The sequence below is a fragment of the Streptomyces sp. NPDC014801 genome (assembly GCF_043082085.1).
GTDB lineage: Bacteria > Actinomycetota > Actinomycetes > Streptomycetales > Streptomycetaceae > Streptomyces.
In genome coordinates, this window is record NZ_JBIBXG010000019.1 from 1 (window position 1) to 56,023 (window position 56,023).

The 56,023-nt window shown below is 74.5% G+C and carries 50 protein-coding genes and 1 pseudogene; 27 read left to right on the forward strand and 24 right to left on the reverse strand.

Translation table 11 applies throughout. The features are described 5' to 3' along the window. Positions 1-107: 107 nt before the first annotated feature. From hypF to hypE, 9 genes are all read left to right on the forward strand, one after another. On the forward strand, positions 108-2,468 hold the full coding sequence (gene hypF / locus ACF1AL_RS36095; RefSeq protein WP_391777696.1) for a carbamoyltransferase HypF: 2,361 nt from the start codon (positions 108-110) through the stop codon (positions 2,466-2,468). Positions 2,469-2,474: 6 nt separating this feature from the next. Beyond that, a complete protein-coding gene (locus ACF1AL_RS36100) occupies positions 2,475-2,816 on the forward strand; it encodes a HypC/HybG/HupF family hydrogenase formation chaperone (RefSeq protein WP_391777695.1) in 342 nt (113 codons plus the stop codon). A gap of 43 nt (positions 2,817-2,859) precedes the next feature. Beyond that, complete coding sequence (locus ACF1AL_RS36105) at positions 2,860-4,053, forward strand: 4Fe-4S dicluster domain-containing protein (protein WP_391777694.1); 1,194 nt, start codon at positions 2,860-2,862, stop codon at positions 4,051-4,053. Continuing rightward, on the forward strand, positions 4,050-4,856 hold the full coding sequence (locus tag ACF1AL_RS36110; RefSeq protein ID WP_391777693.1) for an FAD/NAD(P)-binding protein: 807 nt from the start codon (positions 4,050-4,052) through the stop codon (positions 4,854-4,856). Before ACF1AL_RS36105 ends, ACF1AL_RS36110 begins: the two co-directional genes overlap by 4 nt. 188 nt (positions 4,857-5,044) lie before the next feature. Beyond that, positions 5,045-5,779 (forward strand): oxidoreductase, encoded by a 735-nt coding sequence (locus tag ACF1AL_RS36115; protein WP_384205205.1) that lies wholly within the window; start codon positions 5,045-5,047, stop codon positions 5,777-5,779. Then, on the forward strand, positions 5,776-7,125 hold the full coding sequence (locus ACF1AL_RS36120; RefSeq protein ID WP_391777692.1) for a Ni/Fe hydrogenase subunit alpha: 1,350 nt from the start codon (positions 5,776-5,778) through the stop codon (positions 7,123-7,125). The genes ACF1AL_RS36115 and ACF1AL_RS36120 overlap by 4 nt, the downstream gene beginning before the upstream one ends. Further along, positions 7,118-7,738: a CBS domain-containing protein gene (locus tag ACF1AL_RS36125; protein ID WP_366837412.1), complete on the forward strand. Its 621-nt coding sequence runs from the start codon at positions 7,118-7,120 to the stop codon at positions 7,736-7,738. Before ACF1AL_RS36120 ends, ACF1AL_RS36125 begins: the two co-directional genes overlap by 8 nt. Further along, positions 7,735-8,868, forward strand: a complete 1,134-nt coding sequence (gene hypD / locus ACF1AL_RS36130; protein ID WP_391777691.1) for a hydrogenase formation protein HypD — start codon at positions 7,735-7,737, stop codon at positions 8,866-8,868. Before ACF1AL_RS36125 ends, hypD begins: the two co-directional genes overlap by 4 nt. After that, the gene (gene hypE, locus ACF1AL_RS36135) at positions 8,865-9,899 is read left to right on the forward strand and encodes a hydrogenase expression/formation protein HypE (RefSeq protein ID WP_391777690.1); all 1,035 of its coding nucleotides are present in this window, start codon (positions 8,865-8,867) and stop codon (positions 9,897-9,899) included. The genes hypD and hypE overlap by 4 nt, the downstream gene beginning before the upstream one ends. A gap of 301 nt (positions 9,900-10,200) precedes the next feature. Here hypE and ACF1AL_RS36140 read toward each other — a convergent pair whose 3' ends face one another. The 3 genes from ACF1AL_RS36140 to ACF1AL_RS36150 are packed head-to-tail and all read right to left on the reverse strand — an operon-like array spanning position 10,201 to position 12,556. Continuing rightward, complete coding sequence (locus ACF1AL_RS36140; protein WP_391658394.1) at positions 10,201-10,713, reverse strand: flavodoxin domain-containing protein; 513 nt, start codon at positions 10,711-10,713, stop codon at positions 10,201-10,203. 25 nt (positions 10,714-10,738) lie between these two features. Further along, positions 10,739-11,608, reverse strand: coding sequence for a universal stress protein (locus ACF1AL_RS36145; RefSeq protein WP_391698589.1), 870 nt, complete (start codon positions 11,606-11,608; stop codon positions 10,739-10,741). A 42-nt stretch (positions 11,609-11,650) separates the two neighbouring features. Next, a complete protein-coding gene (locus ACF1AL_RS36150) occupies positions 11,651-12,556 on the reverse strand; it encodes a universal stress protein (protein ID WP_366837407.1) in 906 nt (301 codons plus the stop codon). Positions 12,557-12,840: 284 nt separating this feature from the next. Here ACF1AL_RS36150 and ACF1AL_RS36155 point away from each other — a divergent pair, with 284 nt between their 5' ends. The 4 genes from ACF1AL_RS36155 (at position 12,841) to ACF1AL_RS36170 (ending at position 15,375) form a co-directional block, all read left to right on the forward strand. Then, positions 12,841-13,305 carry a cyclic nucleotide-binding domain-containing protein gene (locus ACF1AL_RS36155; RefSeq protein WP_366837406.1) on the forward strand — a complete coding sequence of 155 codons (465 nt, stop codon included), beginning with the start codon at positions 12,841-12,843 and terminating at the stop codon, positions 13,303-13,305. Positions 13,306-13,349: 44 nt separating this feature from the next. Next, complete coding sequence (locus ACF1AL_RS36160) at positions 13,350-14,009, forward strand: CBS domain-containing protein (RefSeq protein WP_366837510.1); 660 nt, start codon at positions 13,350-13,352, stop codon at positions 14,007-14,009. A gap of 108 nt (positions 14,010-14,117) precedes the next feature. After that, a complete protein-coding gene (locus ACF1AL_RS36165) occupies positions 14,118-14,819 on the forward strand; it encodes a response regulator (RefSeq protein ID WP_391777689.1) in 702 nt (233 codons plus the stop codon). A gap of 16 nt (positions 14,820-14,835) precedes the next feature. Continuing rightward, entirely contained in the window at positions 14,836-15,375 is a 540-nt protein-coding gene (locus ACF1AL_RS36170; RefSeq protein WP_391777688.1) for a flavodoxin domain-containing protein, read from the forward strand. Positions 15,376-15,781: 406 nt separating this feature from the next. Here ACF1AL_RS36170 and ACF1AL_RS36175 read toward each other — a convergent pair whose 3' ends face one another. The 5 genes from ACF1AL_RS36175 to ACF1AL_RS36195 all read right to left on the reverse strand — a co-directional run bounded on the left by ACF1AL_RS36175 (position 15,782) and on the right by ACF1AL_RS36195 (position 21,207). Continuing rightward, positions 15,782-17,470: a GAF domain-containing protein gene (locus tag ACF1AL_RS36175; protein WP_391699093.1), complete on the reverse strand. Its 1,689-nt coding sequence runs from the start codon at positions 17,468-17,470 to the stop codon at positions 15,782-15,784. A gap of 182 nt (positions 17,471-17,652) precedes the next feature. Continuing rightward, the gene (locus ACF1AL_RS36180; RefSeq protein WP_391777687.1) at positions 17,653-18,330 is read right to left on the reverse strand and encodes a helix-turn-helix domain-containing protein; all 678 of its coding nucleotides are present in this window, start codon (positions 18,328-18,330) and stop codon (positions 17,653-17,655) included. A gap of 19 nt (positions 18,331-18,349) precedes the next feature. After that, the gene (locus ACF1AL_RS36185; protein WP_391777686.1) at positions 18,350-19,420 is read right to left on the reverse strand and encodes a zinc-dependent alcohol dehydrogenase family protein; all 1,071 of its coding nucleotides are present in this window, start codon (positions 19,418-19,420) and stop codon (positions 18,350-18,352) included. 142 nt (positions 19,421-19,562) lie between these two features. Next, positions 19,563-20,540: a phosphotransferase family protein gene (locus ACF1AL_RS36190; RefSeq protein WP_391777936.1), complete on the reverse strand. Its 978-nt coding sequence runs from the start codon at positions 20,538-20,540 to the stop codon at positions 19,563-19,565. A 43-nt stretch (positions 20,541-20,583) separates the two neighbouring features. Continuing rightward, positions 20,584-21,207, reverse strand: coding sequence for a TetR/AcrR family transcriptional regulator (locus tag ACF1AL_RS36195; protein ID WP_391777685.1), 624 nt, complete (start codon positions 21,205-21,207; stop codon positions 20,584-20,586). Between the two features lie 150 nt (positions 21,208-21,357). Here ACF1AL_RS36195 and ACF1AL_RS36200 point away from each other — a divergent pair, with 150 nt between their 5' ends. Beyond that, complete coding sequence (locus tag ACF1AL_RS36200) at positions 21,358-22,782, forward strand: FAD-dependent monooxygenase (protein ID WP_391777684.1); 1,425 nt, start codon at positions 21,358-21,360, stop codon at positions 22,780-22,782. Between the two features lie 136 nt (positions 22,783-22,918). Here the strand turns inward: ACF1AL_RS36200 and ACF1AL_RS36205 are convergent, their stop codons facing one another. Genes ACF1AL_RS36205 through ACF1AL_RS36215 form a run of 3 tightly spaced genes read right to left on the reverse strand, consistent with a single transcriptional unit; the run spans position 22,919 to position 24,483 of the window. Continuing rightward, positions 22,919-23,689, reverse strand: a complete 771-nt coding sequence (locus ACF1AL_RS36205; RefSeq protein ID WP_391699089.1) for a hypothetical protein — start codon at positions 23,687-23,689, stop codon at positions 22,919-22,921. Between the two features lie 59 nt (positions 23,690-23,748). After that, positions 23,749-24,123: a TraR/DksA family transcriptional regulator gene (locus ACF1AL_RS36210; RefSeq protein ID WP_391698573.1), complete on the reverse strand. Its 375-nt coding sequence runs from the start codon at positions 24,121-24,123 to the stop codon at positions 23,749-23,751. A 48-nt stretch (positions 24,124-24,171) separates the two neighbouring features. Beyond that, positions 24,172-24,483, reverse strand: a complete 312-nt coding sequence (locus ACF1AL_RS36215) for a TraR/DksA family transcriptional regulator (RefSeq protein ID WP_391698571.1) — start codon at positions 24,481-24,483, stop codon at positions 24,172-24,174. 367 nt (positions 24,484-24,850) lie between these two features. On the opposite strand from ACF1AL_RS36215, the gene ACF1AL_RS36220 reads away from it, so the two are divergent. From ACF1AL_RS36220 to ACF1AL_RS36245, 6 genes are all read left to right on the forward strand, one after another. Continuing rightward, entirely contained in the window at positions 24,851-25,924 is a 1,074-nt protein-coding gene (locus ACF1AL_RS36220; protein ID WP_391777683.1) for a HAMP domain-containing sensor histidine kinase, read from the forward strand. Positions 25,925-25,927: 3 nt separating this feature from the next. Beyond that, the gene (locus ACF1AL_RS36225) at positions 25,928-26,620 is read left to right on the forward strand and encodes a response regulator (protein WP_391777682.1); all 693 of its coding nucleotides are present in this window, start codon (positions 25,928-25,930) and stop codon (positions 26,618-26,620) included. 4 nt (positions 26,621-26,624) lie between these two features. Further along, complete coding sequence (locus tag ACF1AL_RS36230) at positions 26,625-27,116, forward strand: hypothetical protein (protein ID WP_391777681.1); 492 nt, start codon at positions 26,625-26,627, stop codon at positions 27,114-27,116. Positions 27,117-27,186: 70 nt separating this feature from the next. Next, positions 27,187-29,445, forward strand: a complete 2,259-nt coding sequence (gene secD, locus ACF1AL_RS36235) for a protein translocase subunit SecD (RefSeq protein WP_391777680.1) — start codon at positions 27,187-27,189, stop codon at positions 29,443-29,445. Between the two features lie 243 nt (positions 29,446-29,688). Next, positions 29,689-31,404, forward strand: a complete 1,716-nt coding sequence (locus ACF1AL_RS36240; protein ID WP_391777679.1) for a hydrogenase maturation protein — start codon at positions 29,689-29,691, stop codon at positions 31,402-31,404. Positions 31,405-31,624: 220 nt separating this feature from the next. Next, a complete protein-coding gene (locus ACF1AL_RS36245; protein ID WP_391777678.1) occupies positions 31,625-33,406 on the forward strand; it encodes a glycoside hydrolase family 15 protein in 1,782 nt (593 codons plus the stop codon). 21 nt (positions 33,407-33,427) lie between these two features. Here ACF1AL_RS36245 and ACF1AL_RS36250 read toward each other — a convergent pair whose 3' ends face one another. Continuing rightward, entirely contained in the window at positions 33,428-33,949 is a 522-nt protein-coding gene (locus tag ACF1AL_RS36250) for an FxLYD domain-containing protein (protein ID WP_391698560.1), read from the reverse strand. Between the two features lie 393 nt (positions 33,950-34,342). On the opposite strand from ACF1AL_RS36250, the gene ACF1AL_RS36255 reads away from it, so the two are divergent. The 4 genes from ACF1AL_RS36255 (at position 34,343) to ACF1AL_RS36270 (ending at position 37,452) form a co-directional block, all read left to right on the forward strand. Further along, positions 34,343-35,650, forward strand: coding sequence for a chloride channel protein (locus ACF1AL_RS36255; protein ID WP_391777677.1), 1,308 nt, complete (start codon positions 34,343-34,345; stop codon positions 35,648-35,650). A 254-nt stretch (positions 35,651-35,904) separates the two neighbouring features. Continuing rightward, a complete protein-coding gene (locus ACF1AL_RS36260) occupies positions 35,905-36,573 on the forward strand; it encodes a GAP family protein (protein WP_391777935.1) in 669 nt (222 codons plus the stop codon). A gap of 100 nt (positions 36,574-36,673) precedes the next feature. Next, entirely contained in the window at positions 36,674-37,099 is a 426-nt protein-coding gene (locus tag ACF1AL_RS36265; protein ID WP_391658672.1) for a DUF6325 family protein, read from the forward strand. A gap of 44 nt (positions 37,100-37,143) precedes the next feature. After that, positions 37,144-37,452: an SHOCT domain-containing protein gene (locus ACF1AL_RS36270; protein ID WP_391698556.1), complete on the forward strand. Its 309-nt coding sequence runs from the start codon at positions 37,144-37,146 to the stop codon at positions 37,450-37,452. Between the two features lie 96 nt (positions 37,453-37,548). On the opposite strand, the gene ACF1AL_RS36275 is transcribed toward ACF1AL_RS36270, so the two are convergent. The 10 genes from ACF1AL_RS36275 to ACF1AL_RS36320 form a co-directional block, all read right to left on the reverse strand. Beyond that, entirely contained in the window at positions 37,549-38,514 is a 966-nt protein-coding gene (locus ACF1AL_RS36275) for an alpha/beta hydrolase (protein WP_391777676.1), read from the reverse strand. 87 nt (positions 38,515-38,601) lie between these two features. Then, on the reverse strand, positions 38,602-39,936 hold the full coding sequence (locus ACF1AL_RS36280) for a glycosyltransferase (RefSeq protein ID WP_391777934.1): 1,335 nt from the start codon (positions 39,934-39,936) through the stop codon (positions 38,602-38,604). 134 nt (positions 39,937-40,070) lie between these two features. Further along, the gene (locus tag ACF1AL_RS36285; RefSeq protein WP_391698552.1) at positions 40,071-41,453 is read right to left on the reverse strand and encodes an L-serine ammonia-lyase; all 1,383 of its coding nucleotides are present in this window, start codon (positions 41,451-41,453) and stop codon (positions 40,071-40,073) included. 60 nt (positions 41,454-41,513) lie between these two features. Then, complete coding sequence (locus ACF1AL_RS36290) at positions 41,514-41,891, reverse strand: glycine cleavage system protein H (RefSeq protein WP_391828566.1); 378 nt, start codon at positions 41,889-41,891, stop codon at positions 41,514-41,516. Further along, positions 41,888-43,066: an NAD(P)/FAD-dependent oxidoreductase gene (locus ACF1AL_RS36295; protein ID WP_386913597.1), complete on the reverse strand. Its 1,179-nt coding sequence runs from the start codon at positions 43,064-43,066 to the stop codon at positions 41,888-41,890. Before ACF1AL_RS36295 ends, ACF1AL_RS36290 begins: the two co-directional genes overlap by 4 nt. 188 nt (positions 43,067-43,254) lie before the next feature. Further along, entirely contained in the window at positions 43,255-46,056 is a 2,802-nt protein-coding gene (locus ACF1AL_RS36300) for a SpoIIE family protein phosphatase (RefSeq protein ID WP_391828568.1), read from the reverse strand. A 157-nt stretch (positions 46,057-46,213) separates the two neighbouring features. Continuing rightward, positions 46,214-47,347 (reverse strand): aromatic ring-hydroxylating dioxygenase subunit alpha, encoded by a 1,134-nt coding sequence (locus ACF1AL_RS36305; RefSeq protein ID WP_391828570.1) that lies wholly within the window; start codon positions 47,345-47,347, stop codon positions 46,214-46,216. A gap of 5 nt (positions 47,348-47,352) precedes the next feature. Beyond that, positions 47,353-48,516: an N-methyl-L-tryptophan oxidase gene (gene solA / locus ACF1AL_RS36310; protein WP_386585572.1), complete on the reverse strand. Its 1,164-nt coding sequence runs from the start codon at positions 48,514-48,516 to the stop codon at positions 47,353-47,355. A 181-nt stretch (positions 48,517-48,697) separates the two neighbouring features. After that, positions 48,698-49,783, reverse strand: coding sequence for an S-(hydroxymethyl)mycothiol dehydrogenase (locus tag ACF1AL_RS36315; RefSeq protein ID WP_391828572.1), 1,086 nt, complete (start codon positions 49,781-49,783; stop codon positions 48,698-48,700). A 354-nt stretch (positions 49,784-50,137) separates the two neighbouring features. Continuing rightward, entirely contained in the window at positions 50,138-51,532 is a 1,395-nt protein-coding gene (locus ACF1AL_RS36320) for an MFS transporter (protein ID WP_391828574.1), read from the reverse strand. A gap of 192 nt (positions 51,533-51,724) precedes the next feature. On the opposite strand from ACF1AL_RS36320, the gene ACF1AL_RS36325 reads away from it, so the two are divergent. The 3 genes from ACF1AL_RS36325 (at position 51,725) to ACF1AL_RS36335 (ending at position 54,494) form a co-directional block, all read left to right on the forward strand. Continuing rightward, positions 51,725-52,528, forward strand: a complete 804-nt coding sequence (locus tag ACF1AL_RS36325) for an IclR family transcriptional regulator (RefSeq protein ID WP_391828576.1) — start codon at positions 51,725-51,727, stop codon at positions 52,526-52,528. Positions 52,529-52,659: 131 nt separating this feature from the next. After that, entirely contained in the window at positions 52,660-53,532 is an 873-nt protein-coding gene (gene purU, locus ACF1AL_RS36330) for a formyltetrahydrofolate deformylase (protein WP_366837372.1), read from the forward strand. 164 nt (positions 53,533-53,696) lie between these two features. Continuing rightward, positions 53,697-54,494: an IclR family transcriptional regulator gene (locus ACF1AL_RS36335; RefSeq protein ID WP_366837371.1), complete on the forward strand. Its 798-nt coding sequence runs from the start codon at positions 53,697-53,699 to the stop codon at positions 54,492-54,494. A gap of 84 nt (positions 54,495-54,578) precedes the next feature. Here ACF1AL_RS36335 and folP read toward each other — a convergent pair. Together folP and ACF1AL_RS36345 are read right to left on the reverse strand one after the other, a co-directional pair. After that, a pseudogene (gene folP / locus ACF1AL_RS36340) lies at positions 54,579-55,416 on the reverse strand (dihydropteroate synthase). Between the two features lie 77 nt (positions 55,417-55,493). Continuing rightward, positions 55,494-55,862: a bifunctional 3-phenylpropionate/cinnamic acid dioxygenase ferredoxin subunit gene (locus ACF1AL_RS36345; protein WP_366837503.1), complete on the reverse strand. Its 369-nt coding sequence runs from the start codon at positions 55,860-55,862 to the stop codon at positions 55,494-55,496. Positions 55,863-56,023: the final 161 nt, after the last annotated feature.

Genomic DNA, 56,023 nt, shown 5'->3' on the forward strand with positions numbered 1-56,023 from the left:
CAACAACGGCTCGATCACCGACCAGGCGGCGTCAGTTATCTCCCCATCCCTCACGACCAGCCCAACGATCGGATGATCGGAAAGACACTGCCTAGGGGGAGGCCGGCATGACCGCGCGGCACTTCCGGGTCGAGGGCATCGTCCAGGGCGTCGGCTTCCGGCCGTTCGTGTACCGGACGGCGTCCGGGCTGGGTCTGAGCGGATGGGTGGCCAACGTCGGCGGCCGGGTGGAGGGCGAGGTCCGCGGACCGGGCCCGGCGATCGAGGAGTTCGCGGTCCGGCTGCGCGCCGACGCCCCCGCGCTCGCCCGTGTCCGGCGCGTGTCGCTGACCCCGGGCGAGCGGCGCCCCGCCGGCGGTGACGGGTTCGAGGTGCGCCGGAGCGCCCGGCCCGCGGCCCGGGCGACGGCCCGTGAGGTGCCGCCGGACGCGGCGATCTGCGACGCCTGCCTGAGCGAACTGCGCGACCCCGCCGACCGGCGCCACCGTTACCCGTTCATCAACTGCACGGACTGCGGGCCGCGCGCCACGATCATCGAGGACCTGCCCTACGACCGGGTCCGCACCACCATGCGCCGGTTCCCGCTGTGCACCGACTGCGCGGCCGAGTACGCCGATCCCGCCGACCGGCGCTTCCACGCCGAGCCCGTCGCCTGCCCGGTGTGCGGCCCGCGGCTCGCCTGGGACGGTCCGCACGGCGGGAACGCGCCGCGCGCCGAGGACGGCCCGCACGCGGAGGACGGCCAGGGCGGCGAGGACGGCCTGTACGGCGAGGACGCCCTGCGGGCTGCCGAGCGAGTGATCGCGGCGGGCGGGATCGTCGCGCTGAAGGGGCTCGGCGGCTACCAGCTGGTCTGCGACGCGACCGACCCCCGGGCGGTGGCCGAGGTGCGGCGGCGCAAACGCCGTCCGGCCAAGCCGCTCGCCGTGATGGTCGCCGACGTCGCGGCCGCTGCCCGGCTGGCGCGCGTCGGCACCGCGGAGCTGCGTGCCCTCACCGCGCCGGAGCGTCCCGTGGTGCTGCTCGCCCGGCGCCCCGGGCGAGGCACACCGGTTCTCGCCCCCGAGGTGCATCCCGGGCTGCCGCGCGCCGGCCTGTTCCTGCCCACCACGGGAACGCACCAGTTGCTGCTCGACGACCTCGCCCTCCCTCTGGTCGTGACGAGCGGCAACCGGAGCGGGGAGCCCATCGCCGTCGACGACGCCGACGCACGGCGCGCCCTGGCCGGCATCGCGGACGGCTTCCTCAGCCACGACCGGCCGATCCGCTCCCGCTACGACGACTCGGTGGTGGTCTTCGCCGGGCGTACCCGTGTCACCGTCCGGCGGGCCCGCGGCCTGGCTCCGGCTCCCCTGCCGTCCGCGGCGCGGCAGCCGGTCGCCGGGCTCGGTGCGCACCTCAAGCACACCGTCACGCTGGCCGCCGACGGCCGCGCCCACCTCGGGCCGCACACCGGCGACCTGGCCGACCTGCCGACGCACGCGGCGTTCCTGGCGGCCTACGCACACCTCAGGCGCCTGACCGGTATCGAGCCGCGGGTCCTCGCGCACGATCTGCACCCCGGTTACCTGTCCACGCAGTGGGCGAGGGAGCAGCCGCTGCCGTGTGTCGCGGTGCAGCACCACCACGCGCACGTGGCCGCGTGCGCCGCCGAGCACCGGGTGCGCGGGCCGTTCGTCGGGGTGGCCTACGACGGGCTGGGGCTCGGGGACGACGGCACCCTGTGGGGCGGTGAGGTGCTCCTCGCCGACCTGGCGGGCTACCGCCGTCTGGGCCGGTTCGCCACTGCGCCGCTGCCCGGCGGGGAGGCCGCCGTACGGCACCCGTGCCGCACGGCCCTCGGTCATCTGCTCGGCGCCGAGCCGCTGGGCGCACCGCCCCCGGACCCCCGGCTCGTGCGGTCCTTCACCGGCCGTCTGGATCCCACGGAAGTCGCGGCGCTGAGCGCGATGATCGCCCGCGATGTCCGCTGCCCGCGCGCCTCCAGCGCCGGCCGCCTCTTCGACGCGGCCGCCTCCCTGCTGGGGCTCACGGACCGGGTGACCTACGAGGGCGAGGCCGCCGTCCTGCTGGAGGCGGCGGCCGGTGCGGAGCGCGCCGCCCCGCTCGCCTGGCGCGTGGTGCGGGCCGGCGGGCTGTGGGTCTACGACTCGACGCCGACCCTGAGCGATCTGCTGCGGCGCCGTCTGGACGGTGAGCCCGTCGCCGCGGCGGCCGCCGCCTTCCACCGCACGCTGGCGGTCGTCACCGCCGAGATCGTCGCGCGCGCCGTGGCCGACGGTGCTCCGCGCACCGTGTGCCTGGGCGGCGGCTGCTTCGTCAACCGGCGTCTGCTGACCGAGGTCGGGCGGCTCCTGCGCGCCCAGGGGCTCACGGTGTTCGCGGGCGGCCAGGTGCCGGTCGGTGACGGCGGGATCAGCTACGGCCAGGCGGCGGTCGCCGCCGCCCGGACGGCCGGAAAGGGGTGAGCGGCCATGTGCCTGGGCATTCCCGGACGGATCCTGGAGATCCACGACGACGCGGGGCTGCGGATGGGAACCGCCGACTTCGGCGGCGTACGCCGGGAGGTGTGCCTGAGCTGCACGCCCGAGGCGGACGTCGGCGCGTACGTCATCGTGCACGTCGGGTTCGCCATCACGCTGGTCGACGAGGCGGAGGCGCACCGCACGCTGGCCGTGCTGCGGGCCATGGCGGGCGCCGTCGAGGCGGAACTCGGCGAGCCCCTGCCCCCGCCGGGGACGGCGGGGGAACCGGTCGGCCCGGCGGACAGGGCCGGTCGACCCCTGCCGCAGCGGACGTCCCGGGGACCAGTCTGACGGTGGAGGGCACCACAGCCGCCGTGCACGAGGAGGGCCCGCCATGACCGTCGCCACCGCGCCCGCCGTCCGGGACGCAAACCTCGCGGTCCTGGACCGGGAAGGGCTGGACGCCCTGGTCGCCGCCCTCGTGGCCGAGGGCAGGACCGTCGTCGGGCCGACCGTGCGGGACGGGGCGGTGGTCCTCGCGGAGCTGTCCTCCGCGCAGGAGCTGCCCTACGGCTGGGGCGTCGAACTCGACGCCGGCCGCTACCGGCTGGTGCCCCGCGAGGACGGTGCGGCCTTCGCGCACAGCGCCGGCCCGCAGTCCTGGAAGAACTGGCTGCACCCGGCCCACGAACGGCTGTGGAGCGCCGACCGGAGGCCGGACGGCACGGTGGACTACACCGCGGAGGCGGAGGAGCCGCCCGCGTACGCCTTCCTCGGCGTGCGCCCCTGCGACCTGCGCGCCATCGCCGTCCAGGACCGGGTCCTGACCGGCGGCCTGCACGAGGACTCCCGCTACGGGGCCCGGCGCCGCCGCGCGCTGCTGATCGCCGTCGAGTGCACCGAGCCGGGTGCCACCTGCTTCTGCGTGTCGGCCGGCGGCGGACCGCAGGCCGGGCCGGGATACGACCTGGCGCTGACCGAGGTGGTGGACGACGCAGGTCACCGCTTCCTCGTACGCGTCGGCAGCGAGGAGGGCGCGCGGCTGCTGGAGCGGATCCCGCACCGGGCCGCCGACCCGGTCACCGAGGACACCGCGCGGGAGTCCGTCGAGGCCGCCCGGGACCGCATGGGCCGCGCCCTGCCGACGGGCGACCTTCGCGAACTGCTCGCCGCGAGCTCGGACGCCGACCGCTGGAACGACGTCGCCGCGCGCTGCCTGACCTGCGGCAACTGCACGATGGTGTGCCCCACCTGCTTCTGCACGACCACGGAGGAGGTCACCGACCTCACCGGGGACCACACCGAGCGGTGGCAGCGCTGGGACTCCTGCTTCGACCTGGACTTCTCCCTGCTGCACGGCGGTCCGGTGCGGGCCTCGGCCCCCAGCCGCTACCGGCAGTGGCTCACCCACAAACTCTCCACCTGGTACGACCAGTTCGGCTCCTCCGGGTGTGTCGGCTGCGGGCGCTGCATCGTCTGGTGCCCGGTCGGCATCGACCTCACCGAGGAGGTCGCCGCGCTGGACGCGGAACACCGGGCACGCGAGAAGGCGCAACACCGGGCGCGCGAGGAGGCGGACCGGCCGTGACCGCCGTGCCGGTCCCCCATCGCGTGGTCTCCCGACGGCGGGAGACCGCCGACACGGTCACGCTGCGGCTCGCGCCGGTCGGGGCGGCCCTGGACGCCTTCGCCCCCGGGCAGTTCGCCATGGTGCACTGCTTCGGGCGCGGCGAGATCCCGCTCTCGGTCAGCTCCGTCCAGGCCACCGGGGGCATCGCCCACACGATCCGGGCGGTGGGCGCCGTGTCGGCCGGGCTGTGCGCGGCCCGCGCCGGGGACGTCGTCGGGCTGCGCGGACCGTACGGCACCGGCTGGGACCTGGAACGCGCGCGCCGCGCCGACGTGGTGGTGGTCGCGGGCGGCATCGGACTCGCGCCGCTGCGGCCGCTGATCCTGCGGGCGCTCGCCGAGCCGGAAGCCTACGGGCGGGTGAGCGTGCTGGTCGGCGCGCGTACGCCGCACGACCTGATCGGCCGCGCGGAGATCGACCGCCTGCCCTCCGCGTACACCGGTGTCAGCGTCGACCGGCCCGCCCCCGGCTGGCGCGGCGACGTCGGGCTGGTCACGCAGTTGCTGGAACGGGCCCCGTTCGACCCGGCGCGCACCTGGGCCTTCGTGTGCGGCCCCGAACCGATGATCCGGGCCACCGCCCGCGACCTCGCCGGCCGGGGGGTGCGCCGGGAACGGATCCGGGTCTCGCTGGAGCGCAACATGCGGTGCGCGACGGGTATGTGCGGGCACTGCCAGCTCGGTCCGCTGCTGCTGTGCCGGGACGGCCCCGTGGTGGGCTGGGACCGGGCCGAGAACCTGCTGTACGTCCGGGAGTTGTGATGGCCCCAGAACCCGCCGTCCGTCCGGAAGCCGCGAGGACCCGAGAGCCTGCTACCCGTCCGGAAGCCGTGAGGACCGGAGCACCCGCCGACCGCCCGGGAGCCGCCGGGGCCTCTGCCCGTCCGGAAGCCGTCGGAACCGGAGCACCCGCCGACCGCCCGGAAGCCGCGAGGGTCCCGAAGCTCGCCGTGTTCAAGCTGGCCTCCTGCGACGGCTGCCAGCTCACCCTGCTGGACTGCGAGGACGAACTGCTCGCCCTGGCGGGCCGGGTGGAGATCGCCCACTTCCTGGAGGCGTCCAGCGCCGTCCGGCCGGGCCCCTACGACCTCGCCCTGGTCGAGGGTTCGGTCACCACCGCCGAGGACGCCGAGCGGGTCCGCGCGATCCGTGCCGCGTCCCGTCACCTGGTGACGATCGGCGCCTGCGCCACCGCGGGCGGCATCCAGGCCCTGCGCAACTTCGCCGATGTCGAGGCCTACCGCCGCACGGTCTACGCCCGCCCCGAGTACGTCGCCACCCTCGCCACGTCCACGCCGGTCTCCGCGCACGTGGACGTCGACTTCGAGCTGCGCGGCTGCCCCGTGGACAAACGGCAGCTGATCGAGGTGATCACCGCGTTCCTCGCCGGGCGCGCCCCCGACGTGCCGAACCACAGCGTGTGCTTCGACTGCAAACGGCGCGGCACGGTGTGCGTCACCGTCGCCCACGGCACCCCGTGCCTCGGCCCCGTCACGCAGGCCGGCTGCGGGGCGCTGTGCCCGGCCTACGGGCGCGGCTGCTTCGGCTGCTTCGGGCCGTCCGCGTCGGCCAACCTGCCCGCGCTGATCCCGCTGCTGCGCCGCGACGGGCTCGACGAGGACGACGTGGACCGCTTCCTGCACACCTTCAACGCCACCGCCTTCGAGGAGGAGGTGGACCCGTGACGCACCGCGGCTCCCGGGTCCTGCACGTCGGCTCGCTCACCCGGGTCGAGGGCGAGGGCGCGCTGCGCCTGTACGTGCGCGACGGCACGGTCACCGACGCCCAGCTGGCGATCTACGAACCCCCGCGCTTCTTCGAGGCATTCCTGCGCGGCCGGGCCTGCACCGAACCGCCGGACATCACCGCCCGGGTGTGCGGGATCTGCCCCGTCGCCTACCAGATGAGCGCCTGCGCCGCGATCGAGGACGCCTGCTCGGTCACCGTCGACCCGGCGATCCGGGACCTGCGCCGGCTGCTGTACTGCGGCGAATGGATCGAGAGCCAGGCGCTGCACATCCATCTGCTGCACGCCCCGGACTTCCTCGGCGTCGCCGACGCGATCGAGCTGGCCCGCACCCATCGTGCGGAGGTGGAGCGCGGGCTGCGGCTGAAGAAGGCCGGCAACACGCTTCTGGAGGTGCTCGGCGGCCGGGCCGTGCACCCGGTCAACGTGCGGCTCGGCGGCTTCTACCGGGTCCCGGGCCGTGAGGAGCTGCGGCCGCTGCGGGAAGAGCTGAAGCGGGCCCTGGACGACGCCTGGGGCGTGGTGCGCTGGGTCGCCGGCTTCGACTTCCCCGACGCCCGCACCGACGCCGACCTGCTGGCGCTGGCCGCCCCGGACACGTACGCGATCGAATCCGGCACACCGACCGTGCTGCGCGCCGACGGCAGCGGATTCAGCTTCCCCGTCGCCGCGTTCACCGACCACGTCACCGAGACGCAGCTGCCGCACTCGACCGCACTGCACTCCCGCCTCGACGGCCGGGTGCACCTGACGGGCGCGCTCGCCCGGTTCGCGATCGGCGGTTCCCGGCTGTCCCCGGTGGCCCGGCAGGCGGCCGTCGAGGCCGGGCTCGGCGACCCCCGCCGGGGAGCGGTGTGCCGCAACCCCTACCGCTCCATCCTGGTACGGGCCGTGGAGACGCTGTACGCGGTGGAGGAGGCGTCGCGGATCATCGACGGCTACACCCCGCCGCGGCGCCCGTACACCGACGTGCCCCCGGTCGCCGGCACCGGACACGGGGCGACCGAGGCGCCGCGCGGGCTGCTGTACCACCGCTACACCCTGGACGCCGGCGGTCTGGTCACCGACGCGGTCCTGGTGCCGCCCACGGCGCAGAACCAGGGTGCCGTCGAGGCCGACCTCAGACACCTGGCCCAGCAGGCACTCACCGCCGGCGTGCTCGACGACGGCGCGCTGACGGCCCTGTGCGAACGGGCCATTCGCAACCACGACCCGTGCATCTCCTGTTCGACCCACTTCCTCGACCTGACCGTCCTGCACACCCCCGGAGGCCGCGATGCCTGAGTCCCCTTACCGCGTCAGCGACGTCATGACGCACACCGTCGTCGCCGTGGGCAGCGAGGCGCCCTTCAAGGATGTCGTCGAACTGCTCGACCAGTGGAAGGTCAGCGCGCTGCCGGTGCTGGCCGGGGAGGGCCGGGTCGTCGGCGTGGTCTCCGAGGCGGATCTGCTGCCCAAGGAGGAGCTGCGCGACACCGACGACGGCGACCTCGCCGAGCGGGCCAAGGCGAGCGCGCTGACCGCCGGTGAGCTGATGAGCGCCCCGGCGGTCACCGTGCACGCCGACGCCACGGTCGCCGAGGCCGCCCGGATCATGGCGCGCCGGCACGTCAAGCGGCTGCCCGTGGTCGACGGCGTCGGCCTGCTGCAGGGTGTGGTCAGCCGCAGCGACCTGCTGAAGGTGTTTCTGCGCTCCGACGAGGAGATCACCGCGGAGATCCGCAGCGACGTGCTGCCGCTCCTCCCCGTCGGGGACACCCTGACCGTGTCCGTCACCGACGGCGTGGTCACCCTCTTCGGTTCCCTGCCCGAGCGCGGGCTGGTGCCCGTGATCGCGCGGGCGGTGCGGGCCGTGGAGGGCGTCGTCGACGTCGTCATCGATCTGACACACCGATGAAGTACCTCGACGAGTACCGCGATCCCGTGCTCGCCCGGCACCTGCTGGACGAGTTGCGGGCGGTGGCCACCCGGCCCTGGCGGATCATGGAGGTCTGCGGCGGGCAGACGCACACCCTGGTCCGGCAGGGGATCGACGAGTTGCTGCCGGCCGGGATGCGGATGATCCACGGCCCGGGCTGCCCGGTGTGCGTCACCCCGCTGGAGACCCTGGACCGGGCGATGGCCGTCGCCGCCCGTCCCGAGGTGATCCTGACCAGTTTCGGCGACATGCTGCGGGTGCCCGGCACGCACACCGACCTGCTGTCGCTGCGGGCGCGGGGCGCGGACGTGCGCGTGGTGTACGCGCCCATGGACGCGGTGCGGCTGGCCGCCGGGCACCCCGGCCGGCAGGTGGTGTTCCTCGCCGTCGGTTTCGAGACGACCGCTCCGGCGAACGCCATGGCCGTGCTGCACGCCGACCGGCTCGGCCTGCGGAACTTCTCGATGCTGGTCAGCCATGTTCTCGTCCCGCCCGCCATGACGGCGCTGCTGGACGACCCCGACTGCGAGGTGCAGGCGTTCCTCGCGGCGGGGCATGTGTGCGCGGTCATGGGCTGGCGCGAGTACGAGCCGATCGCCGCCCGCTATCGGGTGCCGATCGTGGTGACCGGGTTCGAGCCGCTGGACCTGCTGGAGGGCATCCTCCTGGCCGTCCGCCAGCTGGAGTCGGGCCGGCACGAGGTGGAGAACCAGTACGCCCGGGCCGTGCGCCGTGCGGGCAACACCGCGGCGCAGGACGCGGTCCGGCGTGTCTTCGAGATCACCGACCGGTCGTGGCGGGGCATCGGCCCGCTGCCCGCCAGCGGCCTCCGGCTCACCGGGCGCTATGCCCGCTTCGACGCGGCCCGCCGCTTCGACGTGGGCGGCCTGCGGCCCGCCGAGGACGCCGAGTGCATCGCGGGCGCCGTCCTCACCGGGGCGGCCCTGCCCACCGACTGTCCCGCCTACGGCACCCGGTGCACCCCCCGTCACCCGCTCGGCGCGCCCATGGTGTCGTCCGAGGGCACCTGCGCCGCCTTCCACGCGGCCGGCCGCACCGGCGTTCCGAGGAGTTCCGGGAGTTCACGGAGTTCGAGGAGTACGGCATGAGTCTGCGCTGTCCCACCCCCCTGCACGAGGACGAGGTCGTGCTGCTCGGCCACGGTGCCGGCGGACGCCTCACCGCCGAACTGCTCGACCGGGTGGTCCTGCCCGCCCTCGACGGCGCCCACGGCCCGCTGGAGGACGCCGCGCTGCTGCCGGGCTACCGCGAACTGGTCGTGAGCACCGACAGTTTCGTGGTCAGCCCGCTGTTCTTCCCGGGCGGCGACATCGGCTCCCTCGCGGTGCACGGAACCGTCAACGACCTCGCCATGCGCGGGGCGTGGCCGCTGGCCCTGTCGGTCTCCCTGATCGTCGAGGAGGGGCTGCCGCTCGCCGAACTGCGCGCGGTGGTCACCTCGCTGGGCAAGGCCGCTCAGGACGTGGGGGTGCCCGTGGTCACCGGGGACACCAAGGTCGTGCAGCGCGGCGCCGCCGACCGGCTGTTCGTCAACACCACCGGTATCGGGCGGCGGCACGGCGCGCTGCATCCCTCGGCGGGCCTGGCCGGCCCCACGGACGCGGTGCTGCTGTCCGGTCCGATCGGGCTGCACGGCACGACGGTGCTCAGCACGCGTGAGGGCCTCGGGTTCGAGAGCGACCTCGTCTCCGACACCCGTCCGCTGCACCGCGCGGTGGCGGCCCTTGCGCCGCTCGGCGCGGCCGTGCACGCGCTGCGCGACCCGACGCGCGGCGGTCTGGCCGCCGCCCTCAACGAGATCGCCCGCGACTCGCGCGTCGCGGTGGAGATCGAGGAGGGCGCCGTCCCGGTGCCGGAGGCGGTCGCCTCCGCCTGCGACCTGCTGGGCCTGGATCCCCTGATCGTCGCCAACGAGGGATGCCTGGTCGCCTTCGTGGCCGCGGAGGCCGCCGAGCGAGCCCTGACGGCCCTGCGCTCCCTGGCGGAGGGGGCAGAGGCGGTGCGGATCGGCGAGGTGCTCGCGCAGGGCCCGGCGGGACGGGTGACGCAGCGGACCCTGGTGGGCGCCCACCGCATCGTAGACATGCCGCTGGGGGAGCAACTGCCGCGTATCTGCTGACCGTATGCGTGGTGGGGCCTGCGTCCGCGTTCGGGGTGGGGCCTGTCCGCGCGGCGTCGGTGGCGGGCCCTGTGTGGTGGGCCCTGTACGGAAGCCGTGACGCGCGGCGGCCGCGGGCTCCGCCGCCCGGCAAGGCCTCGGCACGGCTGGGCCGTCTCCCGGCTGGGCCGGGGCACGACGAGGTCGGCGCACAGCGCAGGGCGGTCGTCGAGGCCGGGGCACGACGCACGACGGAGGCCGGGGCACGACGACGCCGGCGGACCGCGGGCGCGGGTGCCGCCGGCCGGTCGTCGTCACCCCGTCACCGCGGGGCGCCGGCCGTTTCCTGCAGTTCCCCGGCGATCCCCGCCGCCCACTGCTCGATCCGCTCGAAGTCGCGGTAGTCGCCGCCCTTTCCGTTGCGCAGGATCATGCCGGCGATGCGTCCCTTGGCGCCCTCCCGCAGGCAGCCCCCGAAGGTGACGTGTCCGCGGGCGTCGAGCCGGTCCGCGGTCCGCCGCACCCCGGGCACGGGCGGGATGTCCCGCTCCGACGCGGACGGGTCGAGCGGGCCGCTGCTGAACAGCCACACGGGGCGCTCGGACAGGGCGCGCCGGTGGCGGCGGACGAACCGGCGGGCGTCCTTGTGCCAGCGCCCGGCGTACAGGCCGCCGCCGATCACGACGGCGTCGTACTCCGTGACGTCCCCGACGGACGCGGCCGGTGCCGCGTCGACGGTCAGGCCCTCCTTGCGCAGCACCTGGGCGACCGTCTCGGCGATCTCCGCGGTGGATCCGTTGGTCGTCCCGTAGGCGACCAGCACGTTCATGGCCATGATCTTCCGTCCTCTCGTGCCCGCGTCACCGGTGCGGTACGACCGCGACCGGGCACGCGGCGTGGTGCAGGACCGCGTGGGCGACCCGGCCGAGCTGCGGCGGGTAGTGTCCGGGCCGCCTGAGCAGGCCCACGACGAGCAGGTCGGCGTGGTGCGACGCGGCGGCCAGCACCCGGTGGGCGTGCCCCTCGGCCGTGCGCGGGTACAGGGCGAAGTCCGGCGGGACGTCCGCGAGCGCGGCCTCCAGCGCCGTGACGGCACGCTGCTCGTGGGCCCGGGCGGGTTCGCCCGCCATCAGGGGGTGGTCGACGTTCTCGTGCGCCGGGCACCGCCAGGCACGGACGGCCTCCAGCGGCACACCGCGCAAGCGGGCCTCCTCCAGGGCGAACCGTATGACGGCCGACTCCTCCCCGCCGTCGCCGACGCCGACGACGACCCGTCCGCGCACCGCGTCGGCCGCCTGGTTGTCATGGCTGCCGCGCAGCAGGATCACCGGGCAGTCGGCACGTGCGGCCACGGTCATGCTCACCGAGCCCAGCAGGGTCTCGGCGAGGCCGCTGCGGCCACGGGTGCCGACGACGACGGCCGAGGCGTTGCCGCTCTCCTCCACCAGCGCGTGCTCCGCCTCGTCGGGCGCGATGTCGGTGAACACCTTCAGATCGGGCCGGCGCCGGCGGGCACGCCGGGCGGCGCCCTCGACGATGTCCTCGGCCAGCACCTCTTCGAGGGGCTTGCCCAGGTCTTCGGCGAGTGCGGCCCCCTCGTAGCGCTCCCACAGGGAGGCGTACACGACGCGCAGCGGCAGCCCGCGCAGGGCGGCCTCGTCGGCGGCCCAGTCGGTGGCCCGCAGGCTCGGCTCGGAGCCGTCCACTCCGACGACGACGGGAAGTTCCATCGTTCTCACCTTCCGCTGTACGGAGCCCGGACAGGCCCCGGATCAGGGGTGCGCCACCACGACGACGGGGGCGGTGGCGTGGTGCAGGACCGCGTGGGTCACGGGGCCGATGTGCGGCCCGAGCGCGCCGCGGCGGATCCGGCGGCCGACCACGACGAGCGAAGAGGTGCGCGCGGCGTCGACGAGGCACTCGGCGGCGCTGCCCGAACGGGAGTGCTCGAGGACCTCGACACCGGGGTACTTCTGCCGCCACGGGCGCAGCACCTCGGCCAGTTCCCCGGCCCTCTCGCGCACGATCTCCTCGCGCAGCCCGAGGTCGACGGACAGGCCGTAGACGTAGTACGGCGGCAGGTTCCAGCCGTGCACGGCGCGCACCGCGGTGCTGCGGCGGTCGGCCTCCTCCAAGGCGAACCGGATGACGTCGTCGGCCGGGTCGGCGGTGTCCACGCCGACGGTCACGGGCCGGAAGGCGGTGGCGGTGGAGGGGATGCCGACGGGGTCGCTGAGATGCTCGTCGGCGGCCTGTTCCCCGGCCCGTACGAGCACCACCGGCATCTCGGTGCGCGCGATGACCGCCTGTCCGACGGAGCCGACCAGGAATCCGCCGACCCCGCTCATGCCGCGGGAGCCGAGGACGAGCAGTTCGGCGTCCGACGCCGCGTCCGGCAGCAGTTCGGCCGGCCGGCCGGACAGCCGTACGAGGCTGACGGCGACGCCGGGGTGGCGCAATTGGAGTCCTTCGATCGTCTCGCGCGGGATCCGCTCGGACCAGTCCGCCTGTGTCTCGCCACCCCACAGCGGGGCCTGGTCCCACGGCCGCGGGACCGCCTCCACGACGTGCACGACGCGCAGCGGCAGACCACGCAGATGTGCCTCACGCGCCGCCCACTCGGCCGCGTCGCGGCTTTCGCGGGAACCGTCCAGTCCTACGACAACGGTGGCGACCATGGCGGGTGCCTCCTCCTCGGCCGATCTGCCTCCAGCGTCGCGGCCCACCGCCCGTCCTTCCCAGGGGCCGCAGGTCCCTGCCCGGGCCCGACCGGCCCCTGCGTGGGGCACAGCGCGCATGTCGGCTCCGGCGATCGCGCGGAACGATCAGCCGGGAGGGGGTGCCGGCGGGCCCGCTGCCACGGCCGCTCGGCCTCGGGCGAGGGCCGTGTGGCCCATGGCCGCGCCCGGAGCCCGGCGTCGACGCTGGAAGCGGCAAGGGCCGCTACCTCTGGAGGCGCGTCATGAACGCTCCCGTCACCACGAGCATGCCGCGGGCGCTGCCCGACGAACATCGGCAGCAGCTGATGGACCTCGCCCGCGAGGTGTCCTTCACGATGGGCACCCGGCTCTTCCGGGAAGGCGGCTGCGCCGACCGGTTCTGGATCATCCGCACCGGCACGGTCGAGCTGGACGTGCGGGTACCGGGCCGCCGGGCCGCCGTCATCGAGTCCCTCGGGCACAACGAACTCGTCGGCTGGTCGTGGCTCTACCCGCCGCATGTCTGGCACCTGGGAGCGGAAGCGACGACCCCGGTGCGGGCGTACGAGTTCGACGCTCGGATCGTGCGCGAACTGTGCGAGAAGGACCCCGAGTTCGGGCGGAGCATCGCGGTGTGGGTGGGCGGCGTGGTCGCCCGGCGCCTGCGCGCGTCCCGTATCCGGCTGCTGGACCTGTACGCCCCTTACGGCAGCGGAGGCCTGCTATGACGACGCCCGCGACCGGCGACGGCACGGTCACCGGGGAAGCGCCGGTGTACGGCTTCGTCCACACCGTGGGCGATGTCATGACGCGGTCGGTCGCCACCGTCGGGCTCGAGACCGCGTTCAAGGACATCGTGCGGACGCTGCAGGACCGCCGGGTGAGCGCCCTGCCCGTCGTCGACGGCTCCGGACGCGTGGTGGGCGTCGTCTCCGAGGCGGACCTGCTGCCGAAGGAGGAGTTCCGCGACGAGGACCCGGACCGGCGGACCCAGTTGCGCCGGCTGGCCGACCTGGCGAAGGCCGGCTCGGTCACCGCCGGGGAGCTGATGACGTCGCCCGCCGTCAGCACCGGCCCCGGCGCCACGCTCGCCCAGGCCGCGCGTGTCATGGCGCGCAGCCGTGTCAAGCGCCTGCCGGTGGTCGACGACGCGGGGCGTCTGCTCGGCATCGTCAGCCGGGCCGACCTGCTGAAGGTCTTCCTGCGCGACGACGAGGACATCGCGGAGCAGGTCCGGCGCGAGGTCGTCGCCTACCTGTTCCCGCGGCCGGAGTCCGCCGTACTGATCGACGTGGAGCACGGTGTGGTCCGCGTCCGCGGCCGGATCCACGACCGTTCGCTGGTGCCGGTGGCGGCGCGGCTGGTGCGGGCCGTCGAGGGCGTCGTGGACGTGCGGTTCGAGCTGGAGGCGGACGGTGCCCCGGCCGGGTGACGGGCACGAAGGGGCCGGTCGGCCCTGGCAGGTCCGTCCCGCACACGTCACCATGGCGTGCAGGGGCGGCCGAGGGTACGGCGCCCGGCACAGGAGTGAGGGTTCGAGATGAGTCAGGCACGCACCTTCACGGCGCAGGACCCCATCCGCGTCTTCCTGCTGGACGACCACGAGGTCGTACGGCGCGGCCTGACCGACCTGCTCGACGCCGAGCCCGACATCACCGTCGTCGGTGACGCGGCGAACGCCGACCACGCGCTGGCGCGGGCGCCCGCGGTCCGGCCCGACGTGGCCGTCCTCGACGTACGCCTGCCGGACGGTGACGGCATCACCGTCTGCCGTGAACTGCGCAGCCGGATGCCCGAGCTCAACGTGCTGATGCTGACCTCCTTCGACGACGAGGACGCCCTGCTGGACGCGATCATGGCCGGGGCGTCGGGTTATGTGCTGAAGCAGATCCGGGGGTCGGACCTGGTGTCGGCGGTGCGCACGGTGGCCTCCGGCGCGTCGATGCTCGACCCGGCGACCACGGCCCGGCTGATGCGCTCGCTGCGCGCCGAGCCCGCCGAGGCCGCCGACGTCCCGCCCGAGCTCGCGGGGCTGTCCCCGCGCGAGCGGGACATCCTGGCGCTGATCGGCGACGGTCTGACCAACCGGGAGATCGGCAAGCGGATGTACCTGTCCGAGAAGACCGTCAAGAACCACATCTCCCGCCTGCTCGCCAAGCTCGGCGTGCAGCGCCGCGTCCAGGCGGCGGTCCTCGCGACCCACCTGCAGCAGCCCGATCCGGCCGAGCACGACGGGCCCTGAATCTCCCGGTGCCGTCATGGACGTCCTCGTCGGATACGCCACGGCGCACGGCTCGACGCGTGAGATCGCCGAGCGGCTGGCGGCCGGGCTGCGCGGGGCGGGGCTGACCGCGCAGGCGCGAGCGGTGTCGGAGGTGGACGACGCCGGCGGCTACCGGGCCTTCGTGATCGGCAGCGCCGTGCACGGGCAGGCCTGGCTGGCGAGCGCCCGCGCCTTCCTCGCCGACAACGCCGGCCTGATCGCCGCGCGCCCGGTGTGGATCTTCAGCGTCGGCATGCCGGCGGCGCTGCGCGGCCCCTGGCGGCGCCTGGGGCCGAGAGAGGGCCCCGCGATCGTCGAGAGCCTGCCCGTGACCGTGCGCGGGCGCGAGCACCGTCTGTTCTCCGGCGTCATCGCCCCGGAGGCCCTGTCCCGGCCGGGGCGGCTGCTGTTCCGCCTGATGGGCGGGCGGTTCGGGGACCACCGGGACTGGAACGCCATCGACGCCTGGGCCGCGGACATCGCGACGGCCCTGCGGGAAGGGTTCCCGCTGCGGGCCGGCCGGCCCTCAGGGTAGGGCCGAGGGCCGGGCCGGAAGGCCGGTCGTCCCCTGCCGGTCTGCGCCCGGGTCCGCAAGGCTGTCCGGTGGAGGCGGTGCCGGGCCGGCCGGCGCCGCGGCCCCCTCCTCACCCAGGAGGCGAGGATCATGAAGCGGATTCACCTGCCCCACGGCCCCAGACCTCCGCGTCGGCCCGAACCCCTCGACCTGCGGACGCCCTCCGGGCGGCCTCTCCCGTTCTGACCCCGCCGCAGCGGAGCCCTTCGGCCCTTCCGGCCACCGGCCGTCCGTGGTGTGCTGGAGGTGACGGGAAGGACCCGGTTTCGAGACGCGGAGCAGCGGCGGCCCGCCGCGCACCGCGCAATGAGGATCCGCAAGAAGCGGATGAGTCCTTCCCGTCCCGGTCCGCCGCGCGTGGGCGCCGTCAGCCGCCCACCGGGACGCTCCACACCAGGGTGGTCCCGCCGCCCCGCGGGGTCGTCAGGTCGAGTCCGCCGCCGAGTTGTTCGGCCCGTTCGGCCATGTTCAGCAGCCCGCTGCGGCGGCCGCCGGGCCGGATGCCGACGCCGTTGTCGGTGACCGTCAGGTCCACGGTGCGGCCGTCGGTGCGCACCAGCACGTCGGCGCGGTCGGCGCGGGCGTGCCGGGCGACGTTGGTCAGCGCCTCGGACAGCACCGCGACCACCTGGTCCGCGATCTCCCGGGGCACGTCGGTGTCGACCAGCCCTTCCATGCGCACGCCCGGGGTGAAGCCCAGGACGGGTGCGGCGTCCCCGGCTACGCGCACCACGCGCGCCCGCAGGCCGGAGCCGGACGCCCCGCTGCGGGAGCGCAGGCCGAAGATCGTGGAGCGGATGATCTTGATGGTCTCGTCCAGGTCGTCCACGGCCCGTGCCACGCGCTCGCCGGCTTCCGGGTGGTCGATGAAACGGCCCGCGCTCTGCAGGGTCATGCCGGTCGCGAACAGTCGCTGGATGGCGAGGTCGTGGAGGTCGCGGGCGATGCGGTCGCGGTCCTTCAGCACCGCGATCTCCTCCGCGTCGCGGCGGTGCTCGGCCAGCTCCATGGCCACCGCGGCCTGGGCGGCGAACCCCTGGAGCGGTTCGATCTCCTTCGTGGTGAACAGCGTGTCCCCGGCCCTGCGCACCAGCAGCACCACGCCGCGGACCACCTCGCCGGTCCCGATGGGGACGGCCACGGCCGGGCCGAGGCCCGTGAACCGCTCGGGCTCGACGGAGATCCGCGCGTCCGCGGTGGTGTCGACGCTGGTGGCGGGGGCGGCGCCGGCGAACGCCTCGCCGATCAGCGTGCCGTCGACGGGCAGGACCAGCCCCTGGTGCCGGTCGGCCTCCGCTCCGATGGCCAGCTGGACGTGCAGCGTGTCGGTGCCCTCCATGGGTATCGCGACCATCGTCAGCGCGGCACCGGTGATCTCCCGGGCGCGCTCGGCGATCAGGTCGAGCACGTCGGACTCGCCGGCGCCGGACATGAGGCTGTGCGTGATCTCGGCGTTGGCCCGCAGCCAGCGCTCCCGCAGCCGGGACTCCTCGTACAGGCGGGCGTTGTCGATGGCGACGCCGGCCGCCACGGCCAGCGTCGACAGGACGGCCTCGTCCTCCTCGTCGAACTCCACCCCGCCGCGTTTCTCGGTCAGGTAGAGGTTGCCGAAGATCTGGTCGCGCACCCGGATCGGCACCCCGAGGAAGGAGTTCATCGGCGGGTGGTGGGCGGGGAAGCCGTAGGAGGCGGGGTGCTGGGAGAGCTTCGCCAGGCGCAGCGGCTCGGGGTGGCGGATCAGTTCGCCGAGGATGCCGTGCCCCTCCGGGAACGGGCCGATCCGCGCGATCTGCTCGTCGCTGACCCCGATCGTGTGAAAGGCCGACAACCGCTTGCCATCGGGGCCGATCACACCGAGCGCGGCGTACTCGGCGTCGACCAGGACGGCCGCGGCCTCGACGATGCTGTACAGGGCCTGCTCCAGCTCCAGCTCCCGCCCGACGGACAGCACCGCCTCCAGCAGGCTGTGCACCCGGTCCCGGGTGCCGCGGGCAGCGTCCAGCCGCGCCTGCAGTTCGGCGAGCAGCTCGTCCAAACGCAGCTGCGGCAACCGCAGACGAGCCCCTTCGGTTCCCGCCCCACCGGAGCCTGCCACCCGTGGTCCTCCCGGCTCGCCGTCGCGCCCCTAGCGGCCCGGCGTGTCACTTGCCACGGTAGTCGCCGTGGGGCGCGGGCGACACCCGGCCCGAGGTCGTCGGGCCCCGCGGGCGCGGTCCTCGGACCGGCCGGCCGCACCGTTCAGGCCACCGTGATCCTGCGGCCGCTGACGGCGACGGGGTCGATCCGCATCCACAGCGTGCGCTCGCCGCCGGCCCAGGGCGTGCTGTACGCCCGCTCGGTCAGCCGGCGCACCTCCTCGGGATCCGTCACGGTGCGCGCCCGGCCCTGCACCAGCACACTCCAGCCGGCGCTGAACGCCTCGTCGATGCGGTCCACCTCGAAGGCGACCCGCCGCCCCGCCGCCCGGCCGGGCGTGGCGCGGGGATCGGTCCGGAAGACGACGGCACCGTCGACGACGCTGTAGTTGACCGGGACGACGACGAGCCCGTCGGCGGTGAGGACGGCGAGCCGCCCCACCCCGTGGTCGTCGAGCAGCCTGCGGCACTCCTCGGCTCCCAGCTCGGTGAACCGGGCCGCGCGCGACGCCTGTCCGAGGCCGGCCGGCAGGTCGGTGGTCCCTCCGGAGAGTTCGGCGACCGTGGTCTCCAGCGCGCCCGCCAGCCTGAGCAGGGTGCCGGCTCCGGGACCGGCGTCCGGGTGCTCCTCCAGATGCCGCAGGTAGCTGACGGCCATGCCCGCGCGGGCGGCTGCCTCCTCCCGCGTCAGCCCGAGGTCTGTGCGCCGCTGAGCGATACGGCGTCCGAGGTCGCCTGCCGGGCTCTCGGCCGCCGCAGCCGGTGTGATCTGCTCGGTCATGACGGTCGCCTCCTTCGTGTCAGGCCGCCGTGGCGGCCACCTCGTCGTGCCGCTGTCCGCCGAGGACGACCTTGAGCGCGCCGGTCTCGGCGGGCCGCCCGAAGATGTCGTAGGCCTGCTCCATGTGCTCCAGGGGGAAGGTGTGGGTGACCAGGGCGGAGGTGGGCAGCCGGCCGGCCGCCGCCATCCGCAGCAGGGCGGGCGTCGAGTGGGTGTCGACCAGCCCGGTGGTCAGGGTCACGTTCTTGATCCACAGGTCTTCCAGGTGCAGGGTCGCCGGCTTGCCGTGCACGCCCACGTTGGCGACGTGGCCGCCGGGGCGGACCATGCGGGTGCACAGTTCGAAGGTCTCCGGCAGGCCGACGGCCTCGACGACCACGTCGGCCCCCAGCCCGTCGGTCAGGTCGGCGATCAGCTGCTCGGGGGCCTCGGCCGGGTCCGCGACGGCGTCGGCGCCCAGGCGGCGTGCCGCCTCGCAGCGGGCCCGGGCCGGGTCGACGGCGAGGATGCGTTCCGGGCTGAACAACCGCGCCGTGGCGATGGCGGCGAGGCCGACGGGGCCCGCGCCGACGACGGCGACCGTGTCGCCGGGCCGCACCCGCCCGTTGAGGACACCGACCTCGTAGGCCGTCGGGAAGATGTCCGCGAGCAGCACGGCGTCGCGGTCCTCCAGCGTGGCGGGCAGCGCGTGCACCGACAGATCGGCGTAGGGCACGCGGACGTACTCGGCCTGGGTGCCGTCGATGAGGTGGCCGAGGATCCAGCCCCCGCCGCCGCGGCACTGCCCGTACATGGCCCGGCGGCAGTAGGCGCAGCGGCCGCACGCGGTGATGCAGGAGATCAGGACCCGGTCGCCGGGGCGGACCGTGCGCACGTCGGCGCCCACGTCGACGATCTCGCCCACCGCCTCGTGGCCGAGCACCGTCCCGGGACGCACCTCGGGCACGTCGCCCTTGAGGATGTGCAGGTCGGTGCCGCAGATGGTGACGGCGTCCACGCGGACGATCGCGTCGGTCGGCTCCTTCACCGCGGGGTCCGGCACGTCCTCCCAGGAGGACTGCCCGGGACCGTGGAAGACGTAACCCTTCATGATCGTCCTTCCCTGCGCCCGGCAGGGCGCCGACGCGCCCCGCACTCTCAGGGTGCGCGTCGCCACCGCCCCGGCGCTTGGGCCGGTCGGCCCCCGCCGCCCGGCCGACCGGGCCCGGCGGGACGCGTGCAGCGGACGAGGCTCATGCGCGTGCGAGGTCCAGCGCCTGCCTGAGGTTGTGCTCGGCGATGCCGGCCATGGCCGCCCGGTGCGGGAAGTCACCGTCGAGGAGCCGCAGCGGACCCGCCGTCAGCGACAGCCGCTGCGCGAGCGTGTAGAGGGCGAGCCGGTCCTCGTCGAGTCCGTCGGCCGCCAGGGGCGCGTAGTGGTCGCCGAGGCGGATCCGCAGGAAGACGTGCTCCCATTCGACGTCGAAGTACAGCGCGCCCTCGATGTCGACGAGTACGGGACTGCCGTCCGCGTCGACGAGGACGTGGTCGGGGCCCAGCTCGCCGTGCACGAGGGAGAACGCGGCGGGGCGCGGCCGCACCGCCGCGGACAGGCCGAGCAGCCTTGCCTCCAGCCTGTCCCGGGCCGCGGCGACCCGCGGGTCCCGCGCCGCCGCCTCGGCGAGGTCCCGCAGCGCGTGGCCGAGGACGACGTCCTCGCACGACGTTCCGCGCGAGGTCAGCCCCTTCTCCACGAGGGCAACCTTGCCGTAGGCGGGGGCCCGGTGGTGGCGCATTGCGTCCAGTGCCTCCCCGAGTCGCGCCAGGACCGGGGCGGCGGCTCGTGGGTCGCGGGCGAGCAGCCGCTCCAGGTTCTCCCCCGGGACGTCCTCGACGACGGCGAGTCCGGCGGGGCCGTGGTCGCCGTGGCGGTCGACCAGGCGCAGGGCGGGAACGCGGACTGCGAGGGCGTCCAGGCGTGCGTGCGCGGCCTCGAACAGGTCGAGTCCGAGGCCGTGCGCGAGCGGGTCGGCGAGGTCGCCGTCGCCCTCGGCCGCCGGCCAGTAGTTCTCGGCGTCGTCCCACAGGTAGGCGATCGCGGTCGTCGCGTCGTCCATCACCAGCCGGTAGACGCCCTTCTTGCTCCCGCCCGCGACCCGCTCGACGGCCTCCAGCCGCCGGCCCCCGCCGAGCGCGGCCCGCGCCACCCCCGCCAGCCGCTCCCGCGTCACTCCCCCACCCACCACGATCCGCCCCGCCCCTCCCCCTGTGTCGTCAGACGTACTCGGACAAGCCGTCCGCCAGCACGCCGAAGGCGTGTTCCGCCGCCGTGACCGCCTCCGGGTAGCGCTCGTCGGCGGACCGGCCGCCGGCCACCGCCTCGAAGTTGTCCATCGACAGCAGCCAGTGCGTGCTCACCACATGGGTCGCCGCGAGGCGCGCCGTCAGCGCGGGCACCTCGGCGGTGTCCCGCAGGGCCTCCGCCAGTGCCCGCACGGTCCCCTCCTGGAAGCGGATCACCCTGGTGCGCAGCGCCGGAGTCTCCCGGACCATGCGGGTGAGCGCGAGGATGTGCGGGTTGTCGTTGAGGCCGGTGACCGGGTCGCGGTCGCGCAGGGCGGCCAGGAAGTGCTCGCGCAGGGCCGCCAGCGGCCGTACGCCCGAGGGGCGGGCGCGCACGATCCGGGCGGGCTCCTCCTCGTGGTCGGCGAAGCGGTGGACCACGAGGTCCTCCTTGGCCGGGAAGTAGGCGAACACGGTCCGCTTCGACACCTCGGCGGCCTCCGCCACCTGCGCCACCGACACCTGGTCGTACCCGCGCTCCAGGAACAGCTCGATGGCCGCGTCCGAGATGGCGGCATGGGTCCGTGCCCTCTTGCGTTCACGCAGCCCTGTCATGCGGGTCAGCGTAGCCGAAGCTGCACCTGGAGCTTTGTTGCATCGGGAATCTTCTTGCACCAGGCACCTCTTTGCATCCAGCCGAAAACTGCACTTGGATGTTTTCTGCACTCGGTGTAGTTTTGCGCTCGGTCGACTTCGAGGAGAGCCATGACCGACGTGATCGTGGTGGGCGCCGGGCCCACCGGACTGACCCTGGCCTGCGAGCTGGCCCTGGCCGGCGTGGACACCGTGGTGGTGGAGCGGCTGCCGGAGCGCATGCGGCAGACGAAGGGCGGGGCGCTCCAGCCCCGCACCCAGGAACTGCTGGACCTGCGCGGCCTGCTGGCCCCGATGCAGGCCAGGGCGATGTCGCGCGAACCGGTGGGCGGCCACTTCGCGATGCTGCCCGTGCCCCTCGACTACGGCGCGTGGGACACCCCGCATCCCCATCCGCTGCTCGTCCCGCAGTGGGAGGTCGAGGAGGTGCTGGAGGACCGCGTGGCCGAACACGGCGTCGAAGTGCTGCGCGACACGCCGGTCACGGCCGTGGAGCAGTCGGACGACGGCGTGGTGGTGACCGCCGGGGACCGGCGGATCGCGGCCCGCTGCCTGGTGGCCTGCGACGGCGGGCACAGCACCGTGCGCAAGCTGCTCGGCGTGCCGTTCCCCGGCCGTCCGGGGACGTTCACCGCGGTGCTGGCGGACGTCCGGCTGTCGTCGGTGTCCGACCTCGTACCGAGGACCGCCGGGCACATCAGCACGCTGACGCGCGAGGCCGGCGACCGCTGGGCGATGCTCGTGCCGCTGGGCGGCGACCGCTACCGGTTCACCGGCGGGGTGACGGGCGAGGACGAGCCGGCCAGGGACCGGCCCGTGACCTTCGAGGAGATCACCGAGACACTGCGCATCGTGTACGGCGAGCAGACCGTCCTCGCCGACGTGGAGAACGCCTCGCGGTTCGGCGACGCGACCCGCCAGATCGACGCCTACCGGAACGGCCGCGTGTTCTTCGCCGGCGACGCCGCGCACATCCACCCGCCGTTCGGCGGACAGGGCCTGAACCTGGGGGTGCAGGACGCCTTCAACCTGGGCTGGAAGATGGCCGCGGTCCTGCGGGGCCGGGCGGGCGAGGACCTCCTCGACACGTACCACGCCGAGCGTCATCCCGCCGGGGCCTGGGTCCTGCACATCACCCAGGCGCAGCGGGTCTTCGCCGCTCCCCGGCCCAGCGCGGACGCCCTCGCCCTGCGCGAGGTGTTCACCGACCTGCTGCGGCTGCCCGAGACCAACCGGCACATGGCCGGGCTGATGTCGGGGCTGGCCCACGGATACGACATCCCCGGTGCCCACCCGCTCGCAGGGCAGCGGGTTCCCGGCCTCGATCCGACGCTGTTCCGCACCGGCCTGCCCGTGCTGCTCGACCTGGCCGGCGTCCTCCCGCCCGAGCTGCCCGCCAGGCGTGCCGAACCGGTGCCGGGGCTTCCCGCGGCCGTCCTGGTCCGCCCCGACGGCTACGCGGCCTGGGCGGCGGACGCGGAACCCGACCTGGACACGCTGATGAGCGATCCTTGCTGGGCGATCCTCTCGGCGTGAGGGGTGGAGGGCTGACGCCCCCGCCGGGGACGGCGCCATCGCCTCACGGCGGGACGACGTGACGGTCCACGAGCGACGGCGACGGCACGGTCCACCAGCGGAGGCGACGGCGGCGAGGCGCCCGGCGACGCCCGTCTCAGGGACGCAGCGCCGCCGGCGGGAGGTTGCCGGAGGCCGAGGGGTGGGCGAGCGCCGCGGGCAGGAGCTTGGCGGCGCCGCGCACGGCAGCCGTGTGCGGGGCCGGCAGCACCCGCAGCGGGGCGTGCAGCCGGGCCGTGAGGTGGTAGGTCAGCTCGGGGCGCAGGGCACCCCCGCCCGCGAGCAGGATGCCGCGGCGCAGGGCCTCCACGGTGAGACCGGTGCCGTCCTGGCGGAGCATGGCCGTGAGCATCCGGGCCACCGCCTCGGCAAGCTCCTCGGCCCTGACCGCGTCGTCCAGGTCGGCCGTGCCCAGGGCGGTGCGGCGCGCGTCGGTGACGGCGCCGTCGCACAGCAGCACCGCCTCGGTGAGGTGGGCGCCGACGTCCACCACCATCAGCGGACCCGACAGATCCGCGCCGGCGGCCAGCGCGATGCCCCGCGCGGCGGGCAGCGTCAGGACGGTGTGCGGGTGCAGCGCCTCGATCGCGGCGCGCGCCTGCGTCCGGTAGGCCACGCCGTCCAGGACGGGAGCGGTGACGATGACCAACGGCCGGATGGAACGCGGCAGATGGTCGCCGAGCACGCGGCGCAGCATCCGCGCGCAGCCCGGGGTGTCGATGATGGCGCCGCGCTGGATGGGGTGGACCGCACCGGCGCCGGGGAAGGTGACGGTGGGCACGTCCACCACCACGCCCCGGCCGGTGAGCCAGGCGCGGGTGCGGGCGCTGCCCATGTCGAGCGCGATGCCGTAGCGGCGCCGGCGCATCGGCCAGGTCCGCCGCCGGGCCGCGGCGGCGGCGCTCGGCGCCGGGCGGGGTGCGCCGGTCACCGTACGGCCTCCTTGACGTGCTGGCAGCGGGCGCAGTAGCGGGCCTGCGGCACGATCTCCAGCCGTTCCCGGTCGACGGGACGCCGGCACAGATGGCAGGTGCCGTACGTGCCCTCGTCCATGCGGCGCAGGGCCGCCTCCACGTCGGCGAGGACCATGCGGGCGGAGGCGGCGAGCTTGACGCAGACCTCGAGTTGCCCGGCGGTCTGCTGCCGGAGCCGGTCCTCGGCGCGGGAGTCGGCGGGCCCGGCGAGCCGGCGCAGCTGCTCCTGCCGGAACAGGCGCTGCTCGTGCAGGTTCTCGCGGAGGGCGGCGAGGTCCTCGGCCGACAGGTGCGTCGCGGAAACGCCGATGGTCTCGTGGTTCACCACGTCACCCCTTAAGGGAGGGCTGGGCGCGGAAAGGCGGGTCGGGCGGTGTCAGGCGGTGCGGCGGCGGCAGGCGACGCAGTGGCGGGTGTAGGGAAGGATCTCCAGCCGCTCGGCGGGGATCGGCTTGCCGCAGTCCAGGCAGGTGCCGTAGGTGCCGTCCTGGATGCGGGCGGAGGCCTCGTCGATCTCCTTGAGGACGCCTTCCATCGCGGTCCGCTGCGCGGACAGCAGGTGGTCGTCCGGGCTCTGCCCGGTCTCGGTGAGGGCGTGGAGCTGGGCCAGGCGCGAGCTGCGGGCGCGCTCCAGGCGCTGCCGGGCCTCGTGCAGGTGGGGCTCGGCCCGGGTGACGTCGAGCGTCATGGTCCTTCCCTTCTCGGTGACAGAGCGACCGGTCGGCCCATCGGCCGACGGCGGGTGATCCACGTGGTGCCTCCAGCCTCGCCGCCGCGGCGGCCCCCGGCCATCGGGCGCGACACCCATCTCCGCGGGGACCGGGGATGCAGACGGCGCCCCACTGCGTGGTGCGTGCCTGCGGAAATGGGGGCCGGGCCCCATCGACCGGGGCGCGGCGAGCGGGCAGGCTGGCCGCGGGCTCGATGGGGCCCCGACGCCGCGAGCCCCCCGGGGACCGCGGTGTGCGGTCGTGAAGTGTGACGTCGTGATCCAGTGATCCCGTGATGCCGTGATCCCGTGATCGCGCCGTCGCCGGGAGGAAAGGCGCGGGCCGGTGTCCCTGTTCTGGCGGATCTTCGCCCTCAACGCCGTGGTGCTGGGCACGGCCACCGCCCTGCTGCTGTGGGCGCCGGTGACCGTGTCCGTGCCGGTGGTGCTCACCGAGGCGGTCATCCTGGTCGGCGGCCTGGCCGTCATGCTGGTCGCCAACGCCGCCCTGCTGCGGCTCGGCCTGGCCCCGCTGGAGCGGCTGACACGGCTGATGACGACCGTGGACCTGCTGCGTCCGGGGCAGCGGCTGCCCGCGCACGGGGGCGGCGAGGTCGCGGAGGTCATCCGCACGTTCAACGCCATGCTGGAACGGCTGGAGCAGGAGCGGGCCGCCAGCAGCGCCCGGGTCCTGCTCGCGCAGGAGGCCGAACGCCGCCGTATCGCCCAGGAGTTGCACGACGAGGTCGGCCAGAGCATGACCGCGATCCTGCTCGGTCTCAAGCGCGCCGCGGACGACGCCCCGGAGGCGCTGCGCCGGGACCTGCACGAGGTGCAGGAGATCACCCGGGACAGCCTGGACGAGGTCCGCCGCCTGGTGCGCCGGCTGCGGCCCGGCGTCCTGGACGACCTGGGGCTCGTCAGCGCGCTGACCTCGCTCACGGAGGAGATCGCCACCCACACCGGGCTGAAGATCGCCCGCCGTTTCGACGCCGATCTGCCGGCACTCGATCCGGAGACGGAGCTGGTCCTCTACCGCGTCGTCCAGGAGTCGCTGACGAATGCCGCCCGCCACGCGGACGCCGAGCGGGTCACCGTCGCCCTGGGGGCGGCCGACGGCGCGGTCGTGCTGTCGGTGACCGACGACGGCTGCGGCATCAACGCGCCCTGCGAGGGCGCCGGTATCCGCGGCATGCGCGAACGGGCCCTGCTCATCGGCGGCACCCTCACGATCACCCCGGCCGCGGGCACCGGCACCCCGGCGGCCCCCGTCGGCACGCGCGCGACCACCCCCGCCACGGCCCCCGGCGGCCGCCTCGCGGCCGGCACCGCCACCCCGGGCGGGCTGGCGACCCGCCCGGCGGGCCGCGCCGGCACCCATGTCCGGCTCACCGCGCCCCTGTCCGGGAAGCAGCCCTGACCCATGACCGACACGCCCCCGCCCCCCGCGACCCGCACGGCCGGGTCGTGCCCGATCCGCATCCTGCTCGCCGACGACCACGCGCTGGTCCGCCGCGGTGTGCGGCTGATCCTCGACCAGGAACCCGACCTCCAGGTGGTCGCCGAGGCCGGTGACGGCGCCGAGGCCATCGAACTGGCCCGCACCCACGACATCGACCTGGCCGTGCTGGACATCGCCATGCCCCGGCTGACGGGCCTGCAGTCCGCGCGGGAACTGACCGCGCTGAAGCCGGGCCTGCGGATCCTGATGCTCACCATGCACGACAACGAGCAGTACTTCTTCCAGGCCCTGAAGGCCGGGGCCGGCGGGTACGTGCTGAAGTCCGTCGCCGACCAGGACCTGGTCGCGGCGTGCCGGGCGGCGATGCGCAACGAGCCCTTCCTGTACCCGGGTGCGGTCACCGCGCTGATCCGCCACTACCTCGACCGGGTGCGGCACGGCGAGGAGAACCCGGACCAGATCCTCACCCCCCGGGAGGAGGAGGTCCTCAAGCTGGTCGCCGAGGGGCACAGCTCGCAGCAGATCGCCGACCTGTTGTTCATCAGCGTCAAGACCGTCCAGCGCCACCGCGCCAACCTGCTGCACAAGCTGGGCCTGCGCGACCGGCTGGAACTGACCCGGTACGCCATCCGCGCCGGCCTGATCGAGCCCTGACCGCATGCGCTTCCGGCTGCCGCCGCGCCTGACGGCCGCGGCACTGGCGCTGTGCGCCGCCCTCGCCGTGGCCGGCCCCGCCCCGGCCCCGGCGGGCGCCGACGCGCCGGCGCCCCCGACGACGGGTCACTTCCCCGCCGTCGCCGCACTCGCCGCCGTCGCCGCACCCGCGACCGAATCCGCACCCGCACCCGCACCCGACGGTCACCGCACGTCCGGCGCCCCACGCGCCGGCACCGCCGCACTCGCCACCGACGGTCACCGCACGACCGACCGTCCACTTGCCGACGACGCCTGCGTCACCCTCGGCACCCTCCGCACCGTCACCCGCCCCGAGCAGCACCCCGATCACCCCGCCCCGTGCGGCCGATCCGGCCCCGCCCTCCGCCCGCCCGGGCGGGCACGGCCCGCCGCGGCCGCACCGCACCCCTCCCCCTGCGCACCTCACGGCCACCACCACCAGGGGCGCGCTCCCCCGGCCATCTCCGGCACCTGACCCCCGTCACCGTCCCCCCTTTCCGCGCCCCGGCGGCCGTCCGCCGCGGTGCGCCCGCCGGAGGCACCCGTTGAACCGTTCGCTGCGTACCAGAACGCTGCTCGCCCTCGCCGTGATCGCCGTATCGCTGTTCATCGCCGTCACCGTCCCGGTCCGCCTCGGACTGGACCTGCGCGGCGGCACCCAGATCGTCCTGGAGACCCGCTCCACGTCCACCGCGAAGGCCGACGCGGAGGCCACCGACCGCACCCTGGAGGTGCTGCGCGGCCGGGTCGACGCGCTCGGTGTCGCCGAACCGTCCCTGCTGCGCTCCGGTGAGAACCGGATCATCGTCGAACTGCCCGGGGTGCAGGACCCGAAGAAGGCCGCCGATGTCCTCGGCCGCACCGCGCAGCTCACCTTCCACCCCGTCCTCGGCACCGGCGAAGCCGCCGGCAACGCCCGCCCGCTGCCGAAGACGCAGCCGCGGGAGCGCGTCCTGCCGGACGAGTCCGGCACGCCGCTGCGTCTCGGCACCGCCGCCCTGACCGGTGGTCACGTCGCCGAGGCCGCCGCCGGGTTCGACCAGCAGGGCGGCGCCGGCTGGCACGTCACCGTCGACTTCCGCGGCGCCGGCCGCGACGGCTGGGCCCGGCTGACCGGCCAGGCCGCCTGCCACCCGGCGGGCACCGCGGAGCGCCGCGTCGCCATCGTCCTCGACGACAAGGTCATCTCCTCCCCCCAGGTCGACCCGTCCGTCGCCTGCCCGGGCGGCATCGGCGACGGCGCCACCCGGATCACGGGCTCCTTCAGCCCGGAGGAGGCCCGGGAGTTGGCGCTCCTCATCAACGGCGGCGCCCTGCCCGTCCCGGTGGAGACCGTCGAACAGCGCACCGTGGGCCCGACGCTGGGCCGGGAGGCGATCACCGCGAGCGCCTGGGCGGCGGCCATCGGCACCGCGCTGACCTCGCTGTTCATCATCGTCGTCTACCGGCTGATGGGCGCGCTCGCCGCCGTCGCCCTGGTCTGCTACGGCCTGGTCTCCTACGCCGCGCTGGCCGCGCTCGGCGCCACCCTGACCCTGCCGGGGCTGGCCGGTTTCGTGCTGGCGATCGGCATGGCCGTCGACGCCAACGTGCTGGTCTTCGAACGGGCCCGCGAGGAGTTCGCCGCCCGGGCGCGCCCCAGCGCCCGTTCGGCGCTCGCGGCGGGATTCCGCAACGCCTTCAGCGCGATCGCCGACTCCAACATCACCACGCTGATCGCCGCGGGCCTGCTGTTCTTCCTGGCCTCCGGGCCCGTGCGGGGCTTCGGTGTCACCCTCGGCATCGGCGTCCTCGCCTCCATGTTCAGCGCGCTGGTGATCACGCGGGTGCTCGCCGAGTACGCCGCCGGACGGCCCGGGGTGCGCCGCCGCCCGCACCTCACCGGCATCGCGACCACCGGTGCCGTACGCGACCGGCTCGTGAGCCGCAACCCCCGGCCGATGCGGCACCCGCGCCGCTGGCTCGCCGGCTCCGCCGCCGTCCTCGCCCTGGCCGGCGCGGGCATCGCGGTGCGCGGGGTCGACCTCGGTGTGGAGTTCACCGGCGGCCGGCTCGTCGAGTACGCCACATCGGCGCCGGTCGACGCCGAGCGGGCCCGCGCCGCGCTCGCCGGCGCCGGGTACTCCCGCGCCGTCGTGCAGTCGTCCGGCCCGACGCAACTGACCGTCCGCGTCGCGTCGTTGACCGGCACGGAGGAGGCCGAGGTGACCCGGACCGTCCGGGAGCTGGCGGGCCGGGCGGACAAGGTGCGCGACGAGCTGATCGGCCCCAGCATGGGCGCGGAGCTGCGCCGGGGCGCCCTGATCGCGCTCGCCGTGGCGCTCGGCGCGCAGCTCGTCTACCTCGCGGCGCGCTTCAGGTGGGGGTTCGGCGCGGCCGCGGTCCTCGCCCTCGCCCACGACGTCGTCATCCTGGTGGGGGTCTTCGCCTGGCTGGGCAAGCCCGTCGACGGGGTGTTCCTGGCCGCCCTGCTCACCGTCGTCGGCTACTCGGTCAACGACTCCGTCGTCCTCTTCGACCGGGTCAGGGATCTCGCCCGCAGGACGCCGAAGGCGCCGATGCCGGAGCTGACCGACCGGGCGATCCTGCAGACCCTGCCGCGCACGGTGAACACCGGCATGGGCGCCGCCTTCATCCTCACCGCGCTGGCCCTGCTCGGCGGCTCCTCGCTCACCGACTTCGCGCTGGCCCTGCTGATCGGCCTCGTCGTGGGCACGTACTCGTCGGTGTTCACGGCGGCACCGATCGCCGTATGCCTCCACCGGCGCCGTACCCCGCACCGCCGCCCGTCCCGGCGCAGGTGAACGGCCGTCGCGCCGGGACCACCCGTCCGCCCGCGCGGCGTGGGGGTCCCGGCGCGGCGTGCCCGTGGACGTGGCGAACGCGGAGCGCCGGGGAGGCGGTCCCGCAGCGCGATGGGGTGGGCCATCCGGGCGGAAATCCTGATATGGGCTGTTGTCGTCCGCCCCGGCTGTCGATGATGCGACGATCCTGCTGTCCGACTCCGGGGCGTTCGCCCCTCACTCCGTCCCCCGTGAAGAGGCCGTATGGACATCCTCCTCGTCGCGAGCGCCTTCAACAGCCTGTGCCAGCGGGTGTACGTCGAACTCGCCGAACGCGGCCACCGCGTCGACGTGGTGCTCGCCACGCACGGCGACGACGCGGTCCGCGCGGCGGTGCGCACGTTCGGGCCCGATCTGATCGTCGCGCCGATGCTCAAGACGGCCGTACCGGAGGACGTCTGGCGGCAGCACACCTGCCTGATCGTGCATCCGGGCCCGCCCGGTGACCGCGGTCCGGCCTCCCTGGACTGGGCCATCGCCGACGGCGCGCAGCGCTGGGGCGTGACCGTCCTGCAGGCCGAGGCGGCCATGGACGCGGGCGACATCTGGGCGTCCGTGCCGTGCGCGCTGCCCCCGGCCGGCAAGAGCGACCTGTACCGGGGCGAGGTGTCCGACGCGGCGGTGGCCGCGGTCCTGCTGGCCGTCGAGCGCTTCGCGGACGGCTCCTGCAAGCCGCTGCGGCAGAGCGATCCGTCGGTCGACGTCGTCTGGCGCGACGTCTTCCGCCAGCGCAGACGGCACATCGACTGGGAGGCGGACGACACCGTCACGGTGCTGCGCAAGCTGCGCGGCGCCGATTCGCAGCCGGGCGTCCTCGATGAACTCCTCGGCCTGGAGGTGTTCCTGCACGGCGGTCATCCGGAGGACACGCTGCGCGGCCGGCCGGGCGAGCTGCTGGCCACCCGGCACGGCGCGGTGTGCCGGGCCACCCGGGACGGCGCGGTCTGGATCCCCGAGCTGCGGCCCCGGCGGATCTCCGGCGACCCGCATCCCTTCCGCCGCCCGGCGGCGGACGTGCTCGGGGACCGGCTGCGCGGCGTGCCCGAGGTCCCCGTGCCGTTCGACCTGCCCCGGCAGCGGCGCACCTGGGCCGACATCCGCTACCGGGTCCACGGCGACGTCGGCTTCCTCACCTTCGCCTTCCCCGGCGGGGCGATGAGCTCCGCCCAGTGCCGCCGGCTCCTCGCCGCCTACCGTCACGCGCTGGAGCGGCCGACGTCCGTGCTGGTGCTGGGCGGCGGGCGCGACTTCTTCTCCAACGGCATCCACCTGAACGTCATCGAGGCGGCCGCCGATCCGGCCGGCGAGTCGTGGACGAACGTCAACGCCCTGAACGACGTCGTGGAGGCCGTGCTGCGGACCACCGACCGGCTGGTCGTCGCCGCACTGGGCGGCAACGCGGCGGCCGGCGGGGTGATGCTCGCGCTCGCCGCGGACGAGGTGTGGTGCCGCACGGGTGTCGTGCTCAACCCGCACTACCGGCGCATGGGCCTGTACGGCTCGGAGTACTGGACGTACAGCCTGCCGCGCCGCGCCGGGGCCGAGACGGCGGCGCGGCTGACGCGTGAGGCGCTGCCGGTCGGCGCGGCGGCGGCCGCCCGGCTGGGGCTGGTGGACCGGCTGGTGCCGGCGGCGCCCGCCGGGTTCGGCCACGACGTGGAGCGGCTCGCGGAGGCGCTGGCGGCCTCCCCGGATCTGCGGGCACGCGTCGACGCCAAGCGGGCCGGGCGGGAGCGCGCGGAGGCCGAGCGGGCGCTGGCGGAGTACCGGCGCGACGAACTGGCCCGCATGCGCCGCATCTTCTTCGACCCCCGGGCCCCCTATCACGCGCTGCGCTCGGCGTTCGTGCGCAAGACGCCGCCCGCCTCGCCCCGCCCGCTGGCCCTCCCGGCGACCGCGCCCGGCACCGTCACGCCGTGACCCGGCCGACGGGCGCATGCCTTCGTGGCCCCGGGCCGCTCGGGTGGTCACGGTGGGCGGCCCCGGCGCTCGCACGGGTTCGCCCCGGCGCGCGGGCCGGGGCGGGGGATGCCCGCACCTCCCGAGGCGGCTCCGAAGGAGGTCACGGCGCGCCGCCACCGCACCCGGGTCACCCGAGGGGGCGGTTTGACGGCGGGGCCGCCGGGAAAGCCGGGGTGCCATGAAGGATCCAGCCCGCACGCCGGGAGGAGTGCCCCGCCACGCGCATCGTCCCTGGGTGCTGCGCGAGTACGCCGTTCTGGCCGACGGCGAGCGCGGGGCGGTCGTCGATCCCGAGGGACGGATCGTGTGGCTGTGCGCACCGCGCTGGCACAGCGACGCCGTCTTCTCGTCCCTGATCGGCGGGGCGGGACGGTGTGCGGTGGAGCCCGTGGACCCCTGGCACGTGTGGGGCGGCTCGTACGAGGACGGCACGCTGATCCGGGTCAGCCGGTGGGTCACCGCGGACGCCGTGCTCGAGTGCCGCGACGCGCTCGCCCTGCCGGCCGACCTGGACCGGGTCGTCCTGCTGCGCCGGATGCGCGCCGAGCGCGGTGAGGCCCGGCTGCGGCTGACCCTGGACCCGCGCCCCGGGTTCGGCACGCGGCGCATGAGCGAGGCCCGCCTGGTGGACGGCGAGTGGACCGCGCGGTGCGCGGAGCTGCGGATGCGGCTGGCCGGCGCGCCGGAGGCCACGTGGGACGCGGACCGCGGGCTCGTCGGGGAGTTCCGCCTGCGGGCGGGCGAGCACCACGACCTCGTGCTGGAACTGGGCCCGGGGGCCGGTGCCGAGCCGCTCGACGCCGACGCGCTGTGGCGGGCGACCGAGCGGGAGTGGGCGCGGCGCGTGCCGGACTGCTCCGCGCTCGCCGCGCCGCGCGACGCCCGGCACGCCTACGCCGTCCTCAACGGCCTCACCAGCCGTGCCGGCGGCATGGTCGCCGCCGCCACCACGTCGCTGCCGGAACGGGCCAACACCGGCCGCAACTACGACTACCGGTTCGCCTGGCTGCGCGACCAGTGCTACGCGGGTCTCGCGGTGGCCGCGCACGGGCCCCACCCCCTGCTCGACCAGGCCGTGCGGTTCACCGCGGAACGCCTCCTGGCGGACGGCGAGGCGGTCCACCCCGCCTACACCGTCGACGGCGAGCCCGTGCCGCGGGAGCGGACGCTGCCGCTGCCCGGGTATCCCGGCGGCGGTGACCGCGTCGGCAACCACGCGGCGGCGCAGTTCCAGCTCGACACGTTCGGGGAGGCGCTGCAGCTGTTCGCGGCCGCCGCCCACCACGACCGGCTCACCCCGGACGCGGAGCGGGCGGCCGCCGTCGCCGTGGACGCCGTGGAACGGCACTGGAAGCGGCCGGACGCCGGGCTGTGGGAGCTGGAGGACCGCTGGTGGACGCATTCCCGGCTGAGCGTGGTGTGCGGGTTGCGCCGCATCGCGCGGGTCCTGCCCGGCCGTACGGCCCGCCGGTGCGAGGACCTCGCGAAGGTGATCGACGAGGAGACGCGGCGGCGGTGCCTGGGCGCCGACGGCCACTGGCGGCGCGCCGCCGACGACGACGGGCCCGAGGCGGCGCTGCTCGTCCCGCTCGCCCGGGGCGTGCCGTCCGCGCGTGAGCCCAGTGCCGCGCTCACCCGCCGCTTCATCGAGGAGCGGCTGGGCGAGGACGGGTATCTGTACCGCTTCGAGCACGGGGGCGAGCCGCTCGGGGAGGCCGAAGGGGCCTTCCTGCTCTGCGGGTTCGCGATGGCGCTGGCCGCCGAGCGGCACGGCGACCGGATCGGTGCCTTCCGCTGGTTCGAGCGGACCCGCGCGGCCTGTGGTCCGCCCGGGCTGTTCGCCGAGGAGTACGACGTGCGTCAGCGCCAGCTGCGCGGCAACCTGCCGCAGGCGTTCGTGCACGCGTTCCTGCTGGAGTGCGCGGTCCGCCTCAACGGCGCCGCCGCGCTGCCGTTCTGAGCCGGCCGGTGCGCGCCCGGCTCAGTAGCGCAGGGCGGCGGCGACCTCGGCCCGCACGTCGCCGGACAGCGTGCGGTGGCTGTTCGCGGTGGCCTGGCCGCTCTGGCCGGCGGCCACGTCGGCCACCGTCACGACGACGGTGTCCAGCAGGTTGCCGTCCTTGTCCTTGAACGTCACCTGGACGGCGAAGGACTTCGTCGAGCCGGCGGTGTTGTGCGCGGTCACCGGGACCGTGGCGTGCCCGCCGGAGTCCGTGGCGACCGTGCCGAGCTTGACGTCGTTCTTCACGTCGACGCCGTTGCGCGCCTCGTCCAGGCGCCGCTTCGCCTCCGCGGTGGCGGAGGAGAGGGCCTCCCCGGCCTGTGAGGCGAGCGAGGCAGCCGCCGACGACGCCTGTGAGGCCACGGAGGCGGCGGCCGACGCCGCGTTGCTGGCACTGCTGGAGGAACCGCTGTTGTCGGAGCAGCCGACGGCCACCGTGGCCACGACCGCCGTCATCAGTACGGCCGCCGCGCCGCGCGCCCGGTGCCGGTGTCCCGCCATGCCGCCTCCTGTGGGGAGTTCGATTCCTGTGGGGAGTTCGATCGTCACTGCTGTCCAGTGAAGGGCCATCGGCCCGGGCGCGCATGCGGGCGGACCCACCGAGGCGACGCCTCACCCGGTCGCCGCAGTCGCCGGGTCCCGCGGGCCCGTGGTCCGGCCCACCGGACTCACCGACGTGGATCGCGGTGAAGAGCGTGGCAGAGAGCGCGACCCCCACTCCATGGGTAGTTTTGTACCGATATACGCCAGAGCGGCCGGGTCGGACGGAGAAACCTGGCAGTACGCCTGGCGCGGCGCCGAGTTCGGGAGGATCCCATCACCGGGACGACGTCGGAGAGCGGCCCCGGACCCGCGTCGGGGAGTCAGCCTCAGGAAGCCGACCTGCTCAGGACCATGCTGGGCCGGCCGGAGTACCGCAAGGCCCTGGTGTTCTGCGGACTGATCGGCATCCCCGTGGCGCTGGTCGCCTTCTGGTTCCTCGTGGCCCTGCACGAGCTGGAGCGACTGATCTGGACGGACTGGCCCAAGGACCTGGGCTGGAAGCAGGCCCCCTGGTGGTGGGCGCTGCCCCTGATGGCCGTCGCCGGGCTCGTCGTGGGGCTGGTGGTCGCGCGCCTGCCCGGGCGGGGCGGGCACATTCCGGCGGGCGGCCTGCACGCGGGCGGCGTCACCCAGCAGGCGCTGCCGGGCGTCCTCGTGGCCGCCCTGGTCGGTCTGCCGCTCGGTGTCGTCCTCGGCCCCGAGGCACCGCTGATCGCCCTGGGCGGTGGTCTGGCCCTGTTCTTCGCGAGTCTGGCGCGGGCGCCGCAGACTCAGGGGAGCACGGCGATCCTCGGCGCGGCCGGGGCGGCGGCGGCCATCTCCGCGCTCTTCGGCAACCCCGTCGTGGGCGCGGTGCTGCTGATGGAGGTGGCCGGGGTGGGCGGCCCGCAGCTGTTCGCGGTGATGCTGCCGGCGCTGCTGGCCAGCGGGGTGGGCGATCTCATCTTCACCGGGTTCGTCCACTGGACGGGCCTGGAGACGGGCAGCCTGAACATCGGCCTGCCCAAGCCGCCCCCGCTCGACTTCCCGGACGTGCTGTGGACGCTGGTGATCGCTCCGGTGCTGGCGCTGTTCATCCACTGGATCTTCGTGGGCGGGCGGTACGTGGCCCGCTTCGTGCCGACCCGGACGGTACGCAACATCACGCTGTGCGCCGTGGGCGCGGCGGTCTGCATCACCCTCTACGCGCTCGCCACCGGCCGTTCACCGGCCGAGGCCGCGCTGTCCGGCGAGTCCGCCCTGTCCGATCTGGCGCAGCACCCGCATGCCTGGCCGGTGGGCGCTCTCGTCGCCGTACTGGCGTTCAAGGGCTTCGCGTACGCGCTGTGCCTGGGCAGTCTGCGCGGTGGCCCGGTCTTTCCCGCCCTGTTCCTGGGCGGGGCGGCCGGAGTGCTGCTGGCCCCGCTGCCCGGGCTGGGGCTGGTGCCGGCGATGGCGGCCGGGATGGCCGCCTCGGTGACCGCGGCCCTGCGGCTGCCCGTGAGCAGCGCGATCCTGGTCGTGCTCCTGCTGGGCAACGTGGACACGGTGGCGCTGGTGGTGCTCGCCGCCGTCGTGTCCTTCGTCATCAGCCAGCGTCTGCCCCAGGGCCCCCGTATCCCGCCGTTCGGCGCCCCACGGGCCGACCGGGCCCATCCGGCCGACACTCCGGAGCACTGAGGGGCGCGACGCTCCGGCCCGAAGGCGCGGGGCGCCGACGGGGCGGGACACTCAGCACGGTCCCGGTCAGCAGGGCGCCCGGCCGCGACGGCGGCCACGGCGGGCGTGCGGCGGGCAGCAGGTGCCGCGTCCGCCACCGGACCACCTGCGCCAGGGCCGGCGAGGATTTGTGGGGTGCGGGCACGGCGGTGACACTGGGGCCAGAGCCGGAGCGCGGCCGGCAGCCGGGCGTGCGGGGCCTGGCGGAGGCACTGATGGTGCTCGACCTGGTGGTCATCGCCCTGGCGATCGCCGTGTTCCCGCTGTCGGTGACCGCGTTCGTGCTGGTGCTGTCCGCCCAGGGCGGGGTCTGGAAGGGCCTGGCCTTCCTCCTCGGCTGGCTCGCCTGCTTCGTGGCGGTCCTGGCCGTGGTCCTGCTCGGTACCGGCGGCAAGCCTCCGGCCCCCGAGTCGCCCCCGTCGACCGCCGCGTCCGCCGTCAAGCTCGCCATCGGCGCGGGCCTGCTCGGCTACGGGTGGTACCGGCACCGTGCCCGGCGCCGCGGCCCGGAGCCGCGCGCCCGCCGGCGCTCGTCCTCCGGCGGCGTGATGGCGCGGATCGACCGGATCTCCGTGTGGGCCGCGGCGGGGCTGGGGCCGCTGCTCCAGCCCTGGGGGCTGGTCGCGGCCGGCGCGGCGACCGTGGTGAGCGCCGACCTCTCCCACCCCTCCTCGTACCTGGTCCTGTTCGGGTACTGCCTGCTGGCGTCGAGCAGCCTGCTGGCGATGGAGGTGTACACGACGTTCGCGCCGGACTCGGCCCGGGTGCGCCTCGGCGCGCTGCGCTCCTGGATCGAGTCGCACCAGGAACAGGCCTTGGTGTCCGTGGCGCTGCTGGCGGGGCTGTTCCTGGTGAGCAGGAGCATCCAGCAGCTCACGTCCTGAGTCCGCCACCGGGTGCGGTGCCCCCGGTCCGGTGATGCAATGACTCTCAGGGGGTTCACGAGCGTCAGGGGTGACCAGCGTGAGCGAGCAATTCGACGACATGGGACCCATCGACTACGTGGTGGTGGAATTCCCCGGGAACCACATGACGGGCGAGGGCTTCCCGCTGCTCGTCGACCTGGTGGACCGCGGCATCATCCGCATCCTGGACCTGATGTTCATCAGGAAGGACGAGGACGGCAAGGTGACCGCGCTGGAGATCGCCGACGTCACGGGGGACGGCGAACTCGACCTCACCGTCTTCGAAGGCGTCAGCTCCGGTCTGCTGGGCCAGGACGACCTGGAGGAGGCCGCGGCCGCGGTGGAGCCCGGCAACGCGGCCGGTCTGCTGATCTACGAGAACCTGTGGGCGGCGCCCTTCGCGGCTGCCCTGCGGCGCGGCGGTGCCCAACTGGTCGCCTCCGGACGCCTGAACGTGCAGGCCGTCCTCGCCTCCCTGGAAGCGGCGGAGAAGGCCGGCGCCTGAAACGAGGGAACGCGCCCATCACGTCGTGAGAGGTGATCATCATCATGCCCGGACTTCTTCGCGGAGTCGCCCGCACCGCCGTGGTCGCCGGTACGGCGACGGCCGTCTCCAACCGGGTGTCGCGTCGCCAGCAGGGCCGCTGGGCCGCCCAGGCCCAGCAGCAGCAGGCCTACGAGCAGCCACAGGGCCACGAGCAGGCCTACCAGGCGCCGCCCCCGGCCGCGCCGGCGGCACCCCAAGCCGACGACATGAGCAGCCGCATCGAGCAGCTCAGGCAACTGGGCGAGCTCAAGGCCCAAGGCGTCCTGACGGAAGCCGAGTTCGAGGAGCAGAAGCGCAGGCTGCTCGCCTGAGGAACCGCACGCCGGGCACCGCCGAGGACCGCCCCCGGGTGGCGCCCGGCGGACGGCCACGCGGGGAGGGCCGCCGGGCACCCGCGGAGGTGGCGGTCAGGCCGGGGGCGCGGCTCCCGTGGGGACGGCACTTCCGGGTACGGCCCTGCCGGCGGCGCCCGTCAGGCACTCCTCGGCGAAGGCCAGCACCCTCAGGTGGTACGCGCGGGCGGCCCAGCCCAGGCTGATGTTGTGCCCGGCGCCCGGCATCCGGTCCACGGTCACCCGCGGTGCCGCGGCGAGCCGGGCGACCATGTCGGCGATGTCGTCGTCGCCGTGCCGCCACCACGCCTCGTGCTCGGCGAAGGTCAGCCGCACGGGCACCCGCACCCGCGGCAGCACCTCGGCGGACAGCTGATCCCAGGCGCCGACGCAGTCCGCCTCGCGGGCCGGCATCGGCGCCACGACCGTGGCGGCGGCCTGGAAGGTGCCGGGCGGGTAGAGGCCGAGCGGGCCCCAGTTGAGCCGGCGCACGTTGCGGTCGTGGCGCACCTGGCCGGGCGGTACGGCGAGCCGGGTGCCGCAGCCGGAGACGTCGACGCCCAGCAGGTCGTCCGGGGCGTGGCGGGCGGCGAGGGTGAGGGCGAGCTTGCCCGCGAAGGAGTGCCCGAGCAGCAGCACCCCGCCGCCGACGGGTTCGGCGCGGGTCAGCTGCCGTACGGCGGACGCGAGGTCGGCGGCCTGTTCCAGCAGGGTCCGCCCGTCGGGCAGTTCGGTCGCGGAGGCACCGTAGCCGGGGCGGTCCAGGGCCACCACCCGGTGGCCGAGGCGTGCGCCGAGGGTCAGCAAGGACAGGTCGGGGTGGGCCTGCCCGTCGAAGTAGCCCGCGCTCGTGCCACCGCCGTGCAGCGCGACGACGAGTGAGCGCGGCGGGCCCTGCGGGGGGTCGCTGCGCAGTCCGGAGAGGGTGACGGAACCCGTGTCCACGGTGATGCGGCGCACGCCCGGGGAGACGGAGGGCTCCGGGTGGACCACGGCGGCCGTGCCAACGGGGGGCACGGGGGTTTCCGTGCGGTCTGCCATGGGTCGTCCTTGTCGCGGAGGGCGGCGCGGCGCCGGAGCGGAAGTCGAGGGCGGGGATCTCCAGAATCCGTCGCGCGAGGGGGTCGTTCAAGCACCGCCGCCGCGGGCGCGGCGCTCGCGCAGGGCCTCGGCGTACACGTGCGCGGTGGCCGCCGCGGTGGCGTCCCAGCCGAAGGAGCGGGCGTGCCGGGCCGCGGCCGCGCCCATGCGGTCGGACAGGGCCGGGTCGTCGGCGAAACGGGCCAGTGCCCGCGCGTAGTCCGCGGGATCGTGCCCCGGCACGAGGACGCCGCTCAGACCGTCGCGCACCGCCACCGGCAGGCCGCCCACCCGGGCGGCGATCACGGGCGTGCCGCAGGCCTGGGCCTCGACGGCGACCAGCCCGAAGGACTCGCTGTGGGAGGGCATGACGAGCACGGACGCGGCCCGGTACCAGTCGGCGAGCCGGTCCTGGCCGACCGGTGGGTGGAAGAGGACGACGTCTGTGATGCCGAGCGCGGCGGCGAGTTTGTGCAGGTCCTCGGGCCGGGCGAGGCCGCTGCCGCTCGGGCCGCCGACGACGGGTACGACGAGCCGGTCCCGCAGCTCGGGGCGGAGCGCGAGCAGCCGGGCCACCGCGCGCAGCAGCACGTCGGGGCCCTTGAGCGGCTGGATCCGGCCGGCGAACAGGGGGATCAGCGCGTCCTGCGGGAGCCTCAGACGGGCCCGGGCGGCGGCCCGGCTCGCCCTCACCCGTGCGGTGTCGGTGCGGTGCGGCCCGGGTTCCGCGTCCGCGGAGTGCGGGCGGCGGTCCGGCCCGGCGTCCGCTCCGGCCGGGTCGGGCCAAAAGCGCCGCAGGTCGACGCCGGGGTGCACGACGGCGACGCGGCCGGTGTCGGCGTCGTAATGGCGCCGCAGTTCGCCGGCCTCCTGCTCGGTGTTGGCGATCAGCCGGTCGGCGGCCCGCACGATGTGCGTCTCGCCGCGCACGCGGATCGCCGGCTCGGGTGTGTCGCCGGCGGCGAGGCCGGCGTTCTTCACCTTGGCCAGGGTGTGCATGGCGTGCACCAGGGGCACGCCCCAGCGCCGGGCGGCGAGCCGGCCGACATGGCCGGAGAGCCAGTAGTGGGAGTGCAGCAGGTCGTAGTGGCCGGGCCGCTGTCCCGCCCAGGCCCGGGTCAGCCCGTGCGTGAAGGCGCACAGCTGGGCCGGCAGGTCCTCCTTGGCGAGACCCTCGTAGGGGCCGGAGACGACATGGCGGACCAGGACGCCCGGCGCGAGTTCGACACGGGGCGGCAGGGCGGCGGAGGTGGCCCGGGTGAAGATCTCCACCTCGATGCCGCGGGCGGCCAGCCGCCTGGCCAGTTCGACGATGTAGACGTTCATGCCGCCCGCGTCGCCGGTGCCGGGCTGGTGCAGCGGCGAGGTGTGCACGCTGAGCATCGCGACACGGCGGGGGCGCTCCGCCGCCGGCCGGGTCACGGCTGCTCCTGCGCTCGCGCGCTCGGCCGGGGCGGTTGCCGGGGGCTGCCGCCCGCTGGGGTGTGGCGTGGTTCCTCGGCCATGGCCGTGTGTCCTCAGCACTCGATGACGTTGACGGCGAGGCCGCCGCGGGCGGTCTCCTTGTACTTGACCTTCATGTCGGCGCCGGTCTCCTTCATGGTCTTGATGACCTTGTCGAGGGAGACGTGGTGGCGGCCGTCGCCGCGCAGCGCCATGCGGGCGGCGGTGACGGCCTTCACGGCGGCCATGCCGTTGCGTTCGATGCACGGGATCTGCACCAGGCCGCCGACCGGGTCGCAGGTCAGGCCGAGGTTGTGCTCCATGCCGATCTCGGCGGCGTTCTCCACCTGTGCCGGTGTGCCGCCCAGCACCTCGGCGAGGCCCGCGGCGGCCATGGAGCAGGCCGAGCCGACCTCGCCCTGACAGCCCACCTCGGCCCCGGAGATGGAGGCGTTCTCCTTGAACAGCAGGCCGATCGCGCCGGCCGCGAGCAGGAAACGGACGATGCCGTCCTCGTCCGCGCCGGGCACGAAGGCCAGGTAGTAGTGCAGGACCGCGGGGATGATGCCGGCGGCGCCGTTCGTCGGGGCGGTGACCACGCGACCGCCGGCGGCGTTCTCCTCGTTCACCGCCATCGCGTACAGCGTCACCCACTCCATCGCGCGTGCGGCCGGGTCGCCCTCGCTGCGCAGGGCCCGGGCCGCCGCGGCCGCCCGGCGGCGGACCTTCAGCCCGCCGGGCAGGATGCCCTCGCGGCCCAGGCCGCGGGCGACACAGCCCTCCATGACCCGCCAGATCTCCAGCAGTCCGGCGCGGATCTCCGCCTCGGTGCGCCAGGCCTTCTCGTTCTCCAGCATCAGCGCCGAGACCGACAGCCCGGTCTCCCGGGTCAGGCGCAGCAGATCGTCGCCGGTGCCGAAGGGGTGGGCGAGCCGGGTGGTGTCGGGCTTGATCCGGTCGGCGCCCACGGCGTCCTCGTCGACGACGAAACCGCCGCCGACGGAGTAGTACGTCTTCTCCAGCAGCGGGACGCCGTCTGCGTCGTAGGCGAAGAGGGTCATGCCGTTCGCGTGGTACGGCAGGGAGCGCCGGCGGTGCAGGACCAGCTGGGTGGAGGCGTCGAAGCCGATCTCGTGGGCGGGGCCGATCTCGGCGCCGAGCAGGCGCAGGCGCCCGGTGGCGCGGATCCGCTCGACGTCGAGGTCGGCCTGGACGACGTCCACGGTGTGGGGTTCGTTGCCCTCCAGGCCGAGCAGGACGGCCTTCGGCGTGCCGTGGCCGTGGCCGGTGGCGCCGAGGGAGCCGAACAACTCGGCGCGGACGGCGGCGGTCTGGGCGAGCAGGCCGTCCGTCTTGAGGCGGGCGGCGAACATCGCGGCGGCGCGCATCGGGCCGACGGTGTGCGAACTGGACGGTCCGATGCCGATGGAGAAGAGGTCGAAGACGCTGATGGCCACGCCATGCTCCGGGGGACGGGCGGGGCGTGCCACGGGCACGCCCCTACGGAAGGGGGTCGGTCACCGGCCCGGACAGGGCGGGCGGTGGTGGGCGGCGGACAGCGCGCCGGCGGCGTCCTCCACCCGCAGCCGGAACAGCCGGCCGGCCGTGCGGGGGCCGGTGGTGACGGCGCCGGGCCGGTCGGCCGGCGCGGTGCGCAGGACGCCTGCCGCGGTGGCGGAGGTGATCTCCCCGCAGGCCTCCCCGGCCTCTGCTCCGGCATCGGCCCCGGGCAGCCGGAGGTGGACCACCTCGCCAAAGGCCTCGGCGGCGCATACGCAGATGCCGACGGTGGCCTCGCCCTCGTCCACGACGAGCCACTCATGGTCCGCCGTGGGGCGCGGACGGGGCGGGTCGCCCGGGAGGCGGGCCGCGCCGGGCCGGACCGCGGGGCTCATGAGGCGACGGCCGCCACGGCGGGGGTGAGACTGCGGCGGAGCCGGTTGAACAGCTTCGGCTGGTTCAGGGAGAGCACGGCCACCGGAGTGTCCGCACGCCGGTAGACGGCGGTGAAGGTGCGGCTGTCGACGTCGCCGTCGACGATCTCGGGCTCGGCGCCGGGCGCGACGTGCCCGGCGAGCTGGATGCGCACCTGGTACTGGTCGGACCAGAAGTACGGCGCGGTGACCGGGGCGGCGGCCGGCACGCCGGTGAGCAGGGTCCGGGCGGCGGTCCTGGCCTGCTCCCCCGCGTTGCTCCAGTGCTCGATGCGGGCGTGCCGCCCGGTGAAGGGGTGCGGGCAGCGGGCGACGTCGCCGACGGCGACCACGCCCGGGATGCCGGTGGCGCAGCCGGCGTCGCAGACCACGCCGTCGTCGACCGGCACGCCGGAGCCGGCGAGCCAGTCGGTGGCGGGCCGCACGCCCACGCCGACCACGACGATGTCGGCGGGCAGTTCGCGCCCGTCCGCCAGCCGGACGCCGGTGACGCGCTCGGTGCCGGTGAGGCCCGCCACGCCGGTCCCGGTGAGCAGGCGCACCCCGTGGTCGGTGTGCAAGGAGGCGCACACCAGGCCCATCGTGCGGCCGAGTTGGCGCTCCAGCGGGACGTCGAGGGCTTCGACGACGGTGACGTGGAGGCCGAGCCGGTGGGCGGTGGAGGCGACTTCGGCGCCGATGAAGCCGGCACCGATGACGACGACGCGGGGCAGGCCGTCCAGCAGTTCGGCGCGCAGCGCCCGGGCGTCGTCCAGGGTGCGCAGGGTGTGGACGCCGGCCAGGCCGTCGGTGCCGGGCAGGGTGCGGGGGCTCGCGCCGGTGGCGATGACGACGCCGTCGGTGCGCAGCCGGCGGCCGCCGGACAGGGTGAGCGAGCGGTCGGCGGGGTCGAGCCGCACGGCGCGTTCCCCGAGCAGCCACTCGACGCCCAGGCTGTCGTACTCGTCCGCGTCCCCGAGGGCGAGCGCGTCGGCGTCGATGTCGCCCTTGAGGAAGTCCTTGGACAACGGCGGGCGGTCGTAGGGGAGGTGGCGCTCCTCCCCCACCACGAAGATGCCGCCGTCGTAGCCCTCTGCGCGCAGCGCGCGGACCGTGCTCAGTCCTGCCAGCGACGCGCCGACGACGGTGATGCTCATGGGTACCTCCGGAGTGCGGTGCCCGACACGGTGGGGAGACGGGAGCGATCCGATCAAGTTTCAGATAGCGCAATAACCTTCGCTATACGCAACATGCTTTCGCCGCGCCGGAGCGGTTGTCAAGGGAGTCGACCGGATCGGTTCCCAAGGGCGCGCGCAGTTGCGGAATGAGCAACGGGTGGAGCCGGTCACAGGGCCGGCTCGTCCCACTGGTCCAGCAGCGCCTCACCCAGGTCCGCGCCCGGCTCGGCATCGCCCGCGTGCACCGACTGCTCGCTCCAGATCACCTTGCCGCGGGCGGTGTACCGGACGCCCCAGCGCCGGGCGAACTGGGCGACCAGGAACAGCCCGCGCCCACCCTCGTCGGTGGCGGCCGCCCGGCGCAGGTGGGGCGAGGTGCTGCTGCCGTCGGCGACCTCGCAGATCAGGCTGTCCCGGTCGTACAGCAGGCGCAGCCGGATGGGCTCGCCCCCGTAGCGGACGGCGTTGGTGACCAGCTCGCTGAGGATCAGCTCGGTGCTGAAGGCGATGTCCTCGAGGCCCCACGCCTCGAGGCGGCGGACGCACGCGGCCCGCACGGGGCCGATGGCCGCGGGGTCGGCGGGCACGTCCCAGTCGGCGACCCGGTCCGGGTCCAGCAGCCGGGTGCGCGCCACCAGCAGGGCGATGTCGTCGCGCGCCCGGTCGGGCAGCAGGCTCTCCAGCACCGCCCGGCACGCCTCGTCGGGGCTGCGGCCGGGCCGGCCGAGCGCGCCCGCCAGGAGGCCGAGGCCGGTGTCGATGTCCCGCTCGCGGTCCTCGACGAGGCCGTCGGTGTACAGGGCGAGCAGGGAGCCTTCGGGAAGCCGCAGTTCGGCGGTCTCCACCGGCAGTCCGGTCCCCAGGCCCAGCGGTGGGGAGACGGGAACGTCGGGGAAGGTGACGGTCCCGTCGGGGTGGACGACGGCGGGCCCGGGATGGCCGGCCCGGGCGATGCCGCACCGGCCGGCGACCGGGTCGTACACGGCGAACAGGCAGGTCGCCCCCGTGATGCCGGCGTCCTCGCCGCCCTCGGTGGTCTCCGTCTGGTCGATGTGGGCGACCAACTCGTCCAGGTGGCCGAGCAGTTCGTCCGGCGACAGGTCCAGGGCGCAGAAGTTGTGCACCACCGTGCGCAGCCGGCCCATCGTCGCGGCGGCGTGCAGCCCGTGGCCGACGACGTCGCCGACCACCAGGGCGACCCGGGCGCCGGGCAGCGGGATGACGTCGAACCAGTCCCCGCTCACCCCGCCCTGGGCGGGCAGATAGCGGTAGGCCACCTCCAGCGCGGACTGCTCGGGCAGGGCCCGCGGCAGCAGACTGCGCTGGAGGGTGGCCGCCATGGCGTGCTCGCGGGTGTAGCGGCGCGCGTTGTCGATCGCCACGGCCGCACGGGCGGCCAGCTCCTCGGCGAAGGCCAGGTCCTCCTCCGTGAAGGCCTCCTGGTCGGCGCGCCAGAAGTCGACCATGCCGAGCGGTGTGCCCCGCGCCTGCAGGGGCACGGTGATCAGCGAGTGGATGCCGAAGTCCAGGACGCGCCGCGTGCGTTCGGTGTCCAGCTCCTGCCATCCGGCGGCCGCGCCCAGATCGGGCTCCAGCACGGCACGGCCGCCGCGCAGCCCCCGGGCCTGCGGTGTGGCCGGCGGGAAGGTGATCTCGGTGCCGGGCGGGTGGAGCGGGTGACCGTCGCGCACGCCGCACACCGCCGTGCGGTGCAGGGTCAGGCTGCCGGCCCGCGGTTCCTCGCCGCGCCGGACCCCGTCCAGCAGTTCGACGGTGGTGAAGTCGGCGAAGCGGGGCACCGCGATCCCGGCCAGTTCCTCGCAGGTGCGCACCACGTCGAGGGTGGTGCCCATCCGCAACCCGGCGTCGTAGAGCAGCTGCAGGCGCTCGCGGGCCCGCTCGGCCCGGCCCGCCAGGGCGCGCAGTTCGGTGGTGTCGCGCAGGGTGGCCACGCTGCCGGTCGGCCCGCCGTGCGGGGCGGTGGGCCGCAGGTTGACCGCCAGCAGCCGCTCCCCCTCCAGCAGCACCTCGTCGGTGGCCGGCGCGCCCGAGCCCAGCAGGGCCGCGGTGCGCGGGGCGAGGCCGAGGTCGGTGACCCGGCGGCCGTCGGCGTCGTCCGGCAGGTCCAGCAGCCGGCGGGCCTCGTCGTTGGCCAGGAGCAGCCGGCCCTCGTCGCTCACCACGAGCACGCCCTCGCGGACCGAGTGCAGGACCGCGTCGTGGTGCTCGTACATCCGGGTCATCTCCGCCGGCTCCAGGCCGTGCGTCTGGCGCCGCAGCCGACGGCTCACCAGGACCGAGCCGGCGGTGACCAGGGTCAGCCCCGCGGCGGCGGAGACGAACAGCAGGGGCAGCTGCTCCATCACCTTCCGGTCGACGCTGCGGACGGTGATGCCGACGGACACCACACCGACGACCCGGCCGCCGGCGTCGCGGACGGGAACCATCGTGTCCACCGCGCGGCCGACGCCGGGCGTGTCGTAGGTGGCCTGGTGCACATGGCCGGCGAGCGCGTCGGCGTAGGAGCCGACGACGTGCTTGCCGATCAGGCGCGGGTCCGGGTGGGTCCAGCGGATCCCGGACGGGCTGAAGGCGATGATGTAGTTGACCCCGGACAGCCTGCGGGCCTCCTCCGCGCGCGGCTGGAGCAGTGCGCTGGGGTCGGCGGACTGCATGGCCCGCAGTGTGCCGGGGGCGTGCGCGAAGGTCTCGGCGCCGACCAGCGAACGCTCCTTGGCCTCCTGCAGGCTGGCGGACCGGGCCTGCAGGACGAGGGCCACCACCGCGGCGACGACGAGCAGCAGGACGACCGCGACCTGGAGGATCAGGACCTGGCCGGCGACGCTGTGCGTGTTCAGCACGGACGGCAGCCGGCCCGGCTGCCGCGGCGGCGCGCCCCGCTCGCCCGTAAGCCCCTCCGGCCGCGCGGTACCTGCCCGACGGGCCGCGCGCCGCCGATGCATCGCCATGCCTCCAGTATGGGTGGCCGCCGGCCGGAAACAGCCGTGGTGGACGGTCCCGCCGCGGACGGCCGTACGGCGTCCGGTCGCGCGGCGGGCCGGGCGAGAGCTCGTCCGCCTGCCGGAGGGGCCGGGCGGCAGGTGGACGGGCCGCTGAGGGGCCGGGTCAGCCCACGGGGTGGACGCCGAGCCTGTCCTGCAGCCAGGTATGGAAGGCGCCGATGTGGTGCTCGCTGGGCACCAGGACGCCGCCCTTGGCGTAGGCCCGCGAGCTCATGCCGGGCTGGGTGCGCTCGCAGGCGTCGAAGTCCTGCTGGTTGACCCGGTGGAACAGCTCCACGGACCGCTCCACGTCCTTGCCGCTCTCCACCACGTGCGGCAGGTACAGCCAGTCGCACTCGACGATCGTGCGGTCGTGCGCCAGCGGGTACATGCGGTGGAAGATCACGTGGTCGGGGACGAGGTTGATGAAGACCTGCGGCTTCACGGTGATCGCGTAGTAGCGGCGGTCCTGGTCCTCGGCGACGCCCGGGATCCGGTCCAGGCCCTCGGAGCCGTCGACGGTGAAGCCCTTGACCTCCTCACCGAACTCCGCGCCGTGGCCGACGTAGTACTGGGCGGCGTAGCCGTCGGCGAACTCCGGGAGGACTTCGGTGAGTTCGGGATGGATGGTGGCGCAGTGGTAGCACTCCATGAAGTTCTCGATGATGAGCTTCCAGTTCGCCTTCACGTCGTAGGTGATGCGCCGGCCGACCTTCAGGTCCTCCACCCCGTAGTTCTCGATCGACTCGGTGTCGCCGAGGCGCTCGATCACGGCGCCGATCACGTCCTCCTCGAAGGACGGCGGCGTGTCGGCCAGGCACACCCACACATAGCCGAGCCACTCTCGGACATGCACGTTGACCAGGCCGTACTCGGTGCGGTCGATGTCCGGCATGGAGGTCAGGTTGGGCGCGGCCACCAGCTTGCCGTCCAGGCCGTACGTCCAGGCGTGGTAGGGGCACTGGAAGGCGCGCTTGACCTCGCCCGACTCCTCGGTGCACAGCTTGGCGCCGCGGTGCCGGCAGATGTTCAGGAACGCCTTCACCGAGCCGTCCCGGCCGCGGGAGACGAGCACGCTCTCACGGCCCACCTGGACGGTGCGGAACTGGCCCGGCTTGGCCAGGTCCGAGGCCCGGGCCACGCAGAACCACATGGTCTCGAAGACGTGCTCCTGCTCCAGGGCGAAGACCTCGGGATCGGTGTAGTACTCCCCGGACAGCGTCGCGATCAGGCTCGGGGGCAGGCTGGTCGTGGTCATGGTGATCACCTCGGGACGTCGTGGACGCGCACGCGGCGCGGGTCGAAAAGGGCGATGGGGTGCTCGGTGGTGCCGTCGATGGCCAGGTCGGCGACGATCTCGCCGATCACCGGCACGAACTTGAACCCGTGGCCGGAGAAGCCGCAGGCCACGGTCACCTGCGGGTGGTCGGGGTGCCGGGCGAGGACGAAGTGCTCGTCCGGGGTGTTGCTGTACATGCAGGCCGCGCCCTTGAGGAACCGGCCGGGCAGGGCGGGGATCCGGGTACGCAGATGGGCGGCCATCTCCTCGGTCTCGTCCGGGTGGACGCGCCGGTCGAGGGTGTCGGGGTCGCTGGGGACGCCCTTGCGGAAGAAGGCCACCTTGGCGCCGCCGTCGGGGCCGTCCAGCGCCGGGAAGCCGTAGATCTGGGTGCCGTCGGGGTCCTCCCAGATGTAGACGGGGTGCCGGTCGGGGGTGAACGGGCCGATCCCGCCCTCGGGCTGGAACCAGTACATGACCTGGCGTTCCACCGTGACCGGCACGCCGAGCCCGGACAGCAGCTTCGGGGCCCAGGCGCCGGGCGCGAACACCAGCCGCTCGGCGGTGTAGGCGCCGCGGTCGGTGACCACCCAGGCCTTGCCGCCCGGACCGTCGGCCTCCCAGCCGAGGACGAGCTCCGCGAAGTGCAGTTCGGCGCCGTGCGCCTCGGCGAGGTCCAGATGGGCGGAGACGGTCGCCTCCGGCCGGGCCACGCCCGCCCGCCGCTCGTAGAAGGCGACGTCCTCGGCCGCCGGGGCGAAGGTGGGGAAGCGGCGCCGGATGTCGGCCGAGCCGAGCACCTCGTGGTCCAGGCCCCAGGTGTGCGCGCTGCGCAGGGTGCCGGCGAACGCGGCGCTGTCCTCCCGGCCGATCATCAGGCCACCGGTCTCGGTGAAGACCTCCCGGCCGGAGTCGGCGGCCAGCTTGTCCCACAGTTCCCGGGCCCGCAGCAGCAGCGGCACGTACGCCGGGTCCTCGAAGTAGGCCTGCCGGTAGATGCGGGAGCCGCCGTGGCTGGAGCCGAGGTCGTGGGCCGGGCCGAAGCGCTCCAGTCCGAGCACACGCTGACCGCGGGCGGCGAGGTGGTAGGCGGCTGCGCTGCCCATGCCACCCAGGCCGACGACGATCACGTCGTACGAATGGGCCATGTCCTTCTCCTGGAGGTGTGCGGATGATGCGGCGGGTGCGGCGGGCGTCCGGGCCGGCGCGGGTGACGCGACCGGCCGTTCCCCGGGACGGAGTGCGGGAGGCGGGCGTCTCGTCAGGGGACGGAGCGCCGGCGGCGGGCACCGGGGTCACGGGCCGTCGCGCGGCAGGCGGGTGCCGTGGTCACAGGACGACCACCGAGCGCAGGACGTCGCCGTGGTGCATGCGGGCGAACGCGTCCTCCACGTCGTCCGGCCCGATGGTCTCGGAGACGAAGCCGTCCAGGTCGAAGCGGCCCTGCAGGTAGAGGTCGATCAGGGCGGGGAAGTCCCGGGAGGGCAGACAGTCGCCGTACCAGGAGGACTTCAGTGCCCCGCCGCGGCCGAAGACGTCCAGCAGGGGCAGTTCGACGGTCTGCCCGGGGGTGGGCACACCGACCAGGACGGCGGTGCCGGCGAGGTCGCGGGCGTGGAAGGCCTGCCGGTACGTCTCGGGGCGGCCCACCGCGTCCACGACCACGTCGGCGCCGAAACCGCCGGTGAGGGCGCGTACGGCCTCGACGGCGTCGGTCTTGGAGGAGTCGACGGTGTCGGTGGCGCCGAACCGCTCGGCCCACCTCAGCTTCCGCGCGTCGACGTCGACGGCGATGATGCGGCTCGCCCCGGCCACCTTGGCGCCCGCGACGGCGGCCATGCCCACACCGCCGCAGCCGATCACGGCGACCGAGTCGCCGCGGCCCACGCCGCCGGTGTGGACGGCGGCGCCGAAGCCGGCCATCACGCCGCAGCCGAGCAGCCCGGCCGCGGTGGCCGAGGCGGTCGGGTCGACCTTGGTGCACTGGCCGGCGGCCACGAGCGTCTTCTCGGCGAAGGCGCCGATGCCCAGGGCCGGGGTGAGCGGGGTGCCGTCGGCCAGCGTCATGCTCTGGGTGGCGTTGTGGGTGTCGAAGCAGTACCAGGGGCGCCCGCGCCGGCAGGCCCGGCACCGGCCGCACACGGCACGCCAGTTGAGGATCACGAAGTCGCCGGGCGCGACCTCGGTGACGTCCTCGCCGACCGACTCGACCACACCGGCGGCCTCGTGGCCGAGCAGGAAGGGGAAGTCGTCGGAGATGCCGCCCTCCCGGTAGTGCAGGTCGGTGTGGCAGACACCGCAGGCGTGCACCCGCACCAGCGCCTCGCCCGGACCGGGGTCCGGCACCAGGACCGTCTCCACCGAGACCGGGGCGCCCTGCTTCAGGGCGACGACGGCGCGTACCTCGTGTGTCACTACCGATCTCCTCGCTGAGGGCCGGCCGAAGGGGCCTCGGCCGGTGTTCGGGACGGCGGGGCGTCGGATCGCCCGGGGCGATCGACGGGAAGGGGTGGGGACCGACGTGCCCGGGGCCTGCGGAAGGCCGGAACCGAGCCGGCCGGCCAAGAAAGCCGACTGTTGCGTAATGTGCGATGACTTTCGCCATAAGCAACAGTCACACTGTCATCTCTCTGCGTGAGCAGTGTCAAGAGGGCAGAGGGGGCGTTTTTCACGCCCCGGCCGGGCCTCGTCGGCGGGGCACAACGCGCGCAGCCGGCCGCCCGGAAAAAGGGCGGCCGGCTGCGCGACGGGTCCGGCCGGAAGACGTCGTCAGGAACGCTCGAGGTCACGCTCCCGGTCGGTGGCGGCCGGGGAACGGCCGGAGCGGCCGGGCAGGGCGCTGGTCTCGGCGAGGGTGCGGCCGCGCGTCTCCTCCGCCCACGCGAAGGACACCAGCCAGCCCACCAGGGTGATCCCCGCGCCGATGAGCATGGTGGTGCCGATGCCCAGCCGGTCGAGGGAGAGGGGCAGCAGATAAGTGCCCGCGGCGGCGCCGATCCGGCTGATGGAGGTGGCCACACCGCCCGCGGTGGCCCGGATGGCGGTGGGGAACAGCTCGTTGGGATACGTCCACTCCAGCACCGTCGGTCCGCCCGAGAAGAGGGCGTAGGCGCAGAAGCAGGCGATGACCACGGCGATGGGCAGCGCGGAGCCGCCGCCGAGCACCGCGAGCGGGATCACCATCAGGGCGAACGACCACACGATGACGGGGCGGCGCCCCACCCGGTCCACCAGCCGCAGCGCGGGGATACAGCCCACCACGAACACGATGCTGATCAGCGCGGAGCCCAGATTGCCGCTGTTGCCCTCGCCGAGGCCGAAGGAGCCCAGGATGGCGGGACCGAAGGTGTACAGGGCGAACATCGGCGTGATCTGACACATGTAGAACAGCCCGCAGAACAGCGTCCGCCGCAGATAGGCGCCCTGGAACAGATCCCGGAAGCGGCCGTGCTCGGCCGACTGCTCCTCGGCGGCCGCCGTGACGAGCTGCTCGATCGGGACGGTGCGGCCGAGGGCCTTGTGGATCGCCTTCTGCGCGTCGGCGGTGCGCCCCTTGTTCACCAGCCACAGGGGCGACTCGGGGGTGCCGATGCGCATCAGCAGGATGACGCCGCTCAGTACGGCGCCCGAGGCGAGCATCCAGCGCCAGGCACCGGCGCCGCCGATCTCCGCGATGGCGTAGCCGACGACGTAGGCGGCCGCCGCGCCGACGTACCAGGCCAGGATGAGGACGCCCAGCAGGCGGCCCCGGTGCCGGTTGGGCACCCATTCGGCGAGCAGGGAGGTCGCGATGGGGTAGTCGGCGCCGATGGCCATGCCGAGGACGAAGCGCAGGACGACGAACTGCCAGGTCTCGGTGGCGAACACCGACAGCACGGAGCCGACGACCAGGACCGCCAGGTCGATGGTGTACATGGCCTCACGGCCGAGCTTGTCGGTGACCGCGCCGAAGAACAGGCCGCCGACGAAGATGCCGACCAGGGCGGCGGCACCGATGAGGCTCTCGTCCCCCGTGCTCAGGTTCAGCTCACCGCTCATGCCGACGAGGGCGACACCGATGATGCTGAGCAGATAACCGTCCAGGAACGGGCCGCCGGCGCAGGCCCACGTGAGTTTGCGATGGAACCTGCTCAGTGGCGCCTCGTCGATGGCTCGGATCGACATCGGACCTCCTGACGTCTGGGGAACTCTGGACCGGTTGCGCGGAGTACAACGCGTCTCTGCATACGCAACCGAACCTCGGTGGCGTTTCGGCGTCAAGACAAGTGACGCAAGCTCTTGTAACTTCCCCGCCTTTCCCCACATGATGTTGCGCATTGCGATGTTCACTTCGCAATGCGAGACAACGGAGGGCGTATGACCGAACAGCGCACGGCACAGCGTCCGCCGCGGTCGCCGGCGCCGTCCCCCGTGCAGTCGGTGGACCGGGCCGCGGGCATCCTGGAGTTCCTGGCCCGGCAGGAGGAGGCGGGCGTCACCGAGATGGCCGCCGAGCTCGGCGTCCACAAGTCGACCGCCTCCCGGCTCGCCACGGCCCTGGAGCTGCGCGGACTGATCGAACAGACCGAGGAACGGGGCAAGTTCCGGCTGGGCCTGGGCCTGGTCCGGCTGGCCGGCGCGGCCACCGTACGCCTCGGCCTCGCCCAGCAGAGCCGCCCCGTGTGCGAACGGCTCGCGGCGCGGGTCGCGGAGACCATCAACGTGGCCATTCTGGACCGGGACTCCGCGATCAACATCGACCAGGTGCTGGGCCCGTCGGCCATCACCACGCACAACTGGCTGGGCCGGCGCACTCCCCTGCACGCCACCTCCAGCGGCAAGATCCTGCTGGCCCACCTGCCCGAGGCCGAGCGCGAGCGGCGGCTCGCGGCGCCCCTGCGGCGCTACACGCCCCGCACCCTCACCGACCCGCACCTGCTGCGGGCGCAGCTGACGGCCGTGCGCACGGAGGGCTGCGCCTACAGCGTCGAGGAGCTCGAAGCGGGACTGAACGCCGTGGCCGCGCCGGTCGTGGGCCTCGACGGACAGGTGGTGGCCGCCCTCAGCGCCTCGGGACCGTCGTTCCGGCTGACCGCGCCCCGCCTGCGCGAGGCCGGTGCGCTGATCCGCACGGCGGCCGAGGAGATCTCGGGCCGGCTCGGCCACCACCGCCACCCCTGAGCCCGAGACTGTTGCGCTGTGCGCATCTTGACGCCTCATCCGGAACAGACCCTTGACCCGCCCACCGTCCCCCCGGGACGATGTTGCGTATCACTCTCACCGTTGCGTATTACGCACCCACGGAGGATGCCATGTCTCCTCGCCCGCAGCCCGGCCGCGAGTTCGTCCTCACCCTCTCGTGCCCCGACCGCGCCGGCCTCGTCCACGCCGTGACCAGCTACCTGGTACGGCACTCCGGCAACATCCTGGAGAGCCAGCAGTTCGACGACCGCCTCCAGGACCGCTTCTTCATGCGGGTGCACTTCGACGTCTCGCATCCCGGTGTCTCCCTGGAGCAGCTGCGCCTCGGCTTCGGCCCGGTCGCCGAGGCGTACCGGATCACCTGGCAGCTGCACGACGCCTCGACCCCGACCCGCACCCTGATCATGGTGTCGAAGTTCGGCCACTGCCTGAACGACCTGCTCTTCCGCCAGTCGACCGGCGCGCTGAACATCGAGATCCCCGCGATCGTCTCCAACCACCGCGACTTCGAGCCGCTGGCCCGCAACTACGGCATCCCCTTCCACCACATCCCGGTGACCAAGGAGACCAAGGCGGAGGCGGAGGCCCGGCTGCTGGAGCTGGTCGACGAACTCGGCGTCGACCTGGTGGTGCTCGCCCGCTACATGCAGATCCTCTCCGACGACCTGTGCAAGCAGCTCGAGGGGCGGGCCATCAACATCCACCACTCCTTCCTGCCGAGCTTCAAGGGCGCCCGGCCCTACGTCCAGGCGCACCAGCGCGGCGTCAAGCTCGTCGGGGCCACCGCGCACTACGTGACCCCCGACCTGGACGAGGGCCCGATCATCGAGCAGGACGTGGTCCGCGTGAGCCACTCCCACACCCCGGACGAGCTGGTCACCCTGGGCCGGGACGTGGAGGCCCGGGTCCTGGCGCGCGCGGTGGAGTGGCACAGCGAGAGCCGCGTGCTGGTCAACGGCAACTGCACGGTGGTCTTCCGCTGACCCCTCCCCCAGCGCCCGAAAACTGCGCCGCCGACGGCTCCCCCACGCGGGGAGCCGTCGTATAACCTCCCTCTGCGCACCGCGGTCGACGCCCCCGCACGAACCGCGGAAAGCTTCCTCCGCAAGCACCGGATCTCCGGGCCGCCGCTGCGTATAGTTGCACTATGAGCAACTACACCGCAGATGGCGAAACAACAGCTCCCGCGGTGAACGGGGTGCAGTCCGTCGACCGGGCCGTCAGTGTGCTGGAGATCCTCGCCCAGCGCGGCGAGGCGGGCGTCAGCGAGGTCGCCGCCGAGATCGACGTCCACAAGTCGACCGCGTTCCGGCTGCTCGGCGCGCTGGAGGCACGCGGGCTGGTCGAGCAGGCGGCCGAGCGCGGCAAGTACCGGCTCGGCTTCGGCATCGTGCGCCTGGCCGGCGCGGTCACCGGCCGGCTCGACATCACCCAGCAGGGCCGGGAGGTGTGCGAGCGGCTCAGCGAGGAGATCGGCGAGACCGTCAACATCGCCGTCCTGCAGGAGCACTACGCCGTCAACCTCTACCAGGTGCGCGGCCCCGGAGCCGTCGGCACCCACAACTGGGTCGGCCAGCTCACCCCGGTGCACGCCACGTCCAGCGGCAAGATCCTGCTCGCGCACCTGCCGGCGAAGGAGCGGGACACGGTGCTCACCGCCTCCGGGCTGCAGAAACTGACGCCGCACACCCTGACCACCCGCGCCAAGCTGGAGAAGGACCTCGCCGAGGCCCGTGAGCGCGGCTACGCGGTGACCCTGGAGGAGCTGGAGATCGGCCTGCACGCCATGGCGGCCCCGGTCCGCTCCCACCACGGCGAGGTCATCGCCGCGATCAGCGCCTCCGGCCCCGCGTACCGCTTCACCGAGGAGCGCATCCACGAACTGGCACCGCTGCTGGTCAAGGGCGCGGAGGAGATCAGCCACCGCATGGGGTACGTGGGCTGAGCCCGCCCCGGGCACGTGGGCCGAGCCCGCCCCGCGCGAGGGGGACGGCCCACCACGGCCGCCCCCGCCGGAGTGGCAAGGTCCTCACACCCCCACACTGTGCCGGGGCAGGCGGGCCACGGCCGGCTCGGCGCCCCAGCGGGCGGTCACCCGGACCGCGTCGAGCGTGGAGGCCACGTCGTGCACCCGCAGACACCAGGCGCCCTGCGCGGCGGCGAGCACGGACACCGCGGCGGTGGCGGCGTCCCGTGACCGCGCGGGGACGCGGCCGGCCGGTCGCCGGGTCGGCCACCACCTGGCCCAGGAAGGACTTGCGGGACGCGCCCACGAGCACGGGGCGGCCGAGCGCGAAGACCTCCCCCAGGCCGCCCAGCAGCGCCCAGTTGTGCTCGGGCTCCTTGGCGAAGCCCAGTCCGGGGTCGACGATCAGGCAGTCGGGCCGGATCCCGGCGTGCAGCGCGGCCTCGACCCGCAGCCGCAACTCGTCGACCACGTCGGTGACGACGTCGTCGTAGCGCGCCTGCGCCCGCATGCCGGCGGAGTGCCCGCGCCAGTGCATCACCACGTACGGCGTGTCCGCCCGGGCCATCAGCGGCAGCATCGCCGGGTCGGCCAGGCCGCCGGAGACGTCGTTGACCAGCCGGGCGCCCGCCTCCAGGGCGCGGGCGGCCACCTCGGCCCGCATGGTGTCGACGCTGACGACGGCGCCCGCCGCGGCGAGCCGGCGCACCACGGGCAGCACCCGGCGCAGTTCTTCCTCGGCCGGCGGGCGCACCGCGCCCGGACGGGTCGACTCCCCGCCCACGTCGACGATGTCGGCGCCCTGCTCCAGCAGCGCGAGCCCGTGCGCGACGGCGGCCTGCGGGGCGTAGGCCTGTCCGCCGTCGGAGAAGGAGTCCGGGGTGACGTTGACGATGCCCATCACCAGCGTCCGGCCGGGCCTGGGAAGCCCGCGCGGATGGAGGTCCGGGAGGCCGGGGCGCGGCGGGGCGGCGCTGGTCACGGGGCCGCGACGGAGCCGAGCCGGGCCGCGGCGCAGGAGGGCGGCAGGTTCGGCGGGGCGTCGGAGAGCACGACGTGGATCATGCCGTCCTGGACGAGGACCTGGTGGGTGCGCACGGGCAGCCGGGCCGGGGGCGCGTCGACGCCGCCGGTGCGCAGGTCGAACTTCGAGGCGTGCAGGGGGCATTCCACCTCGCATCCCTCCAGCCAGCCGTCGGCGAGCGAGGCGTCCTGATGGGTGCAGGTGTCGTCGATCGCGTAGACCTCGCCCTCCTCGGTGTGGAACACGGCGACGGGCGGGTCGGTCTCGAGCCGGAAGGATTCGCCGCGCGGCAGGTCGGCGAGAGGGCACACGGGAATCATCAGGACCACCTCGGTGCGTCATATGAAACAAGATGCGCTGAGCGCAACGCCAGTCTGAGCTGGGCCCCCACCGATGTCAAGAAGTCGGCCGCACGCCCACGGGAGTTCGCCGCGCAAGGGCATGCAAGAGGCGGTGCCGGGCCGACTGCGGGAGTCGGCCCGGC

What these genes read in the sequence shown, in the direction of transcription:
- ACF1AL_RS36335 (WP_366837371.1), top strand. Translation starts at nt 53,697, where the DNA reads ATGAGCAACTACACCGCAGATGGCGAAACAACAGCTCCCGCGGTGAAC.
- ACF1AL_RS36105 (WP_391777694.1), top strand. Translation starts at nt 2,860, where the DNA reads ATGACCGTCGCCACCGCGCCCGCCGTCCGGGACGCAAACCTCGCGGTC.
- ACF1AL_RS36255 (WP_391777677.1), top strand. Translation starts at nt 34,343, where the DNA reads ATGCTGGGCCGGCCGGAGTACCGCAAGGCCCTGGTGTTCTGCGGACTG.
- ACF1AL_RS36320 (WP_391828574.1), bottom strand. Translation starts at nt 51,532, where the DNA reads ATGTCGATCCGAGCCATCGACGAGGCGCCACTGAGCAGGTTCCATCGC.
- ACF1AL_RS36260 (WP_391777935.1), top strand. Translation starts at nt 35,905, where the DNA reads ATGGTGCTCGACCTGGTGGTCATCGCCCTGGCGATCGCCGTGTTCCCG.
- ACF1AL_RS36295 (WP_386913597.1), bottom strand. Translation starts at nt 43,066, where the DNA reads ATGAGCATCACCGTCGTCGGCGCGTCGCTGGCAGGACTGAGCACGGTC.
- ACF1AL_RS36170 (WP_391777688.1), top strand. Translation starts at nt 14,836, where the DNA reads ATGGACGTCCTCGTCGGATACGCCACGGCGCACGGCTCGACGCGTGAG.
- ACF1AL_RS36145 (WP_391698589.1), bottom strand. Translation starts at nt 11,608, where the DNA reads ATGGAACTTCCCGTCGTCGTCGGAGTGGACGGCTCCGAGCCGAGCCTG.
- ACF1AL_RS36100 (WP_391777695.1), top strand. Translation starts at nt 2,475, where the DNA reads ATGTGCCTGGGCATTCCCGGACGGATCCTGGAGATCCACGACGACGCG.
- purU (WP_366837372.1), top strand. Translation starts at nt 52,660, where the DNA reads ATGTCTCCTCGCCCGCAGCCCGGCCGCGAGTTCGTCCTCACCCTCTCG.
- ACF1AL_RS36195 (WP_391777685.1), bottom strand. Translation starts at nt 21,207, where the DNA reads ATGACAGGGCTGCGTGAACGCAAGAGGGCACGGACCCATGCCGCCATC.
- ACF1AL_RS36150 (WP_366837407.1), bottom strand. Translation starts at nt 12,556, where the DNA reads ATGGTCGCCACCGTTGTCGTAGGACTGGACGGTTCCCGCGAAAGCCGC.
- ACF1AL_RS36290 (WP_391828566.1), bottom strand. Translation starts at nt 41,891, where the DNA reads ATGAGCCCCGCGGTCCGGCCCGGCGCGGCCCGCCTCCCGGGCGACCCG.
- ACF1AL_RS36270 (WP_391698556.1), top strand. Translation starts at nt 37,144, where the DNA reads ATGCCCGGACTTCTTCGCGGAGTCGCCCGCACCGCCGTGGTCGCCGGT.
- ACF1AL_RS36305 (WP_391828570.1), bottom strand. Translation starts at nt 47,347, where the DNA reads ATGACCACGACCAGCCTGCCCCCGAGCCTGATCGCGACGCTGTCCGGG.
- ACF1AL_RS36275 (WP_391777676.1), bottom strand. Translation starts at nt 38,514, where the DNA reads ATGGCAGACCGCACGGAAACCCCCGTGCCCCCCGTTGGCACGGCCGCC.
- ACF1AL_RS36215 (WP_391698571.1), bottom strand. Translation starts at nt 24,483, where the DNA reads ATGACGCTCGACGTCACCCGGGCCGAGCCCCACCTGCACGAGGCCCGG.
- ACF1AL_RS36155 (WP_366837406.1), top strand. Translation starts at nt 12,841, where the DNA reads ATGAACGCTCCCGTCACCACGAGCATGCCGCGGGCGCTGCCCGACGAA.
- hypD (WP_391777691.1), top strand. Translation starts at nt 7,735, where the DNA reads ATGAAGTACCTCGACGAGTACCGCGATCCCGTGCTCGCCCGGCACCTG.
- ACF1AL_RS36240 (WP_391777679.1), top strand. Translation starts at nt 29,689, where the DNA reads ATGGACATCCTCCTCGTCGCGAGCGCCTTCAACAGCCTGTGCCAGCGG.
- ACF1AL_RS36245 (WP_391777678.1), top strand. Translation starts at nt 31,625, where the DNA reads ATGAAGGATCCAGCCCGCACGCCGGGAGGAGTGCCCCGCCACGCGCAT.
- ACF1AL_RS36225 (WP_391777682.1), top strand. Translation starts at nt 25,928, where the DNA reads ATGACCGACACGCCCCCGCCCCCCGCGACCCGCACGGCCGGGTCGTGC.
- ACF1AL_RS36325 (WP_391828576.1), top strand. Translation starts at nt 51,725, where the DNA reads ATGACCGAACAGCGCACGGCACAGCGTCCGCCGCGGTCGCCGGCGCCG.
- ACF1AL_RS36200 (WP_391777684.1), top strand. Translation starts at nt 21,358, where the DNA reads ATGACCGACGTGATCGTGGTGGGCGCCGGGCCCACCGGACTGACCCTG.
- hypF (WP_391777696.1), top strand. Translation starts at nt 108, where the DNA reads ATGACCGCGCGGCACTTCCGGGTCGAGGGCATCGTCCAGGGCGTCGGC.
- hypE (WP_391777690.1), top strand. Translation starts at nt 8,865, where the DNA reads ATGAGTCTGCGCTGTCCCACCCCCCTGCACGAGGACGAGGTCGTGCTG.
- ACF1AL_RS36125 (WP_366837412.1), top strand. Translation starts at nt 7,118, where the DNA reads ATGCCTGAGTCCCCTTACCGCGTCAGCGACGTCATGACGCACACCGTC.
- ACF1AL_RS36250 (WP_391698560.1), bottom strand. Translation starts at nt 33,949, where the DNA reads ATGGCGGGACACCGGCACCGGGCGCGCGGCGCGGCGGCCGTACTGATG.
- ACF1AL_RS36300 (WP_391828568.1), bottom strand. Translation starts at nt 46,056, where the DNA reads ATGGCGATGCATCGGCGGCGCGCGGCCCGTCGGGCAGGTACCGCGCGG.
- ACF1AL_RS36185 (WP_391777686.1), bottom strand. Translation starts at nt 19,420, where the DNA reads ATGAAGGGTTACGTCTTCCACGGTCCCGGGCAGTCCTCCTGGGAGGAC.
- solA (WP_386585572.1), bottom strand. Translation starts at nt 48,516, where the DNA reads ATGGCCCATTCGTACGACGTGATCGTCGTCGGCCTGGGTGGCATGGGC.
- ACF1AL_RS36165 (WP_391777689.1), top strand. Translation starts at nt 14,118, where the DNA reads ATGAGTCAGGCACGCACCTTCACGGCGCAGGACCCCATCCGCGTCTTC.
- ACF1AL_RS36280 (WP_391777934.1), bottom strand. Translation starts at nt 39,936, where the DNA reads ATGCTCAGCGTGCACACCTCGCCGCTGCACCAGCCCGGCACCGGCGAC.
- ACF1AL_RS36180 (WP_391777687.1), bottom strand. Translation starts at nt 18,330, where the DNA reads ATGACCGAGCAGATCACACCGGCTGCGGCGGCCGAGAGCCCGGCAGGC.
- ACF1AL_RS36230 (WP_391777681.1), top strand. Translation starts at nt 26,625, where the DNA reads ATGCGCTTCCGGCTGCCGCCGCGCCTGACGGCCGCGGCACTGGCGCTG.
- ACF1AL_RS36205 (WP_391699089.1), bottom strand. Translation starts at nt 23,689, where the DNA reads ATGCGCCGGCGCCGCTACGGCATCGCGCTCGACATGGGCAGCGCCCGC.
- ACF1AL_RS36265 (WP_391658672.1), top strand. Translation starts at nt 36,674, where the DNA reads ATGGGACCCATCGACTACGTGGTGGTGGAATTCCCCGGGAACCACATG.
- ACF1AL_RS36140 (WP_391658394.1), bottom strand. Translation starts at nt 10,713, where the DNA reads ATGGCCATGAACGTGCTGGTCGCCTACGGGACGACCAACGGATCCACC.